The sequence below is a fragment of the Vibrio sp. L5-1 genome, from assembly GCF_021728315.1.
Taxonomy (GTDB): domain Bacteria; phylum Pseudomonadota; class Gammaproteobacteria; order Enterobacterales; family Vibrionaceae; genus Vibrio; species Vibrio splendidus_K.
This window is the reverse complement of sequence record NZ_JAKKCQ010000002.1, coordinates 1-57,671: the sequence shown is the minus strand read 5'-3', so window position 1 is coordinate 57,671 and position 57,671 is coordinate 1. Positions and strand designations below refer to the sequence as shown.

Sequence of the window (57,671 nt, the reverse complement as noted above, 5' to 3'; positions counted from 1 at the left end):
CAAGTGCTATGACCAAGCTCACTTTAATCAGCATTGAAAGAATCATTTCTATTGGGTGAAAGCGGGTGCCCGTTGTGACATCGATATCGAGATCAGCGTGATGAACTCGGTGCAGCTTCCACAACCAAGGAACACGGTGAAACAACAAGTGCTGCAGGTAAATGGCGCAATCTAACAGTAAAACGCAGATCAGAATGGTGAGTTCTTTAGGAAGTGACAGGGTATTGAACAGACCCCATTGGTTTTCTTGTGCAATGACCGCCGCTTGGAATGCTGCGATAGGAATTAGAGTGGCTAATAGAAAGCTGTTCAAAACAACCAACGCAAAGTTATTCCCCCAACGAAACCATTTGCTTTGAGTCAGTGTTTTACGCGGAAAACGGTATTCCCAAAGCGCACACAATCCAAAAACGACAATAAAACAAACAAGGCGAAGCAGTGATGGGTCTTGCATGGGAATTCCTTCTATCATTCTAAGGACACTGTAAGTACAATCGTGCCACTTTTCTAGAGTTATCGTTATTGTCCATGAGAATCCACGCTTTTCACCGTTTATATCAACATCGTTTGTCCATTGCTACCAAACCGTTTAATGCGCGCGGGTGTAAAGTCGTGCGATGTGAATTCTGTAAAATCAAACAAGACAGCTGTCTCTGTGAGCATCAACCTAACGTTGATACGAACGTCGCGACTATGTTGATCTTGTCAGACAACGAAATCTTAAAGCCAAGTAACACTGGCCGTTTGATTGTTGATACGGTTAAAGACAGTTACGCCTACCTTTGGCATCGTACTGAGCCAAATCAAGAGATGTTGGATGTCCTCAAAGATGACAAATACCAACCTGTGATCGTATTCCCTGAAGACTATACCGACGACAAAACGCGCGTAGTTCAAGATCTGCCACAAATGCGTGACCCAAACAAAACACTGTTGCTGATTTTCATTGATGGCAGTTGGCGCGAAGCACGACGTATCTTCCGTCGTTCAGAGTATCTGCAAGATTTACCTGTGTTGTCGATTGAACCGGAATCGGTTTCTCAATACATGATGCGTAAGTCAGACAACGAACAACATCTATCAACGGCCGAAGTCGCGAGCTTAGTTTTGAAACAAGCCGGTGAAGAGCAGGGCGCTAAGACTTTACAGCTATGGTTTGAAGCATTTCGTGAAAGCTACATGTTGAGTAAGACACGTTATAAATCGGATCCAACCAAACCAAGCCTGAATGCTTTCATAGAGCATACTAAAAGTGAGACGTCACTCTAACCTTTAACCGCTTTGTGCTGACTTGTTGTTCAAACAGATTCGAACACGAGATAAGTTTGTTATCTATCACGGTTTGTAGGGGGAGTGTTATGGATAATGCTTCCTAGTTGTTTAATTTAAAAATTTATTTGCCCGAATTTAGGGAAAAATTGGAGAGATTTCATGTATTACGGCTTTGATGTTGGCGGCACAAAAATTGAGTTTGGTGCGTTCAATGAAAAACTTGAGCGAGTAGCAACCGAACGCGTACCAACGCCTACTGAAGATTATCAACTGCTACTTGATACGATTGCCGGTTTGGTAAAAAAATACGATAGCGAATTCTCTTGCGAAGGCAAAATTGGCCTTGGTCTTCCTGGTATGGAAGATGCGGACGACGGCACCATGCTTGTTGTTAACGTGCCGGCTTCAACAGGTAAGCCATTACGCAAAGACTTAGAAGCGCTGATTGGTCGTAGTGTTAAAATCGAGAACGATGCTAACTGTTTTGCGCTGTCTGAAGCGTGGGATGATGAATTGAAAGATGAACCATCAGTAGCGGGCCTAATTTTAGGTACTGGTTTTGGTGGTGGTTTGGTTTTTGATGGCAAAGTATTCTCAGGACGTAACCACGTTGCTGGCGAGCTCGGCCATATGCGTCTTCCTATTGATGCATGGTTCCACCTTGGCGACAACGCACCGTTACTAGGCTGTGGTTGTGGCAAGAAAGGTTGTTTAGACAGCTACCTATCTGGTCGCGGCTTTGAACTGATTTATGAACACTACTTCGGTGAGAAAAAGAAAGCGATTGAAATCATCCAAGCGTACAACGAAGGCGAAGCTAAAGCAGCTGAGCACGTTGACCGTTTCATGGAGCTATTGGCTATCTGTTTCGCAAACCTATTTACTGCACTTGACCCGCATGTTGTAGCTCTAGGTGGTGGACTTTCAAACTTCGAACTTATCTACGAAGAGATGCCAAAGCGTGTTCCTAAATACCTATTGTCTGTAGCGAAATGTCCAAAAATCATCAAAGCGAAGCACGGTGATTCAGGCGGCGTTCGTGGCGCAGCATTCCTTAACATTAAGTAATCGTTACTTACCGTTAAGCGAATTAAGGTTAGATAGTTAAAAGCATAAATAAAAATGCCGCAATCTCGAAAGAGGTTGCGGCATTTTTTATTGTTCAGTGTTTTCGTTTCGTTAGCTCTTATAACTTCTTAACTTCTTAACTTCTTAGTTCTCAAGTGAAAACGAAAAGCTAGAAGCTACAGATCGAGAAAAGAAGCCAGAGGGCTTATTTCTTCTTTTTTCCAACACCAAGGTTGTCTTTTTGCTTCAACGTAAGCTTAGTGAAGCCAAGCTTACGGAAATAGTTATCTTGGTAGTTACGAACCGCTTTAGTATCAGAAATAAACTCAAGCTGTTGCTCAGTTTTTAGGTACTCAGTAATGTCGATACCTTCAGCTGCAGCGACAGCTTCTTGGATCGTGCGGTGTTCTTGTTTCGAAAACAGTAACTCTTTGTCTTCGTCTTTGTAAGTGTACAGAATGGTACGAGCCATGATGCTCTCCAATAGAATTATTACTTTGCGCGCACTCTACATAAAAACAGTACGTGGCTCAAGGTTATGATAAAAAATCTTAAGATTATCGTTCTAACGTTTAGCGTAATTTAAGCTATTTGTCTTTTAGGCAACGAACAGGTTGTTTTTCACGAAGCGAAAAGAACAAAAAGCCCCATAATATCGAAAAATCTATAGAAGGGGCTTCATCTATGTTCTGGAAAAGAGCTTCTAAGTCGATTAAAAAGCAGCTAAGTTAATTAAAGATCTGGTAAGTCAATTTAGGTCTCATTGAACCTTAAATTAAACACGCCCTTGAAGAGGAATGATCGTTACCGTCTCACCAACTTTCACGGTATCAACCGCTGGTGAGATTTCGATTAAGCAGTTCGCTTCGCTCATTGAACGTAGAATACCTGAACCTTGCTTACCGGTTGTTTTCACTTCAAGCACGCCTGATTCGTTCATTGAGAACACACCACGGCTGAACTCAGTACGACCTTGACGAGAACGTAATTGCTCAGTTGCTATCGCGTTCGCTTTCACTGGCGTCCAGTTCGTTTGACCTTGTAGCTTGCGGATCGCGGGTTCTACAAAGTTAATGAATGACACCATCACGGCTACTGGGTTGCCCGGTAAACCGAAGAAAGGTTTGTCTTCAATTTTGCCGTAAGCAAGAGGGCGACCTGGACGCATGTTGATACGCCAGAAGTTAATCTCACCCAACTTATCTAACGCGAGTTTGATGTAGTCAGCATCACCAACAGACACGCCACCAGAAGTCAGAACCATGTCGGTCTCTAACGACGCAGAGTGCAGCACGTCCATCATCTTCTGCTCATCATCTTCAATGATGCCGTAATCTACGATGTCACAGCCAAGCTTTTGAAGCATGCCGATAATAGTAAAACGATTTGAGTCATAGATAGAGTTTGGTTTTTGCTCGCTGCCCGGTGCTTGAACTTCATCACCCGTGGAGAACACACCCACTTTAACTTTACGCAGGACAGGGCAGGTACCAAAACCTAACGACGCCATCATGCCCATTTCAGGTGCTTCGATGCGTGTACCACGAGTAAAGACAGGTTGGCCGATTTCTAAATCTTCACCCGCCATACGGACATTTTGTCCAATTGAGATTTTCGCACCTGGGAAGCTAACCTTATCGCCATCTTGGACGGCTTGTTCGCGCATGACTACCACATCAACGCCTTCAGGCATTGGAGCGCCCGTCATGATCTTAACGGCTTCACCTTGTTGAACGGTTTGCTCGTAGCTGTGACCTGCCATGACTTCAGCAACGATGTTGTAGCTGTCCAATTCTAGGTCTTCGCTACGGATCGCATAGCCGTCCATTGCAGAGTTAGTATTCTGAGGTACGTTGATTGGTGAAATAACATCTTCAGCGAGCACACGCCCGTAGCCTTGTAGTAATTCAACACTCTCAGTGAGGTCGAGCGCATCAATACTATCGACGATCTTTTGCTGACCTTGCGTAACGCTTAGGCCAGCAGGAGAGAAGGAGTCACAACACACAACAGGTGAATCGTCTTTTGAAGATGAACACGACGCTGTTTTGCTTGTTTTCGATGAAGGGTCGAATGACTGAGCATATTCAATGATGAAATCACGAATTGCCTCTAAGTCGCTGATCGCCATTTGTGGCAAGTCTGATTCAACTTGGCTGTTTGCAGCAATGGCAATAATGTTGTCATCGTTTGGATACAACCAAGGTTTGCCAACTTCGTCTCTGTGCAATTCAATTTTTGGGAAAGCGATGTTCTTACAGCCTTCAACCAGAATCAAGTCCAGCGTGTTGGTATCGAAACGTGTCAGTAGGTAATCAAAATCAGCTTCGGCTTCTGGCGTTTCTGTCATCATCACGTGACGGTTACGCGAAGCGATCAGCATTTGATTCGCGCCCGCTTTACGTAAGCGGTAACTGTCTTTACCCGGCTTATCGACATCAAAATCGTGGTGTGCATGTTTAAGAACACCCACTTTTAAACCCGCATCAGTCAACAGCGGAAGCAGAGCTTCAAGTACGGTCGTTTTGCCTGTACCGCTATAAGCAGCAAAGCCCAATAGAGGAAGGTTAGGGCGTTGTTTTGAATCTTTCATTATTGAAGCGTTCCGAATTGGGTGAGTTCTTCTGGCGTGTTCAGATTAACAAAGCAGTTAGGAGAATCGCTGAAATCAACGTATTCGGTAACACATTCTTTGTATAGCAAGATGATTTTACGATCACCACGTTCCAAAAACGCTTCTAGCTTTGGCAGAACACGTTTGTGGAATAGGGTGAATACAGGTTGCTTAAATTCGCCATCATGCGCGACAAGAATGTCGCTGTCTTCTTTGACTGCAGAACAAAAACGCTCAACAAGGTCGTCACTGATTTGTGGGCTGTCGCAAGGGACAAAGCCGACCCAGTCTGTACTCGCGTTTTTAAGGCCAGCATGAATGCCGCCCAATGGACCTGGATAGTCAGGGAAGGAATCGGAAACAACCGGAGCAAATGCTTGGTAACTGTCTAAGTTACGGTTGGCATTGATGGTGATGCTGACATCTTGCTGTGACAGCTTGTTTATAACGTATTGAATAAGCGGAGAACCGTTGAGCTCAACAAGTCCTTTATCTTTTCCGCCCATGCGGCTGGCCTGTCCGCCAGCCAAAATAACCCAACTAGTTTGCGTTGGAAGCAGCATAAATATTCTCTTGTGCTTTATCTTTCTGAATAACTTGCAGAAGCGGCGATTCGGTCAAAGTATTGTCTTTGATCCACCATTGCTTCTTACATAAGTCGGTTAACGCGTTAGTTTGGTGACTCGTGATGACTAAACTCGCGCCTCTTTGAAGAAGATCTTCGGCCATTATCACCAATCTTTCAATAGATTCTTTGTCTAAAGAGGCACTTGGTTCATCCATAAGCAAGATTGACGGCTTAAGAATCCAAGCTCGTGCCATTGCAACGCGTTGACGCTCACCCCCAGACAACACAGAAATGTGTTCATCTGCCAAGGTTTCTAAACCTACCATTCTCAGCGCATTAATTATTTGAGCTCGCTTATCTTTTTGGCTCTCTTTGTTAAAGCGAATGCCATAAGCGACATTTTGGTACACCGAACCATCAAAAAGATAAGGGGTTTGATGCAGGTAGATAATGTCTTTGAACTTGAGCCTAGGGAATAAGATCTGCTGCCAGCTTTGTGTTGGAGACTGAATGCGGCCAGAGCTTGGCTGAATCAATCCAGACAATATTTTAAGTAGGGTCGTTTTACCCACACCATTATCTCCTTTGAGATAAATGGCATCGTTGGGGCCGATCGACAATTCGGGAATATGGAACAAAACACGCTCTTTGTAGCGCATTGAAATTTGCTGCGTTGTTATTTTTATACTCATGACAGCGTTCCTAAGTTCTTAAATAGCCTTTTCCTCTCACACTGGAAAGGAAAAAGTTAAGGGCTAATGCCAATGCTAATAACACCATACCGAGGGCGACGCCTTGAGCGAATGCGCCTTTGTGGCTTTCCATAGCGATAGCTGTTGGGATGTTTCTTGTCATCCCCATAATGTTGCCACCGACCATCATTGAACAACCAACCTCAGTGACGATACGAGAGAAGGCAGCGATAGTTGCAGCTAAAAGAGGGAAGCGCGTTTCCCAAATTAACGTACACGCCACACGAGTCGTTGATACGCCAAGCGTGCGCGCCGTTTCAACCGCTCGGCGGTCACTGGCTTGGAGAGCGCCGTGCATCATCGCGACTAGGATTGGGAAACAGATCAGCATCTGACCTAGGATCATCGCCTTTTGGGTGAACAGTAATTCCCAATCACCGAGTGGGCCAGAACGAGAGAGCATCATGTACATCAACAAACCGATAACCACGGTTGGGATAGCTTGCAGGGTGTTGATCACCGATAACAATGCCCACTTCCCGGGGAACTCGGTATAAGCCAATAAGAAAGCCATAAGGATTGCAGGAACAATCACTAATGAGATGGCGGACAAAGATACGCTGAAAGATACCGCGACGATTTTCCACAATTCGTGGTCAAAACTCACTAGTAGGTTCATTGCATCAATCGTTGTTTGCCATAGGGTCATGAAGTATCTCGTGTGAATCGATAATAGGTCTTTATCGGTAATGACTGATGTTAATCATAGCTGACACAAACTATTTGAGCTCGAATTGGCCAGCTATTGTTTTTAAGAGTGTTTCGTTAACTGTTTAGCTAAGTGTAGTGCTTGTTAGTTTTGGCTAGACCTTCAACGCTACGCTTTACTTACAACCAACTATTCTGCGCTCGCAACAAACAGCTGTTTGCCGTGCAGTTTAAAGTCGTTAATCAATTTCTGACCTTTAGGGTTAACCAGCCAGTCACTGAATACTTTCGCAGCTTGGTAGTTGATGCTCGGGTAGCGTTCTGGGTTAACAAGAATCACTTGGTAAGGGTTAAACAGGTTCTTGTCACCTTGGAAAAGGATTTTAAGATCCAATTTGTTTTGGTAAGCCAACCAAGTACCACGGTCTGTCATGGTGTAGCCTTGCATCTCTGACGCCATGTTCAGAGTAGGGCCCATGCCTTGACCAACACTGCGATAACCACCGAAGTTTGGTTCCATTTTAGTTTGTGCCCAAATACCCATCTCTTTCTTATGAGTACCAGAGTCGTCACCACGAGAAACGAAGGTCACGTTATTGTTCGCGATTGCTTTGAACACATCAGTCACTGCTTTTTGAGATTCAATCTTCGCTGGATCGCTTTGAGGACCAACAATGACAAAGTCGTTGTACATCAGCTTGCGAGGTAGAACCCCGTAACCTTGCTCTACGAAATTCGCTTCAGCCTTCGGTGCGTGAGTCATCACTAGATCTACATCGCCATTCTCACCCATGCGAAGTGATTTACCTGTACCCGCCGCTAAAACATCAACTTTGATACCAGAATCTTTTTCGAACTCAGGTAATAAGTAGTCAAGTAGACCTGAGTGGTAGGTACTTGTGGTTGTCGCCAATTTGATATGGGTGGTGTCTTCCGCGCTGCTAGCCGTGTAACTGACGATAGATAGAGCTGCAATAGTTAGGGGAATTGCTTTCATTATTATTATGTCCATTCTGTTATAAATGAATGACATGCCTTCAGTTTTAAAGGGCTTAAAAAAGGGCATGTGCATAAGACGCTAATTGTTGTAATTAGAAATCTACACCTTATAAGCAATCTTAATGCCAATAAATCATGCATCAGATCTCATTAAATTGCTGTTATTTCGGACAAAACTGCGTCATTTAGCCCTCTAAAATGAATCAAAACATGAGCTAGGACAAAATGTCGCACATTGTCCCTGTTGCACAAAAGGTTAATTGGTACACTCTGTCCCAACTTTCCCCACCGGCTAATCATTATGTCTTTACCTAGTTCATCTGCACCCAACCTCAACCCGAACACATTGACTCAATATCAAGCGTTTTCCGTCTTGGTTGTGGATGATGAAATAGGTATGCAAGCTATTTTAAAGAAAGCACTGGGTAAGTTCTTTGGCAAGGTATCGAGTGCGGGGTCGGTTGAAGAAGCCGAAATACTGCGTTCGAGCGAGCATTTTGATCTGATTGTTCTTGATATCAACCTGCCAGGTCGGTCTGGTATTGAGTGGGAAGAGGCGTTTAACGACAACGACAAACGTGCCGATGTGATTTTCATGACAGGTTATGCTGATTTAGAGATGACGATATCTGCGCTTAAGCTTGGTGCTTCAGATTTTATTCTTAAGCCGTTCAACCTCGAACAAATGATACAAGCGGTTCTGCGTTGTATGGACAAGCGCCTTGATCAAAGAATGCAGTACGCGTTGAAGCGCGATGTTAGCCGTCATATCAAGACCGAATTGATCGGCAATTCAGACAAGACTAAACAGCTTAAATTGCTGATCAGTCAATTTGCACCGTCAAGAGCATCAGTTCTTATAGAAGGTGAGTCAGGTACCGGTAAAGAGTTAGTTGCTCGTGGTGTACATGAAGCTAGCAAACGAACAGGGCCATTCGTGCCAATTAACTGTGGAGCGATTGCGCCTGAGCTTCTGGAAAGTGAGCTATTCGGGCATACCTCTGGCGCATTTACCGGCGCGAAGAAAAACCGTGAAGGTCTATTCAGAGTCGCAAGCGGTGGCACCTTGTTCCTTGATGAGATCGGTGAAATGCCATTGCCAATGCAAGCTGCGCTATTACGCGTACTAGAGCAACGTACTATTCGTCCTGTCGGTAGCGAGAAAGAAATTGCCGTTGACGTACGCGTGGTGGCGGCGACTAACCGAAACCTTCAAGAAGAGGTCGATAAAGGCCACTTCCGTCGCGACCTGTTCTACCGACTCAATGTACTTAAGATTGATGTTGTGCCATTGAGAGAACGACCGTCTGATCTGATAGAGCTTGTTCCATACTTCACTCGTCTTTTATCAAGTGAACTGGGTATGCCGGTTCCAAACTGGGCACATGAAGATATCTTGGCAATGAATGAATACGAATGGCCGGGAAATATTCGCGAACTTAAGAACCTAGTCGAAAGATGCATTCTTTTAGATAAGCCACCAGCACACTATTGGCGTGAAGTGAATGGCGATCCAGCCCCAACCAGTATTTCGGTGACGGTGTCACATGGGGCGGAAATACCAAACTTGAATAATGCAGACGCTGCTGAGGGTTACCCGAACACCTGGACACTCAAAGAAGTCGAGAAATCTCACATAGAACAACTGGTGAGTTTCCATGATGGCAATAAATCTGCAGCTGCGAGAGATCTCGGTGTGGCACGTAAAACACTAGAGCGTAAGTACAAAGAGTGGAACACAGAAGGCTCAGAATATGCCGATTAGACGTCATTGGTGGACAAAGTGGGCGTTCCGGTTCAAAACCATGGTGCGTTATCGCCTGCTATTTCTAACATCCGCTCCCATCATTCTTACCTTGTGTGCGCTTGTCGCTATAACACTGTATTGGTCAGTACATTACACGTGGCAAGGTGCTCTGATTGATGTCGATGAGCGTTTGGATGTTGCTGACAACAGTATCCATCTAATTCAGAACCAACAGGCCTATAACGTTCAAGCATTTGCTGAGTCTTACAATTTCCGAATCAAACTCACGAGTGATATTTCGAAAGAAGAGCTCACACGTTGGGTTTCTGAAAACAAATCTCGCTATGAACTCGATTTCCTGCGCTGGCGTAGCGTCGAGAGCATGGAGAAAAAGCTTGAATACCTCAACATGACACACAAAGAATCGTTCTTTAGTGTATTGAGCCAAAACGAACTCAACGATTTAGACCAAAACCTTGCCAGGCAAGCCGAAGTCCCAATGCTCAATAGTCTAAACGTTGAAACTCGGGGGTTAGTTAGCCGCACCGTTGTGTCGATTCGTGACAAGAATGATCACGTAATTGGTTTTCTTGATGGGGGGATCCTCCTTAATAACAGCACACAGTTGGTTGATCAGATCAGCAATCTCATTTATCCGCAACGCGAGGGGTTCAATCGTCGTATTGGCACCGTTACTGTGTTTCTTGATGACCTACGTGTCAGCACTAATGTACCGTTGAGCAGCGAAGAAAGTGCAGGGCGCGCAATTGGTACTCGTGTTTCTCACGAGGTTCATTCTAAAGTATTGAATGAAGGCAAAGAGTGGCTAGATCGAGCGTATGTTTACGACGCTTGGTACATTACTGCGTATCAACCGATTCATGACCAATTCGATAACGTCATCGGCATGCTTTATACCGGTTATCTGATTTGGCCATTAGTGGAAACATACTTGACTAACCTTGGCGAAATCAGCATTACGATTGTGTTGTTGTTACTGGCTTCTGGTTTGATCGTTCACCGTGGTGCGCGTGATCTTTTCAATCCTATTGAACGAATCCATAAAGTCGTCAAGCTAGTCCAGATGGGGCAAGACAAGCGAATTGGCACGCTGGGTTTAAACGATCAACACGAACTTACTTTGCTCGCTAAGCAATTCGACAAGATGTTGGATTTGCTACACGAACGTAATCAAGAGATCCAACAAGCCGCTTCAGAACTCGAATGTAAGGTTCATTCTCGAACTGCTAGTTTGAAAGAGAAAACCGAAGAACTCGAACTGCATATCAAGCTGTTGAATCAAGCTCGAGACAAGCTGGTGGTCAATGAAAAATTAGCCGCGCTAGGTGAATTAACCGCGGGCATTGCACATGAGATTAATAACCCGACGGCGGTGATTCTTGGCAATGTCGAGTTGATGAAATTTGAACTCGGTGACGAAGTGGCTCGTGTAGACGAAGAAGTCCACGCAATCATGGAGCAGATCGACCGAATCCGAAATATCACACGAAGCCTGCTTCAATACAGCCGTCATGGTGGCGTACAAGATGAGATCACTTGGCAACACATTAATCCAATCGTTGATGAGAGTATTACGCTTGTCAAAACAGGCGCTAAGAAGAAAGGCATTGTGTACGTATCACAACTGCACGCGAAAACGTCTGTCGAGGTGAACCGCAACCAATTGCTACAGATTCTGGTTAACCTACAGATGAACGCGATTCACGCTATGGACGGAAAGGGCACATTGACTATCTCAAGTGAAGACTGGGTTGAAAATGGTGTATCTCACGGTGCGATTGTTCATGTTGAAGATGAAGGCTGTGGTATCAAAGAAGAGCAATTGAAACGCATCTTTTCGCCTTTCTATACCACCAAACGTGACGGTACAGGCTTAGGCTTGTCGGTATCTCAAAGTATCTTGAGCCAAACCGGCGGTGAAATACGTGTTGAATCTGAAGTGGGTAAAGGGAGCCGCTTTAGTATCTATCTTCAACAAAAAGCCACGCCTCAATTGCTAGTATCAAATCTATAAGTTCTAAGAACCAATTCACCGATATTATCACCTGATGATATTTCTACAGTGCTTGGGCTGTTACATGAACGTTTCAGCCCAAGCACGAAAATCCCGCACTACTAAACTATCACCCACTAAATCTCAACACCTGCCTGTTTGACGAGCACCTCCTTTTGGTTATGTAACACAGTGTATATCTTTTGATCTTGATGCATATCATCTGAACTGTACGAAATTTTGATAACTTGGTCGAAAATCCATAATCAAAACAAATAATAAAGTCAGTCAGCTATGAAATTAAGTAACTTATCTATCAAATCAAAACTCGTATCCATCGTCATTTTATCGGTTGTTCTATTGGTAATGGCATCCACTTTTAATCTAATGCAACAACGCGCAAGCTCTATGGAAGAGCGGCAAGATAAACTCAGCGCTCAAGTCGAAACTGCGGTCAGCCTAGCTCAACACTATTATGACCAACGAAATGTTCTTGGCGAAGAGACAGCAAAGAAACAAGCACTGCAAGCCATTGAAACGCTTCGCTATGACAGCACCAACTATTTTTGGATCTTAAACCAACAACTCAACGTTGTTATCCATCCATTAAAACCTGAACTCAATGGCAAGAACGCGGGTAACTTAAGAGATGGCGCGGGCAAGTATCACTGGCGCGAGATGGTGACCATTTCTCAAACAGCGCAACAGAAAGGCTTTCTTGATTACCAATGGAAGAGCCCGAATGGAGAGTTGAAAGACAAGATCTCTTACGTACAACTTTTCCCTGAATGGAACTGGGTGTTAGGTTCTGGAATATTGGTCGCGGATATTCAAGATGCGTTCTACGCGTTGGCGATTAAAGAAGGCATGGTTGCAGTTGTGTTGTCTGGGCTACTGTTTGCGATGGGTTACGCGATATCCAATAACATCCTTGTGCCTCTCAATAAGCTTATCGATAACACCCATAAGATTGCTGATGGCGACCTGCGTGTACGTATGAATATGACACGCAAAGATGAGTTGGGTGATATGAGCCAACAGATCGACACCATGCTTGATAAGCTGCAAGGCACGCTGCGTACCGCCAATGAATCTGCGGATCTATCGAGCAACATGGCAAGTCATATTGCACAAGCGAGTGAAGAGGCGGCGACCAGTGTTAACTCACAGCATGCTCAACTTGAGTTGTTGTCGACAGCGATGACAGAAATGAGTGCCACGATTTCTGATGTCGCCGTTAATGCTGAAAATACTGCCGCAAGCACCAATAAGGTTGTTGAGCACGCAAATCAGAACGACCAGAACATGCAAGTAACGTCTAAAACCATATCTCAAGTTTCAGAAAACATTTCGACGGCGAACGATCTCGTCAGAGACTTACAATCTGGTGTTACAGAGATAAGCCAAGTGGTGAGCGTGATACGTGATGTATCTGAGCAAACTAACTTGTTAGCGCTTAATGCGGCAATAGAAGCAGCCCGAGCAGGTGAGCAAGGAAGAGGGTTCGCGGTAGTCGCAGATGAAGTCCGTAACCTCGCAAGCCGCACTCAAAACTCAACCAATGAAGTTCAATCGACGATTGAAAAACTGACTCAGCAAGCCGAGCGTACCTTTAAAGCAATGCAAAGCAGTAATGAGAAAGTCGATCACAGTGTTGTCGCGTCTAACGAAACTCGCCAACAACTCGATGTGATAGTGAATGAGCTGCACAACGCCAACGACATGGTCGCGCAGATCGCCGCCGCCTCGGAGCAACAGAGTACGGTAGCAACCGAAATGAGTGAAAGTGTCACTGGGATTCATCTCGCTGCAAATGAGGTACTGCAGGCCTCACAATCGCTTGCAGAAGACAGTCAGAAAATGGCGAACACTACAGAACACCTTACTGATCAGTTGAAGTACTTTAAGGTTTAACCGCTAAGGTTTTTCATAACAAACTATGCCAGTCACAGGTTTCTTATCTTCAAGAGATGAATCCAAGAAGCCCATAACAAAACACCTCCGTACTTGAGATAAGTTCGGAGGTGTTTTCGTTTGTAGATAACTGGATTGTTAGCTCGCTCAACAAAAGCAGAGCATTAAGAAAAAGAAGAGCGTTAAGCCAATCTTGTTAATGTGCAGTCACTGAAATCTTCGGAGGGTTGATATTGTGTTTTCTAAACTCTTTCATCACACGCAAGGTAATATCGGTTTCAAACAGCTTCTCATACGCCGTGTCGACCACATAGGCCTTACAAGTTAACTGTATCGCCAAGTAATTATCCGTAATCGTCTGTTTGACCAGAACCGTAACAGGCTTCGGCAAGTGGATGTAACGACTTGAAGACGCCGCTTCTTGAATCAAGTCACGGGCTAGGGTGATGTCTTCATTCATACCGACATAAAATGGAATCACCACCTGCATATCCAGCGCGCCATAGTTACCGCTGGTCGTTACTTCGTTTAAGAACTTGTTGTTCGGGATCGTGATAATGTCGTCGTTCAGGGTTCTCATTCGAACAGAACGCAAACCGATGGTAATGATGTCGCCATAGTTACCTTCGAACGTGACGCGGTCACCAACTTGAAAAGGTCTGTCAATCATCACCGTGATGCCCGCGATGAACGATGCTGCCAAGTCTTTAAGCGCAAAGCCGACCGACACGGCGAGGGTACCACCAATCAAAGCTAAGATTTGATCGTTGATTCGAAAGCTCATCATGAACACGATAAGACCGGTGCTCACGTAAATAAAGAACTGAGTAAACGACTGCAGTTTCTGTAGCAGCATTCGATATTGCACGAACTGACTACCAAAGCTGGTCACCAACGAATTGATGAACTTAAGTAACAACCACATTGCGGCAATAACGATCATGGAGAAGAACACGCCGCTCCAACGCACCAAACTCGCAATCTTTGAGATGTTTTCTACGTTAGCTAACTCTTCCGTCGCGAAGGCCGGGAAACTGACAACACTTGCCAAGCCAACAAATAGTAGGATAAATAACTTCTTCATTTTACTTCACCAGTAGATGTTGACGGTCGAGAACGTTAGTAATGTGGCGGAACCAGTGCTCAGAAATTCGAGCCTTTTCTTCATGCCAACCAATATAACCACGGCTTTCAAAATAACGTAGAATCCCGGTTATCTCTGCAATGCTCAGCTGAGTACATTCAGACAACACTTCCGGAGAAGCTATTTCCAATTGCACGATAGAACGAAGTACAGCCAACATAGGTTTCGGCATGTTCTCGAGTTCCTGCGCTTCAGGAACATGGAACAAACGCACCACGGCTTGATCTGTCTCTTTATTGCGGTTCAAAGAGAGCCTAAAGAATCGCAGCGCAACGGTAGGGTTGCCATCAGAGTAGTGCCACAAGATTCGATAGAAGCCTTGGCGTGCACGTTCTTCTTCACTCATGTCATCTTGATCCCACTGCTTAGGGACCACTAAACCATCAAACGATAACGGCTTTTCAAGATCGGTATTGATGCGGCTAGTCAGTAGCTCACCAACTTGTTTCTCTGTCCAACGTGGTAGGAAACACACCAAGTCAAACAGCAGACGCTCGCCACGCGCTCTATCAACAAATCGCCAGCTTGATTTGGCAATCGATATCACGACACGGTGATTCTTTTTAGAACGACGGAGAAGGTTGGTTAAACGAATCAAATCAGACAGGCCACCGACCATTGGCTTAACTAATCGTTGGGCATTATCAATCGCAATTAGGTACGTGGTGTTACTTTTACGTAGGTGCGCCAAGATCTGAATCTCAGTCGCTTCTTCTTCCAAGCCGATACTCACGGCTAGATGTGCTAAGAGCTCTTGGTAACCTGCGTAAGGGCAACTCACGTAAACAGGCTCTGCGTTGGATACTTTATGCAGCAAGGTATAAAGCAACGTTGTCGCACCCACACCACGTTCGCCTGAAACAATACAAATAGCAGGGCTGTCAGACATTAAGTAACGAGAGAGTTGCTTAACCTCATCGCCCGCGTAATCAATTAAGGTGCTATCGATATTACCCGGCAGAATGTACTCATAGGTTTTGTCTCCTTTGATTCGAACCAAGTTTTGTTGGTTTTTATCAAGATCAGACTGCTTAGCCACTTCGATTCGAAAGAGATAGGCTAAGGCCTGACTAAACAACGTGTAACTAGAAAGCAATGCCATGATTCGATGTTGGAAGTTGTAAACACTCAACCAGACGATTCCAATTGCCGTCGCCAGTATATTAAGTAAGAAGGTTTCCTTGCGGTTTACCGCCCAGTTAACCCACACTGGACGATCGGAGATGTGTTGCTGCGTATCGAAGACTTTCGCTCTCCATAATCTAAGTACCGATATCGTGACCAGCACAAACCAGAAAAACAGCGCACTGTAGATCCAACTATAAATGGTACCTTTACCCAGTGTGATGCTCGATATCTGCAAAGTCAGACCTGCAACAATAATACTCCAAACATAACGACGAATAGTCGATAGTCTCAGCGCGATGACCTCTTGGTTTGATGTGCGACCTAAGCGATACGCAAATTCAAGAATAAAGCTTATGGCAATCGAACCACCTAGAATCCACCACGTGAATATCTCTAGGAAAATCAGGTGCTGCAGGCTAGGGATGCTAGAAAGCACTCTCAAAGAAAGTGTGATAGCGATTAACCAAGCAATCGCACGCTCAGCGCGGCTAATATACCAAATCACACGAACCAGAAAAGGAGGGTTCGTTTTCGCTTCGAGAAAGTTAACTCGAAACAACTCAATCAAGCGAGTGCTGTTGGCAAGCCACCATACTAAACCGAAGTAAATGAACAGCACCTTTAGAGAAGCCCAAATGACAGGCACTGGAGAAATAAAAATGTCTTTAACTAATGCTTTAAAGCTACGAATTTGGAAGTAAACAAGATACTCAATATTGAGCTTGGTTAATTCCCACTCTTGTTTAAATTGAGTCACGCCGTATGGGCCAAAACCGGTTAAGCGCTCTTTATTCGCGGAGTTTGTCTGCTCTAAAAGATGCTGTTTACTTACGTTCAAGCTATTCAATGTGACGTAGCTCGTTTGCACGGCAAACCATTGATCGGCGTCGTTGTTATCTCTATAGGCTTTTACCTGTTGCTCGAAGGTTTTGATTTCCAGCTTTTGAACTCGCAGAACTTCGGCAAGTAAAATGTTGACTTGGCGTCTGTCCGACTGCTCCATAAAGAGGGGATCAGGTAGGGAATCAATACGCTTATCCAGATCTACAGCACTATTAGATACCTGAGGCTGAGATTGTAAGTCATATTCCAAGTTGGCATGACTCGGCCAAGAGAGAATGGCCAAAGTGAAGATTAAGAAGCGCGAAAGTGAACGCATAAAAGTCTCTTAGAATTATGAGGTTAGGATTACTATAGTTAGTTAATCTTACTTTGTGAAATCCAACCCCGTATCGGGGGCGAGTACTTTATTCCCGTTTCGGCTGATTTTGTCATGAAATTGTCAGAGATTAGGCTAGTCTTGCCTATGTCTGTTGTTGCTTTGGTCAGGTTAGTTTTACTGTGACCAATCAGCATACGATATATTCAATGGTTGGCATGATTTGGGACGGTTATATACCGCCCATTATGGGGCGCTGTTCGATATTTTGTTTTTCCTAAAAATAGATAGTTTTTTAACGACAAATAGAAAATCAAAAATGTGAGTCAGCTCAAACTATGATTTGGCTAGGTTATCACTCACTTAATGGCGAGTAATTGCAATCAAGACTTGCAGTTAAAGCCCTGAAGAAGTAACGTTGCGGCGTTTTTCACATTAAAAAGGTAACGGCATTGATCTCCACAGCAAATATCACCCAACAATTCGGCGCTAAGCCACTTTTCGAAAATATTTCAGTTAAGTTCGGCGAAGGCAACCGCTACGGTTTAATCGGCGCGAATGGCTGTGGTAAATCGACGTTCATGAAGATCCTATCTGGTGAACTTGAGCCAAGTGCAGGTAACGTAAGCTACGATCCAAATGAGCGCGTTGCTAAGCTAAACCAAGACCAGTTTGCTTATGAAGAATTCACGGTAATCGACACGGTTATCATGGGTCACAAAGAGCTTTGGGCGATTAAGCAAGAGCGTGACCGTATTTACTCTTTGCCTGAAATGAGCGAAGAAGACGGCATGAAAGTGGCTGATCTTGAAGTTCAGTTCGCTGAAATGGACGGTTACATGGCAGAAGCGAAAGCAGGTGAGCTTCTTCTTGCTGTAGGTATTGAAGAATCACTGCACTTCGGTCTAATGAGCGAAGTGGCACCAGGTTGGAAACTTCGTGTTCTATTGTCTCAAGTACTGTTTGCAGACCCGCATATCATGCTTCTTGACGAACCAACGAACAACCTGGACATGGACACCATCAAGTGGTTGGAAGATACGCTAAACCAACGTAACTGCACAATGATCATCATTTCGCATGACCGTCACTTCCTAAACTCAGTTTGTACACACATGGCTGACCTTGATTACGGCGCACTTCGTCTGTTCCCTGGTAACTACGATGAGTACATGACAGCAGCGACACAAGCTCGTGAACGTCTACTTTCTGATAACGCGAAGAAGAAAGCACAAATTGCTGAACTTCAAACGTTCGTTTCTCGTTTCTCTGCTAACGCATCTAAAGCGAAACAAGCAACATCTCGTGCTAAACAGATCGACAAGATTCAACTAGATGAAGTAAAAGCGTCTAGCCGTCAAAACCCATTCATCCGTTTCGAACAGTCTAAAGAGCTATTCCGTAACGCACTTGTGGTTGAAAACCTATCTCAAGGTTTTGAAGAAGACCTATACAACAAGTTCGATGCGATTTTCGAAGTTGGTGAGCGTGTTGCTATCATCGGTGAGAACGGTGTGGGTAAAACAACACTACTTAACACACTAGCGGGTGCTCTAGAAGCGCGTACTGGTGAATATAAGTGGTCTGAAAACTCAAACATCGGTTACTACGCTCAAGATCACGCACATGATTTTGAAGAAGATCTAAACCTGTTTGATTGGATGAGCCAATGGCGTCAAGAAGGCGAAGACGAGCAAGTTGTTCGTAGCTTCCTAGGTCGTATGCTGTTTGGCCAAGACGACATCAAAAAGTCGGTAAAGGTTATCTCTGGTGGTGAGCAAGGTCGTATGCTTCTTGGCAAGATCATGATGCACAAACCAAACATCCTGCTAATGGATGAACCAACGAACCACATGGATATGGAATCTATCGAAGCACTTAACTTGGCTCTTGAGAACTACAAAGGCACATTGTTCTTCGTTTCTCACGACCGTGTATTCGTAGACTCTCTAGCGACTCGTGTTCTTGAAATCAAAGACGGCAAGATCAACGACTTCCGCGGTACTTACGCTGAGTTCTTGAAAGCACGCGCTTAGTACGCATTAAACATGAATACGTAATACAACGTTAGTACGTATCCCTGATTAAAAAGGCCTCTATCTTTATGAATAAGATAGAGGCCTTTTGTTTATTTATATCACTTCACTTGTATCAGTTTTTCCATCGCAAATACGCCGAGCGGTGGTCTCAAATGCTTGCTGCTAATCAATATTTAAACTGCGCCACAATCTTCTCTAGCTTCACACTCACGTTCGATACTTGTTCACTGCAACGAACAGACCCAGATACCACTGTATGAGTATCACTCGCTAGGTGCGCGATATCAGTGATGCTGCGGTCAATCTCCGCTGATACCATGGATTGTTCTTCAGACGCCGTCGCAATCTGGCTGTTTAAATCGAACATCTCGCCAACCTGAAAGTGTATACCTTCAATCGCATTTACCACGTCTTTGGTTTGGTGCTTAACTAAGCCCGTTTGCTCTAAGCTTACCGACATCTTAGCGACCGTTTTTGCTATTCCCGACGTTAGGCCATGAATGGTCGATTCAATTTGATGGGTTGAATCGTTAGTCATTAGCGAAAGCTCTCTTACTTCAGACGCCACGACTGCAAACCCACGACCGTGATCGCCAGCTCGCGCAGCTTCTATCGCTGCATTTAGCGCAAGTAGATTAGTTTGTTCCGCAATACCTTGAATGGTAGTGACGACTTGATTGATTTCACGACTCTGGTCTTCGAGCTGAACAATTAGGTTTTGAGACTCTGCAATATTCTCAGCTAGCACATTAATGCTGTCATTGGTTGCGTGAGTTTCTTGCAACGCCTGATGTGCATTGTCTTTGATTTTCTCAGCGTTCATCGCTGCGTTTTCTATGTTCGCCGTCACTTCATTGCTGGTCATCACCAGCTCATTAACTGCCGTTGCTACTGATTCAGATTGTTGCTTCTGCTTCTCTGCATTACTCATACTTTTGATTGCCGCTTCTTCAGAGCTACACGAACTATCGGTCAACACCGTCATCACGCCAGACAACTCTTTAATATTGCCATGCAGTTTATTGATGAAGGTATCGAAGGAATGCGCCAACTGAGCAAGTTCATCGTTGCCTTTGGCGTTCATGCGGACAGTTAAGTCGCCATCTCCATTGGCAATTGATTCCATCATCACGTTTATCGCTTTGATTCGCGCAAGTATGTTGCGACCAATAAACACCAACAGCAAAGAGAGCAGCGCAACAATCGCCGCGCCAAAAAGGTGTAGTGTGTTTTTGGTATGTGTACTCGCCGCTGTGATAGCTTGGCTTATCTCGGTTTGTACCGCTTCAATGGCTTGTTCTGTTCGGTGGACGTTGCTACGTAAGGCGCCTCTAAGACCGAGCTCTGCCGACAAGCCTAAATTGGTGTTAGCCAGCAGAAGCGTTTCAACCGCAGCCTTGTAGTCCGAATAGGCTTGCTCTGTCGCAACAGACGTTTGAGAGTAGGGTTCAAACTCTTTAAGAGCATTCGCTAACGCCATATGGGTTTGGTCATTGATATGAGCGAGATAGTGGAAGTCTTTTTCAATCAACTCCAATAGCGCAAGCTCTAACGCCAAACTCGATTCAGATTCGATCGCTGATTTTAACGCGGTTCTTTTACCATCTAACGCAGCGACAAAACCTAAAGGCGCGGTCGTACGTTCAATGTTATTTACTTGTTCGACAATTTGGTGAAACTGCTTTTGATATTGATGAAGAGTGTCCGAAATCCGCGTCATTTGGTCGGACAAATGAAGCTCGTGTGAAGCTAGAGTTTGGTTCAAAGTCACCAATCGTTGATTCAGGGTGTTGGAGGTTTCGTCGAAGCGTTCTGCGTATTTGTTATCGTGGCGAGATAAGAAATCTTTTTCGTGTCGCCTCAGGGTTAGTAGGTCAACAGAGCTCCTCAAATTTTCAGTAGCAGCACGTTCCAAAGATTCAAGCTTGTCTAAGCTGAACTGCTCATAGATGGCATAGATAAAGACTGAAACAAACAGGGTGAGGTTGATTAGAATGAATTTACTGCGTATTGAAAGAGACAGCGAATGACGCTGAGGTTCCGATGGATTACTCATGGTTAATTCCCTTTAAGCCAGTGACGTTAATATTCATCTTTGTTTTGTAATTAATAGATTCATTAAAATGATGAATATGTAACTAATAGCTTATAAGGTTGTTAAAGCAAGATTCGTTTACAACTAAGGTCGAGGGAGCCGTTATTTATCTACAAGCGAAAATCAGTGGGCACCGTTGATAGAAACCTCCAAGCTATATAGCTTACTAGGCATATCTTGAAATAAACTTTGAACAAATAAAAAATGCCACTCATCAAGGTTGTGAGCGGCATTGTTGTTTAGCTATATCGTTCGCCTAAAATCAACTTTAATTAGGCATGAACAGGGCTTTTGAATCTAGCTTTCAGACGAAGCCTGTTCGCCTTTCACATCGAATTCAATCTTCTCTGCGCCAGTGAACACTTGGAAACGCAGGCCTTTAGCACGAGCAATGGTTGTGATACCAAATTGCTGAGCCAAGTCTAAGCCCATTTGCGTTACGCCAGAGCGTGATAGCAGAACAGGAATACCCATCTGCGCTACTTTGATGACCATTTCAGAAGTCAGGCGGCCAGTAGTGTAAAAAATCTTATCTTCACCAGACTCTTTGTTAAGCCACATCTCACCAGCTAACGTATCTACCGCATTGTGACGGCCAACATCTTCAACAAACGATAGAACCTTGTCGTCTTTGCAAACTGCGCAACCATGTACCGCGCCAGCTTTCTTGTAGGTGTCGTTGTAATGAGTCAGCGCTTCTAAAGCCGTGTAAATTTCAGATTGCTTAATCTTGGTTTGAGGCACCTGGTAATCTTCCAACTGCTTCATCACGTTCCCAAACATGGTGCCCTGACCACAGCCAGAGGTCACCGTCTTCTTCTTAAGCGCTTGCTCAAGTTGGCTCGTATCTTCTTTGGTGATAACCGCTGCAGAGCTGGTTTCCCAATCGATGATGATAGACTCAACCGCTTCAGGGTCAGAAAGGAAGCTTTGGTTCTTCAAATAACCCAAGACTAAAGATTCAGGGCGCGAGCCAAGCGTCATCAGGGTTACGATCTCTTTCCAGTTCAACATAACGGTAAGAGGGCGTTCACAAGCGATCTGTTTGGTTAGCTTCTCACCATATTCATCAAACACTTCAACTTCGATTGTTTGAAGTGGGTTTTCGCTAGTTTTTATTATGTTTGGTTTTACCACAGTCACGTCCTACTTAATGAGATAGCGATTTTAAGAGATAAGAAGTTAACAAGACGGTCTAACGCCACTCTTGTTAATCGATTCTTTAGCCCATGCTTAAAGCAAATCTTATTCCAAAATAACGGGTATTCAGGAAAACATGAAGCATTCGATTAAAATAGCGCAAAATATGAGAGTTCACCGAGTGGAGTTGTCTGAAATAACCAGTATCGACTAACGTTATAGTGACAACTTGATAACGAACGCTATAGATACGCTCTCGCAGTTAATCCGTATTGGCGTGTTTATTGCTTTATGGGGTGTATATGATTGCGCACAGTACAAAATGTCCTAAGTGCATTCAGACCAAAGAAAATCAATTGGGTGAAGTATGTCTGAGATAAAAGAATTCAAAGAACAATATGAAAAAACAGAAGCAGCTTGGCCAATCGGTGTCCAAAGAATAGAGAAAGAGATCAAAACAGGTATCTGGGTAACGACACAATGGGAATTGAAGGGGTTTGAACTGTCGCCAGAAGACGATGCCCAAGACGTTTGTTTACTCCAATTACATAAAGACGAGCGTACAGACTATCGTTTCAACCTAAGCTCTCAGCAACCTAAGCTTTTCTTAGTGATGGATAATGTCGATTCTGGTGTTAAGCCAGTTATTCAGTTACTTACAGCATCACAAACCGTTGCAGGGCAATACATGGACGGTGACAACCAAGTCCTTTCATACGACATTCCGCTACCTGTGCAAGCTTGGATGGAAGCCTTCATAGGCCGTCATGGTGAGTTGCTAGAAGCAAGACGTAAGAAACGTAAAGGTGCGGGTAGATCAAATGGCAACTAACTTCTTTAGCCGTTGGTCTCAACGAAAGCTTGACGAATCCACTGACGAAGCTTTGGAAGTAGAGCAAACACTGGAAGTACCGGAACTCACTTCCTCTGATTCTTCATCTTCTGAGATTTCGTCTGCTGATCTTTCTTCTGAAATGGAAGCAGCAGCGCCTCAGTCTTTAGATAGTGATGCTTTAGAAACCAATGAAGAAGTTCATGCTTCTGACGTTCAAGATCCCGCACCAGAAGCCACTGAAGACTTGTCTGTTGCTCAATTATTGGTATCAGAAGCCTCAGAAAGCGTAAAAAAAGCCGCATTGCGTAAATTATTCCTCTCAGAAGAATTCAATGTTCGTGATGGTTTAGATGATTACGACGACGATTACAGTAATTTAAAGTCTCTTTCTGAAGGGGTTGCGGAAACCCTGCGTGATTGGGTTAAAGATAAAACGGAAGAAGACACTACGCCAGAAGAAGATCAAGTCATTGATAATAAAGATGAAGGCTCAGTTTTAGAAACTTCTGAAAGCGATCTTGAGGCATCTGATAATGAACTTGAAACTTCAGAAAGTGCCGAAATAACCGAACAAGAAAAAGAACTGTGTGAAAACACAGTATCAGATAAAAGCGCTACCACATCAGACGAAGATGACCTGAAAGAGATGGGACAAAATATACCACACAAAGAATAGGTACATTTTGACTAAATACTCAATGAACCGCTTGGGACAAAATGTCCCAAGCGGTTTTTTTATACGCACAATAAACGCTATAAAGAATTAAATTACTGATATATAAGGTTTATTAAATTGGCATGGCATTTGCTAAATAACGTTTATTATCAACTTTTTTGTAGATAGACGAATTCATAGTCTGACGAACGAGACACTGGCTAAAGGGTTAGTTGTTAACGGATTACTCAGCAAGTTCTCTATCGCTTACTACAATGAAGGTTGAACAGATTATCCATGTCCAAAGATGGAACTGAGCAATGCTTAAACAATTATTAGAACAAGCAACTTCAAATAACGCTAAAGCAAGACTGTATGCATTTGAAAATACAGTTGAGTTAACAAATCTGATTCCACCTACTGTTAGCTACGAAAGCGGCGGTAATACTCTTGTTATTGGTCCAACTGCGATCATTGAAAGTGCTGCGGCTCAATTACCTCAATTGACGAGCTTAACCTTATTGTCGACAGACGGCGAAAAGGGCAAAAACCCAGAACTGTACTTCGCGAATTCGGTTCAAGTATCCGGTTTCCTTGGTACGTTTGAAGTTGTGATTGAGAGTAAAGGCACATCAAGCAACTTAGCGAAAATCGCGATTAATCACGATTGTTTCGATGTTGTTCTAGACCTATGTCTGAATAGCTGCATGACAGAAGAAGTGCCTGTACCGGGTTATTACCCAGTGGGTCGAGGCTATCCAAAACTGGCCGAAGCACTGGAAGAGATTCCAACGCTAATGGGGACATTTGATAAGCCTAAGTTCTTCCGTTTAGACACTGACCTTTGTGCGCACAGTTCTCGTGGCGTAAAAGGGTGTGAACGTTGTGTTGATGCTTGTCCTGCTGGCGCGCTATCAAGTGAAGGCTCAGACAAAACAGGTCACAAGATCGAGATTAACCCTTATCTATGTCAAGGCGTCGGAACTTGTGCAACAAGCTGTCCTACAGAAGCGATTACCTATGCGCTTCCAAACCCTGACGATACTCAAAAGTTCATTGAACGTACGCTAGCTAACTATGAACATGCGGGCGGTCTGGATCCAATCGTACTTATCTGTAGCTCTCGTCATGAGACTTACAATGTAATGGCGCTAAAAGCACTACCAGATAACGTTATTCCAATCGTTGTTGAAGAACTGCCTTCTATTGGTATTGATACTTGGTTTGCAGCACTAGTGAATGGGGCGACTCAGGTTCTGTTTGCGGCTTCTCGTTTTATGCCAGAGACGATCATTCGTGTTCTGAATAACGAAGTAGGGATTGCTCAAGAGCTACTAGACCAAATCGGTGTTCCAAAAGAAACCATCGATATCCTGTATTTAGAATCTCTACGTGAAGGACCTCCAACACTGTGTGTTGATTCATTCGACCTTGCACTTGGCGATCTTCAAGGCAACAAACGTCAACGTCTGTTCACTGCACTCGATGCAATGTCTTCATCTCGCATTCCTGTTGAGAACATTGTTGAGCTTCCTTCGAATGCTCCATACGGCACGGTTTCGTGTGAAAGCAAAGATTGTACTTTGTGTATGAGTTGTGTGGCTGTGTGTCCAACACGTGCTCTGCATACCGACGGCGCGTCTCCATCACTTAAGTTTGTAGAACAAGACTGTATTCAATGTGGTCTGTGTGAAAAGGCATGTCCTGAGAATGTTCTTACTCTGACACCTCGTATGAATTGGGTGAAAGAAGAACGTCAACAAGCAGTTGTGATTCATGAAGAGAAAGCGGCGGAATGTTTACGCTGCCATAAGCCATTCGCTCCACAGTCTATGATTGACATGTTACAGAACAAGTTACGCGGTCACTCTCATTTTTCAGATGAAACTGCGATTAATCGTATTGCGATGTGTGAAGACTGTCGTGTAGTGGACATGTTCGACTCAATGGCTCAAGACCCATTGAATCAATTGAAATACTAGGAGTTGGCATTGGAAACTAATTTAGATCAAGAACAGACACTAAGAACTGAAATCTATTTGGTTCTTTCTGCATTGTTCCGTAGCGCACCTTCTGAAGAGGTCATTGATTTCCTAAAGACGTTAGACATTGAAGCGTCTGAGAGTGCAATGCAAAAAGCTTGGATTGCCATTCAACAAGCAGCAACGGAATCAAATCGCGAAGCGTTAGAAGACGAATATCAAGATCTGTTCATTGGCATTGGCCGTGGAGAGATTGTTCCATTTGGTTCTTGGCATAGAACTGGCGCCATGATGGAAAAACCATTAGCAGAGATTCGTCATGATTTAGAGCTTTTAGGCATTGAACGTGATGATCAAGTGAAAGAGCCAGAAGATCATATTGCGGCATTGTGTGAAGTAATGGCAATGCTAACCGGTGAAGAAGAAGCGCTTCAACAAGCTGTTTTCAATAAGCACCTTGGTCCTTGGTTCAACTCTTTTACGCGTCAGCTTGAAAGTGCAGAAAGTGCGAACTTCTACAAATCGGCAGCACAGCTGTGTGAAGCATTCCTAACGTTAGAGCAAGTGCGTTTTAGCGTGAATACAAAAAGCAGTAAGCATAAATTAAAGATTGATGTGAAAAACGTCACTGATTACGAGTAATCGAGCAGTACGCGATTATATCGATAGAGGGGCATTAAGCCTCCAAAAAGATCTACCGCAAGGTAAGGAAGCAATGATGAAAGATAATAAAGAAATAAACACAAGCCGTAGGGACTTACTCAAAGGCTTAACAACTGCAGCCGTAGCGGGTGCCGTTGTCGCTGGAACAACGAAGGTGGCAACTGCTTCAGAAACGGTTGAAATGCCGAAAGAAGACATGAAGAAGACGGGCTATCGTGAAACGCAACACATTCGCGATTACTACGACACGCTTTAGGAGATAACGGATGAAACTTGTCAAACGCTCCGATAGTGTGAGCAAAGAAACTAATCAACTGGGTGTGTCTCGACGTGCCTTCATGAAAAACACCTCTCTAGCGGCTGGTGGTGCGGTAGTAGGCGCTGGTCTATTCGCTCCGGGTATGATGAAAAAGGCGGAAGCTAAGTCAGTCGACCCTGAAGCGAAAACAGAAGTGAAACGCACTATCTGTTCTCACTGTTCTGTGGGTTGTGGCATTTACGCTGAAGTTCAAAACGGTGTTTGGACGGGTCAAGAGCCTGCATTCGATCACCCATTCAACGCTGGTGGACATTGTGCCAAAGGCGCAGCTCTGCGTGAGCACGGCCACGGTGAGCGTCGCCTTAAGTACCCAATGAAATTGGAAGGCGGTAAGTGGAAGAAGCTTTCTTGGGAACAAGCGATTGAAGAGATCGGTAATAAAGCGCTAGAACTTCGTAAAGAGTCTGGTCCTGATTCCGTTTACTTCTTAGGTAGTGCAAAACACAGTAACGAGCAAGCTTACGCATTCCGTAAGATGGCGTCGCTTTGGGGCACCAACAACGTTGACCACCAAGCGCGTATTTGTCACTCAACCACAGTAGCCGGTGTTGCAAACACTTGGGGTTACGGCGCGATGACAAACTCGTTCAATGACATGCACAACTGTAAGTCGATGCTGTTCATTGGTTCGAACCCTGCAGAAGCTCACCCGGTTGCGATGCAACACATCCTAATCGCGAAAGAGAAGAACAACTGTAAGATCGTTGTTGCGGATCCTCGTCGTACGCGTACTGCTGCGAAATCTGATCACTATGTTTCTCTACGCCCGGGTTCAGATGTTGCGTTTATCTGGGGTCTGTTATGGCATGTCTTTGCTAACAAATGGGAAGACCAAGAATTCATCCGCCAACGTGTATTCGGCATGGACGAGATCCGTGAAGAAGTTGCGAAGTGGAACCCAGCAGAAGTTGAGCGTGTAACAGGCGTTAGCGAAGAAGACGTTTACCACACAGCAAAACTGCTTTCAGAGAACCGTCCGGGTTGTATCGTTTGGTGTATGGGTGGTACTCAACATACTACGGGTAACAACAACACACGCGCTTACTGTGTACTTGAGCTTGCGCTAGGTAACATAGGTAAATCAGGTGGCGGTGCAAACATTTTCCGTGGTCACGATAACGTACAAGGCGCAACTGACCTTGGCGTACTATCAGACACGCTACCGGGTTACTACGGCTTGTCTGAAGGTTCTTGGCGCCATTGGTCTAAAGTTTGGGATATCGACTTTGACTGGGTCAAAGGACGTTTTGACGACAACGCATACGGTGGTCAAAAGCCAATGAACAGTGCAGGTATTCCTGTCTCTCGTTGGGTTGATGGCGTGCTTGAAGACAAAGACAAGATTCGCCAACGCGAAAACATCCGCGCCATGTTCTACTGGGGTCACGCGGTGAACTCTCAGACTCGTGGTCCAGAGATGAAGAAGGCGATGCAGAAGCTGGATATGATGGTTATCGTTGACCCATACCCAACAGTAGCAGCAGTAATGAACGATCGCACCGATGGCGTTTACTTGCTTCCAGCAACCACTCAATTTGAAACCTACGGCAGTGTAACGGCGTCAAACCGTTCTCTACAGTGGCGTGACAAGGTTGTTGATCCTCTGTTCGAATCTAAGCCTGACCACGAAATCATGTACCTTCTTTCTAAGAAGCTTGGTTTCTCTGATCAACTGTTCAAAAACATCCGTGTTGAGAACAACCAACCATTGATTGAAGACATCACTCGTGAATTCAACAAAGGTATGTGGACGATCGGCTATACAGGTCAAAGCCCAGAGCGTTTGAAAGAACACCAACAAAACTGGCACACGTTCCACAAAACAACGCTTGCTGCAGAAGGCGGCCCAGCGAATGGCGAGACTTACGGTCTGCCTTGGCCATGCTGGGGCAACCCAGAGATGAAACACCCAGGTACGCATATCCTTTACGATACGTCTAAACCTGTTGCTGAGGGCGGCGGTAACTTCCGTACTCGTTTCGGTGTCGAATTTGAAGGTCAAAGCCTATTGGCTGAAGACAGCTACTCAAAAGGCAGCGAAATCAAAGATGGTTACCCAGAGTTCAGTGACAAACTGCTGAAACAACTGGGTTGGTGGGACGACCTAACCGCAGAAGAAAAAGCCTCTGCTGAAGGTAAAAACTGGAAAACCGACGTTTCTGGTGGCATCCAACGTGTTGCTATCAAGCATGGTTGTATTCCTTTTGGTAACGCGAAAGCGCGTGCGATTGTTTGGACATTCCCAGACCGCGTACCACTGCACCGTGAGCCACTTTACACACCACGTCGTGATCTAGTAGCTGACTACCCAACGTGGGATGACAAGGAAGCAATCTTCCGTGTTCCTACGCTGTACAAATCCATTCAAGACCAAGATAAGTCTGGTGAATACCCGATTATTCTTACGTCTGGTCGTCTGGTTGAGTACGAAGGTGGTGGTGAAGAAACACGTTCAAACCCATGGCTAGCAGAACTTCAACAAGAGATGTTTGTTGAAGTGAACCCGAAAGACGCAAACGACATTGGCTTCAAAGATGGCGATGATGTTTGGGTTGAAGGTGCTGAGAAAGGCCGTATCAAGGTAAAAGCGATGGTTACTCGTCGTGTTAAACCGGGTTTAGCGTTCTTGCCGTTCCACTTCGGTGGTAAGTTCGAAGGCGAAGATTTGCGTTCTAAGTACCCAGAAGGCACTGATCCTTACGTTATTGGCGAAGCAGCCAATACAGCAACCACATATGGTTACGACCCTGTCACGTTGATGCAGGAAACGAAAGTAACCCTTTGTAATATTCGTAAAGCGTAAGGAGTCTTAAAATGGCTAGAATGAAATTTCTTTGTGACACCAAACGTTGTATCGAATGTAACGGTTGTGTCACTGCATGTAAGAACGAAAATGATGATGCTCTGGAGTGGGGTATTCAACGTCGTCGCGTTGTAACACTGAACGACGGTGAACCGGGTGAAAACTCTATCTCAGTAGCGTGTATGCACTGTACTGATGCACCTTGTATGGCAGTTTGCCCAGCAGATTGTTTTGAACATACAGAAGACGGCATCGTACTTCACAATAAAGATCTATGTATCGGTTGTGGTTACTGCTTGTTTGCTTGTCCGTTTGGCGCACCTCAATTCCCTAAACAGGAAGCCTTTGGTGAGCGCGGTAAGATGGACAAATGTACCTTCTGTGCTGGCGGCCCAGAAACAGAGCCAGGTTCTGTGGAAGAACGTCAGAAATACGGGGCGAACCGTATTGCTGAGGGCAAGCTACCAATGTGTGCTTCTTTATGTTCAACCAAAGCACTGCTAGCGGGTGATGCAGAGAAAGTCTCTGATGTATTCCGTCAGCGTGTTGTTGAGCGTGGTGCGAAGGGTGCAGGCTGGACAGACGGCAATGACCTTTCTTACGATGCGATGAAGAGCTAGTTAGGAGAGACATATGCTTACAATGTTTAAGCGTCTCTTCCTTGTTGTGCTGCCAATGTTGGCAGCACTAACAATGCTGTCTCCTATGAGCCATGCATCAGAGACTAACGCTTCACAAACTCAATCGAGTAGTGCAGAAAGAGAAATCACACAACTTGCTGGCGCCGATTTTTGGCGACAAGTAAGAAACGGTGAAGAAGGTTACACCACATCTCAATCTGCTGAGCACGGTGTGTTGATCAGTACTCCAGGTCAAACGTGGTACATATTGAAGGAGAAGTGGATGTCACCAGCCGGTGCTGTCGCTATCTTTGGCAGTATTGCTTTCGTTACCTTAATGTACGTTGTGATTGGCCCATTAATGCTGAGTGCGCCAAGAACGGGTCGTAAGATCAAACGTTGGTCGCGACTTGACCGCGCACTGCACTGGAGTATGGCGTTTACCTTCTTAACACTGGCTTTCAGTGGTTTGATGTTGGTTTACGGTAAACACTTCTTGAAACCTTATATCCCAACCGATTTATGGGGCTTCATCGTTCTATTGGCGAAGCAATACCACAACTACATCGGTCCGATTTTCTATGTGCTGTTGATGGCTGTTCTTATCAAGTGGTGGCGCAAGTCGATCTTCAAAATGGTCGATATCCAGTGGTTTATAAAACTGGGTGGTATGGTAGGGAAACATAAAGGTTCTCATCCATCTGCAGAGTTTTCTAACGCGGGTGAGAAAGCGCTATTCTGGCTATTGATTGTTATGGGTAGTGTCGCTGCGATCAGTGGCTTGGTTTTAGACTTCCCAATCTTTGGCCAAACCCGTCGTGATATGGAGCTTTCAAACCTAGTCCACATGTTGGCTGCTTTAATCCTTATCTGTGGCTTTGTGTTCCACATCTACATCGGCTTGTTCGGCATGGAAGGTGCACTTGAGGGTATGGTAACAGGCGAAGTTGATGAAACTTGGGCTAAAGAGCACCATGACCTTTGGTACAAAGAAGTGATGGAACAAGAGAAAAACGGCGCTGAACAAAGCGCAAACGTAGCAACAGAGAAAACAGAAGAGGTGAATAAGAATGAACAAACCTCATAAAGGTATTTGGGTCGCTTACATCCTAAGCTGCTTTACACCATTTACTTGTCTTCTCTCTGGTGTGGTCGCGATTATCTACGCAGGCTATCGTTTAGATAAAGGTGAAGACGGCGAAGTAGTGGATACGCACTACTATGGCTTGATTCGCTCGTTCTTCTTGAACCTGACGTTCTTTGTTGTGCTTATCGTCACGGTAGCGACCTCTAACGGCGTGTTAATTGGTGTGAACGATTACTGGTATCAAAACCATATTATCGATGACATCGCTTACTACATTCCCTATGTCGGCATGCTGTTTGGTGGTGTGGCGATCGTGGTGTGGTTTATTCGTATGTATCAAGGCATGCAGCGCTTAAGTCAAAACCTACCGCAAAACCCGACAACAGGACCAAACCTGTAGTGAGTATCAGACGAAGTAGATAACAACTTATCTAGAGCGCAACCATTGTATAGAAAGCCCAGTGATTCGAATCACTGGGCTTTTTTTGTCCACCCTGAACAAGGGTCTAGTCAACTTGGAAGAAGATTTTTAGCTAATTCTTCAAAATATTTGGGGTAGCTCTAAAACAGAACCAAGCTTGATATTGACTGCGCCAATATGGTGCAACTCCCTTAATTGGTGCAATTAATTTTAAACATCCCTCCATATCAAATATCCAAAAAAGTGCAGTGGTAATTTTAACCCCTTAAAATCATAAGCTTAGAATAAAAACTTGTTGCACGGAAATTACGTGAGCGTGTTGGAACGCATCTTGCGTTTACTGTTGAGTCTTTAATTAATTACGACATCAATTCGCACGGTTCTAGTGCAATTGAGACAAAGCTAAGGGAGAGAGCTTTAATGAGTCAAACGGTTACCCAAGTTCATAGCGCAGTAGAGAGCTTGACGCAGAGTTCAGACACTCTATTTCTATTATTAGGCGCCATCATGGTCTTCTTAATGCACGCAGGCTTTGCATTTTTGGAAGTCGGTACAGTAAGAAAGAAAAACCAAGTGAACGCGCTGGTTAAGATCCTCTCGGATTTCGGCGTTTCTGCCATTGCCTATTTCTTTATCGGTTACTGGGTGGCTTACGGTGCGCATTTCTTTGCAGATGCAGAAACCTTATCGCAAGGTAATGGTTACGAGCTGGTGAAGTTTTTCTTCTTGATGACGTTTGCTGCGGCGATTCCAGCGATCGTTTCTGGTGGTATCGCTGAGCGTGCACGTTTCTATCCAATACTCATCGCAACACTTTTCACCGTAGGCTTTGTTTACCCATTCTTTGAAGGGATCATCTGGAATGGTAATTTTGGTTTCCAAGATTGGCTTGAAGCGCAATTCGGTTATGGCTTCCATGACTTCGCGGGTTCAGTTGTGGTTCACGGTGTTGGCGGTTGGATTGCTTTGGTCGCAGTTTACTTCTTAGGTATGCGTAAAGGTCGTATTCGTGCAGGTAAACACACTAACTTCGCACCATCTAACATCCCATTCTTAGCACTAGGTTCTTGGATCTTATGTGTGGGTTGGTTTGGCTTCAACGTGATGTCAGCTCAAGCTATCAATGGCATCAGCGGCCTAGTAGCCATGAACTCACTTATGGCGATGGTCGGCGGCATTCTAGCGGCTTTAGTCGCAGGTAAAAATGACCCAGGCTTCATCCATAATGGTCCTTTGGCTGGTCTCGTAGCGATTTGTGCAGGTTCAGACTTAATGCACCCACTTGGCGCTCTCGTTACAGGTGGTGTAGCGGGCGCATTGTTCGTTTACCTGTTTACTTACATGCAGAACAAAACACAGATTGATGATGTGCTGGGTGTATGGCCATTGCACGGCGTGTGTGGCGCTTGGGGTGGCATTGCAGCTGGCATCTTCGGCCAGCAAGCACTCTGGGGACTAGGTGGCGTGAGCTTTGGTGCTCAGGTGATTGGTACGCTAGCGGGCATTACAGTAGCTTTAATCGGTGCATTGGTTGTCTACGGTGTGTTGAGCAAAGTAACTGGCCTAAGGTTAAGTGAAGAAGACGAGTTCAACGGTGCGGATCTTTCAATCCATAAGATCTCTTCGATTAACGAAGACTAACGTCATCAATCTTGATGAGTGTTAAGCCCTTGCTAGACACAAATTAAATTATAACTAAGCGGCTTCGGCCGCTTTTTTTGTTTCAGTGAAAAGCAAAACAGAGAGTTTGAGTAACAATGGCAGCACCCATCAAGCGAGTTATGTCACAAATAGCCAATGAATTCAGTTGCCTAAGACTATGGTCTAATCCCTAAAACTATTGTTGGAATTTGAACAGTGCTAAGCTGTTACAAAGTGACATATTGAAAAGGACGTTATATGCATTTCCCATATCGAAATATCGTAATTCTTACTGGCGCCGGCATCTCTGCGGAGTCGGGGATTCAAACATTCCGAGCACAAGACGGATTATGGGAAAACCATAAAATCGAAGATGTCGCGACACCAGAGGGTTTTGCAAAAGATCCAGACTTGGTGCAAGAGTTCTACAATAAGCGTCGCCATGGCTTACAGAACGAAAGTATTCTGCCAAACTCTGCCCATAAGGCGCTAGGTGAGCTCGAAGAGAAGCTAGGTGGCAAAGTAACGATCATCACTCAAAACATCGACAACCTGCACGAGAGAGGCGGTAGCAACAATATTATTCACATGCATGGTGAACTTCTTAAGGCACGTTGCAGCGAATCAAATCAAGTTCTAGAGCACAAAGACGACATCCATACTGGTGAATTGTGCCATTGTTGCCAAATACCAGCTCAAATGCGTCCTCATATTGTTTGGTTTGGCGAAATGCCATTAAGAATGGGCGACATCTATTCAGCGTTAGAAGAAGCTGATCTGTTTATCTCGATCGGCACATCAGGTGTGGTTTATCCAGCGGCTGGTTTTGTACATGACGCAAGAATGCATGGCGCACATACAATTGAAATCAACCTCGAGCCAAGTGCGGTTGAGAGCGAATTTGAAGAGAAACGTTACGGTAAAGCCAGTATTGAAGTGCCAAAATTAGTCGGTGAGCTGTTGTCTTTAGAGAAAGGCTCTTTAACGGCTTAACTAATCTTTATCCACTATATATAAGCAAATATACATTGACCTAAAGAGAATTAGAGTCGTATGTATGTTTGCTTTTTTGTCTCTATTTTTTACCTGCCTTACGGCCAAATCAGCCACTAAATAATGGTGTGATTAAGCTCGTTGATCTGTTCGCTGCGCTTTTTTCATTTCGTACATCGCTTTATCTGACTCATCAAGCGCCTGTTTAAAGTTCTCTCTACTCGTTACTTCAATACCGTAAGAGAAGCCGATGTTCTCTCCATATAATAGATTCGTCACTTGGCTTACAAACTCGCCACCACGGCCAAGTTGTGCAGTCGCGACAAACTCATCGCCGCCAACTCGAAACACCATTTCATCTTCCAATACCGCTTGGCTTAAAGCCTGAGAGAAGCGAACAATCATTAGATCGCCAACTTGATGTCCTTTACGGTCATTAACCTGCTTTAATCCATCCAAATCAAAATAGATCAACTCGAACTCCTTAAGCTGAATCGCGTCGAACTTCTTGCGATTGTATAAACCTGTCAGCTCATCTTGTTTACCCTGATCTTTCAACTTAGTTGTCAGTTCCGTAATGCCGTAGGCGATAAGTAGGAAAGCGATCTGCAATAAACCATCTTCTAGGAAAGTGTCGAGCAATTCGTTTCTGTCTGCCCATTCGTCGAGATGTTTAAGCTCTGTGGTCACGTCATAGAATAGATTAAAAATAAGCAGCAGAGCGCCGTAGCGAAGGGTTTTATGGGGACGAATGGCGTGGCGAGAGACGTAGTAGATATACATGGTAATCACGAGCGTGTTTGTTTCGAAAAACAGGTCGTAATTTGAGTCGATATGAATAAACGAGCTGAGGCCAAGCATCAAGAATGACGCGAGAAGCATCAGTGTCACAACCAATAAAATAGGGTTTGCTGGCATATTAAATCGCACTCTATATTGTTTGATGCAATCCTATATAAAGTGTAGATAAAAATAAAGCGGCTTACGCCGCTTTATTAACCTATCAGTAACAATCTAGTTGTTTACTTTAAGTTTTTGGAAGTACTCGTCATAAATAACGCTCGCTTCGCCAACTTCATCTTGCCAAACGCCGTTATCCATCACTGATTGCGGTGGGAAAACGTTCTTATCTTCAGCAAATTCTTTAGGAAGAAGAGGGTAAGCCGTTTTAACTGGCGTCGGGTAACCGATCTCTAGAGCAATTTTCGCTGCGTTTTCAGGGCGAAGAAGGAAGTCGATCATCTTATGTGCCGCTTCAGTGTTCTTAGCGCCTGCTGGAATCGCTAGGCTGTCCATCCAGAAGATAACGCCTTTCTCTGGCCAGATGATGTCAATCGTTGCGCCTTCTTGGCGTGCCATGTAAGCAGAGCCATTCCAAAGCATACCAAGAGACACTTCACCCGCTAGGTAAGGGTTCGCAGGGAAATCTGAGTTAAATACCAATACGTTTGGCATCAGCTTACGAAGTTCTTCGTACGCTTCTTTGATTTCTTCAGGGTTCGTTGTGTTTGGAGAGTAACCCAGTTTAGACAATGCGATATGGAAAACTTCACGAGAGTCATCCATCATCATCAGTTGACCTTCCCACTGTGTATCCCACAGATCGCCCCAGTTTTTAATTGAAGACTTGTCTAGCATATCTGAGTTGATACCAATACCCGTTGCGCCCCAGATGTATGGGATCGAGTAGTTGTTGTTTGGGTCAAATGGCTTATCTAAGTAATTTGGGTCCAAATCTGCAAAGTGGCTTAGCTTAGTTTTATCAAGCTCTTGAAGCATGCCTTCTTTACGCATCTTAGAAACGAAGTAAGTAGAAGGAACCACTAAGTCGTAACCCGTACCTTGAGTTTTTAACTTAGCGTACATGCTTTCGTTAGACTCATAAGTTGAGTAATAGACTTTAATGCCAGTCTCTTCTGTGAAGTCTTCTAGTACTTCATTTGGAATATATTCAGACCAATTGTAAAAATACAGTTCTTGGTCAGCTGCGAAAGAGGGTGTAGAAAGTAAAGTAGCAGCACACAATGCGCCGGTATACAGTGTTTTTTTCATTACTGTTCCGTTCATTTGTTTGATTTGGAGCTGGGTATTGAACCCAAAGTAAATGGATTTCTAAAAATCGCGCTAAATTATAGCAGTGATATAACAAAATAGGCAGCCTAAGCTGCCTATTCGTTGATATTCTTATTTTTAACTTGTTGATTACCTAACTAGGCTTGTTAAGTAAACCAGTTACTTATTAGCCTCTGTTGACCAGAGCAATGAGATAACGAACTCGTTTACTGACCGGCTTTAAGCTTCATGAAGTAATCTTCGTACTTCACTGTCTTATCGCCAACCGCAGCTTGCCATTCAACACGGTCAAGATCTTCTTGCGACGGGAACAGAGCAGGGCTGTCTTTGAACTTCTCATTAGACGCTTTAACTGCCGTTAGGTAACCGGTGTCACGAGAGATTTGCTCTGCGATTTCTGGGCGAAGTAGGAAGTCGATCATCTTATGAGCAGCTTCTACGTTGATTGCGCCAGAACTGATAGCAAAGTTATCAACCCAACCGATGCCGCCTTCTTTAGGGAAAACCAGTTTGATTGGCAGACCTTCATTTTGCGCCGCAGCGGCAGAACCGTTCCAAAGCATGCCAAGACCGACCTCACCAGACATGTATGGCGCGCCAGGGTTATCTGAGTTAAACACAAGAACGTTTGGCATCAGCTTGCGCAGTTCAGCGTAGGCTTCGTCGATTTCTTTCTCGTTCGTCGTGTTACCTGAGTAACCTAACTTACGCAGTGCGATGTGGAACACTTCACGCGTGTCGTCCATCATCATCAGCTGACCTTCAAGCTCTGGCTTCCATAGATCAGCCCAGCTTTGGAAATCTTCTGGATCGTACATGTCTGTGTTAACAGCTAGGCCAGTGATCGCCACGACGTGTGGAATAGAGTAGTCATTGTTCGGATCATATGGCTTATCTAGGTAGTTTGTATCTAGATTCGCAAAATTGTTCAGCTTGGTTTTGTCGATCTTTTGAAGCATGCCTTCGTCGCGCATTTTAGACACGAAGTAGGTTGAAGGAACCACAAGGTCGTAACCTTTATTGTGCGTTTTCAATTTTGCGTACAAAGTTTCATTCGACTCGTAAGTCGAGTAAATCACTTTGATGCCAGTCTCATCCGTGAACTGTTCTAAGATCTCACTGTTGATGTAAGGTCCCCAGTTCATGAATACCAATTCTTTGTTATCTTTTGCAAACGATGGTGCAGATAACATTGAAAGCGCACATGCACTACCAGCTAATAGAGTAGCCCATTTTTTCATTGACGTTAGCTCCAAACTAAACGTTGCCCGAAGGCACTAGATAGAAAAACAGAATGGCAATTTACCATTCTGTTTATGAATAACATTTTTGTTAAACTTGAATCTTATCAAGTCCGTCTCAGTAAAGAATAGGAGACTTACTTGATTTTCTCTCTCGCTAATAACTGAGAAATAATCACCAGTATTAACGACACCACTAACATCACTGTTGCTAGGGCGTTGACCTCTGGAGATATACCGACTTTAACCATCGAGTAAATCTTCAGTGGCAAGATTTCGTAAGTTGGCCCTGTTACGAAAGAGCTGATGATCACATCGTCCAAAGACAGAGTGAAGCTCAATAACCAACCCGCAGCAACCGCTGGCTTAGCAAGAGGCAGGATGATCTGTTTTAGAATCGTCCATTCACTTGCACCTAAATCTTTTGCGGCTTCTAGCATCTTCACATCAAAGCCATTCAAGCGACTGTAAACCGTGACAACAACGAACGGCAGACAGAAAGTAATGTGCGCTGCAAGTAGGGTAAAGAACCCAAGTTGTACCCCCATAACTAAGAATAGCGCAAGAAGCGAAATCGCCATTACGATATCTGGAGACATCATCACGATGAACAACATGCCATTGACTATGCCTTTACCTTTAAATTGGTAACGGAATAAGGCTACTGCTGTCAGGCTGCCAACAATCGTTGCGGCAGTTGCTGAGAACACCGCGACGTTGATCGAGTGCCACGCAGCCTGCATTAGGCTATCGTTGTTAATCAGCGCGTCATACCACTTGGTGGTAAAGCCACCCCATTTCATACCAAACTTATTGGCATTAAAAGAGTTGGCAATTAATACGATAATAGGTAGGTATAGAAAAGCGTATACCAGCGCCATAAAGCTGAACTTAACTGTGCGACCCATTAGTCTAGCTCCACTTTCTTATTCAATAACTTGCCTGCACGGTAGTAGGCATAAAGCATCACGGCCATAGCGGTAGTCAGTGCAATACTGGTTGCGGCGCCAAACGGCCAATCACGTGCATTAAGCACTTGGCTCTTAATGACGTTACCGATCAACAGGTTCTTAGCACCGCCCAACAAGTCTGAAATGTAGAACATTCCAAGCGCAGGGAGCAATACAAGTAAACAACCACCGATAATGCCTGGCATCGTTAGGGGTAAAACAACCTTCAATAGTGTTTGAAGTTTGTTCGCACCTAAGTCTTTAGCCGCTTCTAAATAAGTATCGTCTAGCTTTTCTATCGCTGAGTACAACGGCAAAATCATGAAAGGCAATAGGATATACACTAACCCGATCATTACTGCCGTTTCTGAATACATGATACGAAGTGGCTTATCGATAATGTCTAACGCCAACAAACCTTTGTTCAACACACCTTGAGTACCCAAAACCACTTTTAGTCCGTAAGTTCGGATCAAAGAGTTCGTCCAGAATGGCACAATCACTAGAAACAACATGATTGGACGCCATTTCGCAGGCATTTTTGCCACGATGTAGGCGAACGGGTAACCAATAATTAAACAAAGTAGGGTTGCGACAATCGCCATATAGAAAGAGTGCATCAGCACTTTAAAATACAGCGGATCAGCCAAACGCAAGTAGTTATCGAGAGTGAAGGTCATCTCGATCAAGTTCGCTTCATCACGAGTTAGAAAGCTAGTACCGATGATCATGATGTTTGGAATCATCACGAACAGCACTAACCAACCTGTGATTAAAGCAACAATCGCGTTTTGTAAATTAAACTTCTTGCTCATCTTCTAACACCACTTCCCAGCTCTCAACCCAAGTTACTGCAACTTTTTGGCCCAGTGAGTGATCAACATCAGGGTCATCTTCGTTGAAGAATTCGCTAACCATGACACGCATACCTGATTCAAGTTCTACGACTGAATCTAATGTCATGCCTTTGTAGGTTCGCTCGACAATGTGGCCGACAATACCGCTTTGGTCCGACTCCTTAATTTCTTCGATACGAAGATCTTCAGGGCGAAGTAGTACTTGCAGTTTTTGGCCCGGTGCCACGTCTTTATCATGATAGATAATTGACTCTTCACCTTCGATTGTCGCAACAATGCGCTTTTCATCTTGACGAGATTTCGCTGTCGCTTCGAATACGTTAATTTCACCAATGAAACGAGCAACAAATAAGTTCTTAGGCTCTTCGTAGATTTCTCTTGGTGTACCGTCTTGTTCAATCACGCCATCACGCATAACAATAATACGATCAGACATGGACAATGCTTCTTCTTGGTCATGCGTTACAAAAATGAACGTGATACCAAGTTGACGTTGCAGTTGTTTAAGCTCGATTTGCATCTGTTTACGTAGTTTGTAATCTAGAGCAGAGAGAGACTCATCCAACAAAAGAACTTTAGGCTTATTAACGACAGCACGAGCGATTGCGATACGTTGCTGTTGGCCACCGGATAGCTGGTGTGGCTTTCGTTGTGCCATTTGTTCTAGGCGCACCATTTTTAAAGCATCCATGACACGAGGTTCAATCTCGGTGTTTGGCACTTTTTGCATGCGTAAACCAAATGCCACATTGTCGAAAACGGTCATATGTGGGAATAGGGCATAGCTTTGGAATACAGTGTTAACATGCCTTTGTTCAGCAGGAACTTGGGTTACATTCTGTTGAGCTAATAGTATTTCACCACTATCTGCCGTTTCAAACCCTGCAATCATCCTTAGTACCGTGGTTTTACCGCAACCGGACGGGCCTAATATCGTGAGAAACTCACCATGATTTACGTTTAGATCAAGATTGCCGATGACTTCCTTACCATCGAAACTTTTACTAATGCCAGTTAACTGTACGACTGGCTTTCCTACTGATTTTTTAGCGTTCAACGTCTGTTTTTCTCCACCTTGGTTCTATTTGAGACCTGTTGCTATACACCTTTAAGGCGCGCATCATAATCACCAAAAACGTGAATTCAAAGCATTTTTTACCATTCATAGATAAAAAAATTCGCAGGTAAAAGTAAACATCCTTTACCATACTGTTATTTATTGGGTTCACACCCTAACAAGTGTCTAATTATTAACCATTAAGACACAAAAGCAAGCCTTGTTACAGATTCATATTTTAGTTTGCAGCCGACATATGGGTATAATGAAGGCAATTTTTTATCAATAAGTTAGGTGGCTTCGTTTAGTTGGCGCACCTAGGTATCAATATGAACAACGACATCGAAAAAGATTTTAATTTGGGCGGTAGTATCGACCGTGCACTTTCCGGCGATTATGAGCTCAAAGCAACGGCTGTATTCCAAGAAGCTTGGAAACATACGATAAGTCACTTTCTTTCGTTTTCCCCTGCGATTGTTGCGCTGATGTTCGTGCAATTGGCTATCTTTTATATCGCACTAAAACTGCAGCTTGGTGACCCCGCGATTATCTTAGACGCGGTTATCGACCCAGAGGCATTTACACCACAGGTCGTTGAATCCATTTTTATTGCTAACTTCAGCTACGAAGTAATCAGCGCGCCTATCTATGCTGGCATCTGTTTAATGGCAATGAGCCACGCCGCAGGCTTACAAACCAAAGTGCGTCATATCGGAAAAGGTTTACAGTTCACGGTTCCAGTCATTCTAGTTACTTTGTTCAGCCTCATGCTTCAAGGCATCGCAGGTATGCTTTTGCCATTTTTGTCTATCTACTTCTCACTAGCATTCAGCAATTCAATTCTGCTGATTTGTGATAAGAAAGTACCGCCAATGCAATCGCTGCTGCTTTCTCTAAGAGCGGTAAATAAGAAAATCTTCGTCGTCGCATCTATCTACTTAATGGTTATGCTGATGTTCATTGTGGCAGCAATGATGTACGGCATTGGCTTGATATTCGTTCTTCCGTTTTTCTTTCATGTGAAAGGCATCATCTACCGTGAAATGTTTGGTATCAAACTGAAGGTTATTGCGTCAGATCGACCTGATAGTGATGACGACAACAGCAACGGCGACAGTAATAACGACGGCAACAACAGTAACGATGGTAACAAAAACCCTCAGGTGTTCGATGCGTAATAATGTCAAAGGCAGCGCAAGTAAATCACTTGCGCTAAAGGTAACTGCACTGGCGATCGTGGGTTCTATCTCACTGGTTGGTCCATACATTTACCAAGAAGAAGAGCGCCGACGTTCGGCAGACCAAAGTTCAAATACATCAAGTGAGTTTGGTGATTTGACCGTGGCTTCAGATCGACCAAATTTTGCTGCTATCGAAGATGTGAACGTGAAAAAAGACACATTCTTTTCATTCCTTCGCCCAAGCATCAATATTGAAAACAAACGTATCACCAAAGAGCGCGCGTTTTTAACTAAGCTATCTGAATCTGGTTTGAGCAATATTGACTCTGAAGACGCGTCTTATGCGAAAAGGCTAGGGAAGTTGTACAGCTTACCAGTACCTAGTGAAGGTTTAGATCAGGCATGGCTGACAGAGATGCTGAGCCGTGTCAACGTACTGCCAGAGGCGCTGGTACTGACACAGGCTGCTAATGAATCGGCTTGGGGGACATCGCGTTTCGCCACCAAAGCCAACAACTATTTCGGACACTGGTGTTACACCAAAGGTTGTGGACTTGTTCCGCTACAACGTAACGAAGGTAGCTCGCATGAAGTAGCAACATTCTCTTCAAGCCAAGAATCGGTGCATCGTTACTTCATGAACCTTAACCGCAACCGTGCTTACGCTGATTTAAGAGCCATTCGCGCAAAACTTGCTGCACAAGGTGAAGACCTTTTAACAACCGAAACAGCGACAGAGCTCACTAACGGCTTGTTAAAGTATTCTGAGCGAGGTTCAGACTATGTGACTGATTTACAAGCTATGATCCGTCACAACAAGGTATACTGGAAAAAGTAACTCATTTTGATACCAACTTGGTTGCCTTCGAAAGTCGGCTTACACCAATTAACATCACAAAAAGAGCAGCTCATTGGCTGCTCTTTCTATTTATAAACGCTCAACTTCGACAAGATTATAATAATGAAAAAGACAGTACTCGCTCTATTAGCCACTTTAAGCCTTGGCGTTTCTCTTCCTGCTTCGGCGCAAGAATACATGTTCACGTATTCTAAACTCTATACTCAGCTGAAAAACAACACCAAAGAAGGGCACGATGATGTCAAAGTTGCGGTCTTCTTTGTTGACCAACAAGCACAGGAAACCTGTCACATCAGCAAAGCTTGGATGGAGAAAGAAGAGCATTACGAAGAGTTAAAAGTGTCTCCTGCGAATGAGCTGCTTCTACCGGTAGATAAAAACCTACGCTCAGCAAACCCTCTTATCTTTGTACAAACCCAAGAACAAGAATGTGCGTATTCGCTCGTCGTAATGACTCAGAAGCCTTTGGCTGGAACGGTTGAGGTTGCACAGTTAGAAAACCTTTTACCACAGATGCAAGCGATGCTAGAAGACGTCAGCGGCATGTTCTCTAGTTGGTTCACTCCTGATATTCAAGGTTTGACGCTAGAATTTGATAGTAAACTTGAAGGCAATATTGCTCTGTCTAATGGTAAGCAAATCCCAATCAGAGAAGGGCGTGCGAAATTCACGCTGGACGAACTGAATGGAAGTGACAGCATCACGTTACCAGAAACCACAGTTCGCGTTTTGCCTTACATACCAGCGCAATAATAGCGACCAGCCAGAAGCTGTTTGCTCAGCTTAAGATCTTGACGAAACAGCCTGTTCTTCTTTGAACAGGCTGTTTTCGTTTAAAGCCTTAAACTTAAACCTAAACCTTTAAATCTTGCCAAATCACATATCTCGACGGCCTTTCATCTTTGATTCTTACCTCTTATTGCGACATATTTTTCTCACCGCTAGAGGACAGATCGTATGATAAGGCGGAATCTTTCTCCTGCTTGGCTTGTTTATCCTGTCGTTGCTGTTCCAACCTGAAATAAAAATCCGTATAATCCACGCCCTAAAACAGTCCCACTAGCAATCTACAGTCGGTAATACGACGGTGTGAGAGTCGCAATGAACCAAAACGAAAATAAAAAAGATACACTTGAATTCAACAAACTTCAAAAACTTCTAAGAAGAAATGTTGGGAATGCCATCGTTGACTACAACATGATCGAAGAGAATGACGTAGTAATGGCGTGCATTAGTGGCGGTAAAGATTCATTTGCGATGCTAGACATTTTGCTACGTTTGCGTGAAGCAGCACCCATCAAATTTGATGTTGTTGCCGTAAACCTAGACCAAAAACAACCGGGGTTCCCTGAGCATATTCTTCCTGAGTACTTTGAAACTCTGAACATTCCTTACTACATCGTAGATAAAGATACGTACTCAGTGGTAAAAGAAAAAGTGCCAGAAGGTAAGACGACTTGTGGTCTTTGTTCACGTCTGCGTCGCGGTACTTTATACTCGTTTGCAGAGAAGATTGGCGCAACGAAGATTGCTCTAGGTCACCACCTAGACGACATTGTTGAGACTATGTTCCTGAACATGTTCCACGGTGCTCGCCTTAAGGCTATGCCACCTAAGCTTCGCTCTGACGATGGTCGTAACGTTGTAATCCGTCCTCTGACTTACTGTCGCGAAACGGACCTAATCAAATACGCAGAGCATAAAGAGTTTCCGATCATTCCGTGTAACCTGTGTGGTTCTCAAGAAAATCTGCAACGTCAAAACATCAAAGCGATGCTAATTGATTGGGATAAACAGACTCCAGGCCGTGTTGAGAAGGTCTTCAAGTCAATTCAGAACGTGAGCCCAAGCCAATTGGCTGACCGTGAGTTGTTTGATTTCATTAACCTTCCACTGGATCGTAGCGAAGATCGCAAAGCATACGAATTCGAAGAAGCTGAAATCTCGTCTTCAAACATTGATGAGTCAATGTTCATCGATGTAACTAACCTATAACGCGATATAAACGATTCTGTTGTTGGAATCGCGTAAGCTTTAGATAAACAAAAACGCCTCAAGCATTGCTTGAGGCGTTTTTTAATTATAAAAAAACCAACTATTTAGACAGGTTTGGATCGAGTGGGCTAACGTAACCTGACGGTTTAAGAGCCAGTACATCGCAGTTAATCTTATCGATGACATGTTCCGCAGTATTGCCGATAAACACGGCAGACAAGCCAGTACGACCAGTTGTACCAAGGATAACCATAGCCGCATTGTGTTCAGACGCTACACGAGGAATAACATCTTCAGGCAAGCCTTGCTCAACCACGGTTTGCTCTTCACACATACCGTGTTTCTGGCGTAGTGCTTTCATCGCGGTTAAGTGATGGCCACGAACCGCATCAGTATAAGAGGTTGGGTCAAACTCTGGCAATTCGATTGTGATATTCGCAGGTGTCACCGGGTAGGCGTTCACCAAGAACGGTTCAGCATCCAAACGACCAGTGATCTCAAGTAATCTGTCGACCATCGTATCATTGAGCTCTAAGTGAGCTTCTGTTTCAGAGCCAACATGGACGGAAGCGTAGATCTTCGCGTGTTCTGGCCAGAAATCATTTTTAACCAACAGCACTGGGCTAGGGCACTTTCTTAATAGGTGCCAGTCGGTTGGAGTAAAGATGACCGATTCTAAGGTATCGTGCTTACGCGTGCCTTTGATCAAAATGTCATGCTCGCCACTGTAAACCTCAGCAATGATCGCTTCATACGGGCGATTATGCCAAACCACTTGTACGTTAAATTCAATAGAATCATCAAGGTAAGGAGCAGCAACCTTATTCATCCAAATTTCACGCTGATGAATTACGCCTTTGCGCATTGCGTCTCTCTCATCGACAGAGAGCATAGATGTCATTTCATACGAGAAGTCGTAGATCGACAAAAAGAAAGTGATGTGGCTTGTTGAAGTGCTTTTCTTGGCAAGTTGGATAGCACGAACTAGAGCAGGTTGCTCATCGTGATTAATGTCTGCGACAACTAAAATTTTGTTATAGATACTCATAACTAAGCCTACTTTTCAGACCGAACATATAAATAATGTAGCGTAGTTATGGAGAGAATAAGAGAAATATAAGAGGTTTTAAGAGAGAAACATGATGTAGCTCATTATTGAACTACATCATTGATATCTAGACTATTCTTTTGAAACACCAGCAAGTTCCATCAACGCATCGTGATCTTCGATAGTGATGTATTTACCTTTAACGCTCAAGATGTCCGCTTTTTGGAAACGACCTAACAGACGGCTGATTGTTTCAACAGTCAAACCAAGGTAGTTACCAATATCGCCACGAGTCATCGTTAAGCGGAACTCACGAGGGCTGAAGCCACGCTGAGAGAAGCGAGTTGAAAGGTTGTAAAGGAATGCCGCAAGGCGCTCTTCCGCGTTCTTTTTAGAAAGAAGCAGAATCATTTCCTGGTCACCTTTAATCTCATTACTCATCAAACGCATAATTTGCTGACGCAATTTAGGCATTTTCCCTGATAAGTCATCGAGAATCTCATATGGAATTTCACATACCATAGAAGTTTCCAAAGCTTGAGCGAAACTAGGGTGTTCGTCACCCGTGATCGCGTCAAAGCCAACAAGATCGCCCGCTAAGTGGAATGCAGTAATCTGCTCATCACCTTGCTCGGTAATCGTATAGCTTTTAATCGTTCCAGAGCGAATAGCATAAAGAGACTTAAGTTCGTCTCCCGCTTTAAATAGCTCTTGGCCTTTTTGAATAGGTTTCTTTCTTTCAATGATCTGATCAAGTTGATCTAGCTCAGATTCATTCAAAGTAAATGGGATACAGAGTTGGCTAATACTACAATCTTGGCAGTGGATCGCACAGCCACCAGACTGAACTCGTTTCGTCACAGGCTTTTCAGAAATCATAACAATCTTTCACTATTTGATATACGTCAATATTTTAGCATTCCTTAATCCTAAAGGGTAGTAAAAAAACCGGATTAAAGACACCGCTATGCGGTATAAATAATGAGCTGTAGCGCCATATAACCGGTATAGAAGCCGTAAATAAGGATTAAAATTGCGCCAAACTGGCGAAATAAGTCAGCTTGTTGCAGTTTTTTGAGGAAATTGGCACCCATTCCAACCGTGAGCATTGCTGGAAGAGTACCTAAACCGAAAGCAAGCATGATACCCGCTCCGTTATACCAACTTCCTGACACTGCCGCCCACGTTAGCATTGAGTAAACAAGACCACATGGAAGCCAACCCCAGATAAAACCAAAAGGTAAAGCATGGCTAGGGTGCTTTAATGGTAGAAATGATTTGCCTAAAGGAGAGATATAACGCCATAGCTTCTGTCCAACTTTTTCAAAGAACAACAAGCCAAACCACCATTTACCAATATACAAACCTAAGACGATCATAAAACCAGCAGCAAACAAACGCAGCCAGCCCAGCAGAGCATTAAAATCGCTCAGCTGACCTATCGAAGAGATTGCACCACCAATCACACCACCAATCACAGCATAGCTTAGCAAGCGCCCTAAGTTATAAAACAGGGGAATGACAGGGGAAGGTTTACTGTTGCCAATCGAAAGAAGCGACGCAATACCACCACACATTCCCATGCAATGGCCTGCGCCGATCAATCCAACAACAAAAGCGCCAATCCAATCAGGCGTCATCGTTCTTTTTGTCTAAGTTAGTTTGGCTTTCTACGTTAGCTTTATCATTCTTGACAGGTTTACTATCAGAATGATGATGAACATTAGTATCTTCATCAAACAGAATGTTGTGGCCTTGACGCTCAAGGTCTTCAAACTGCTCGCTCTTCACTGCCCATAGAAAGATTCCAACCGCGATACATACAAGTACGATCGCAATTGGAATGAGTATGTATAAACTTTCCATTATTTACCTTGCTCTTTTAAAAGCCTTAACGAGTTAGATACTACAATAATAGAGCTAGCAGACATGCCGACAACGGCAATGTACGGAGCAACCAAACCGGCGACAGCCAGTGGAAGGATAAGTAAGTTGTATCCCAACGACCACGCTAAATTTTCACGGATTATCTTACGCGTTTTAAGCGCTAATGTACGTGACTTAAGTAATCTATCGAGTTTATCCCCTAAGAGGACCATGTCGGCTGAGGCTTTCGCCACATCCGTACCACCGCCCATCGCAACTGAAAGGTGAGCACCAGCAAGAATAGGGGCGTCGTTGATGCCGTCGCCAACCATCATGGTGATGTCATTTGCGTCTCTAGAGTTTAGGTAAGCCAATTTATCTTCAGGTTTTGCATTAGCAACAATGTCAGTAATACCAATTTCTTCCGCAACAGGCTTCGCGTTGATAAAGGAATCGCCAGTGAGCAGAGTAGTTTTGATTCCCGCTTCTTTGAATTTCTGGATAAACTCGATACTTTCTTTACGAATCGGATCTTCATATGTAAATGTTGCGATATGACGATCAGACATTGATAAATAAATACCATTACTTTCCGATGGTTGAGATTCACCTAGAATAAACTCGCTACTGCCAATCGCAACTTTCTGTCCGTTCCATTCACCAGTGATGCCTGAGCCAATCACGTTGTTAACAGATTCAACTTCAACATCATCTGCAATGAAGGCTTTGAACGCTTTGGCAATAGGGTGGTTAGCGTGTTGTTCGAGACTAGCTGCTATTTGTAAACAAGTGTCTTTATCGAGATTTGCAAAAGTTTCAACTTGGCTGATACGAATATCACCTTCAGTTAAGGTTCCCGTCTTATCAATGATCAAGTGATTCACTTTGCAAAGCGTTTCAAATACGTGGCCTTTGCGCAGCAAAATACCAAAGTTACCCATACGAGATGTTGAACACGTAATCGCCGTCGGCGTCGCAAGAGACAGAGCGCAAGGGCAGGTCGCTACTAATACTGAAAGCATGATCCAGAAAGCGTCTTCTGGTCGTGTTTGATGCCAGTAGAACCAAGTCCCGAATGAAATGATTAAGATAACCGCGACAAAGTATCGAGCCACCACATCGGCGATTTCAGCAATTCGGGGTTTAGACAATTGAGCTTCATCTTGAAGGCGAACGATATTAGAAATCACCGAATCCGCTTTAGAGGTCATCACTTCCAATTCAAACGATTCATCACCATTCAATGTGCCAGCAAAGACCGTATCACCTTCATTCTTAACCACATGGATAGATTCGCCAGTCAGCATGGATTCATCGATATGAATTCTGCCAGACAATACTTTGCCATCTGCGGGAATATGTTCACCCGGAAGAACGCGAATCTGGTCGCCAACTTTTAAGGTTTTTACCGGAACTTGCTCACCGTCTAGCGTTGTCGCCATCGCAGGAACGAGCTTAAGCAGGTTACCGCTAGCTGCTGCCGCTTTACGACGCGCGCGCATCTCAAGGAAACGACCAAGCAACAAGAAGAAGGTGAACATCGAGATAGATTCAAAGAACACTTCACCTTGCTCTGTCACTGTTGCCACTAAACTCGCAACGTAAGCAAATAGCAGAGCGATCGAAACGGGTACATCCATACCCAATGTTCGGCCTTTAATACTGCGCCACGCATTAATATAGAAAGGTAACGCAGAGTATAGGAGAACAGGTGTCGCGAAGATCAAACTTACCCAACGGAAGTAACTTTTGAATTCAGGTTCAAGGCTGCCAAACACTTCGAGGTAGAGCGCTACAGCTAACATCATGACTTGCATGGTCGCTAAACCAGCAATACCAAGACGATAGAGATAATTCTTCATCGAACGATGATAGGCGGCTTCTTGTTGATCAGCCTCGAATGGTGCTGCTTTGTAGCCTAGGGTATGGATTGCAGACAACAGCTCGCTCAGTTTAGCCTGAGTGTTGTCCCAGCTGAGCAGGGCGCGGTTAGTCGTGGTATTAACACGAATGCTAACAACCCCTAACTTTGAAGAGACTTGCTTTTCAATAAGCCATGCACAAGCAGCACAAGAGACACTTTCGAGTGACAATGTCACTTCAGATGTATTTTCAGAGTTACGGACGAACTCCAATTGAACATCTTCGTTGTCGTAATGACTGAGTGCCAGAAGTTGCTCTGGTATTAGATCCGCTTTTTCAGCCGGAGCGGTACGATATTGGTAATAAGAGACCAAACCGCTATCAACGATTGTCTGGGCTACGGTTTCGCAACCTGGACAACACATCGGTCGAACCGATCCTAAGATTTCTACTTTAAAATCCGTTTCCGCTGGTACATCTTCACCGCAGTGATAACAGGATTCACACATAAGCTTTAGTTCGTTAGTTGAGTAGGAGTATCAATTGGAAAGTTCATGCGACCTTGCACTAACCATTCAGAATCATGCGGAGAAAGCTCGATAAACCATGGACCTTGCATTTCATGGTCCAGAGTCAACGTGTAGTTGCCGCTCGCATCAGCGGTCAGTAGCTGAGTAAAATCACGGTCAGGGAGCGTTCGGTGCACGAACATTGCGCTAATAGCAGGGAAGTGGTCTAGCTTGCCTTTGTCTAGGGTAATGATAACTGAGTTACCTTTCTCGCTAACTGAAGCTGATAGGCCAAGCTCTTTGGCAACGTTTACTTTTGAAATGTCGACATTAATACCTTTACCTTTTTTATAGTAATCTTCAGTGACAACGTTAACTGAATGGTTGGTAAGTATCGCGACTCGAACCAATGTTAGCATAGAAACGCCAACGGTTAGGAAGATCAAAAACCACGGCCAAAACTGCTTATACCAAGGTTGTACCATATTATTATTCTCAATATATCTAATGAAATAAAACTAATTTTTACAAACACTTAAGGTTATAACTGTAAAAGAAAGACAGCCCCTTAAGAAGGGGCTGTTATTATTATGTTACTCTTTATCTGAGTTGCTGAGGCTCCAGACGTAGGCAGCGACGAGCTGTACCTTATCCTCACCGAGGATATCCTTCCAAGCCGGCATTACACCAGAACGACCGTTCATTACTGTTTCAGTTACATCAGCACGAGAATCGCCAAACAACCAATCGCGGTCTGTTAGGTCAGGAGCACCAACAGCAGGGTTACCCTTACCATCTGTACCATGACACGCAGCACACACTACGAAACGTGCTTTACCAGCTTCTGCTTCACGTACGTTCACGCTACGACCAGAAAGGCTAAGAGTGTAGCTAACCACTTCTTTAACGCCTTCTTCGCCAAGTGCGTCTTTCCACGCTGGCATTTGACCGACACGACCATGCATGATGGTAGTAACGATCGCTTGTGGTTCACCGCCATATAGCCATGCATCGTCAGTCAAGTTAGGGAAGCCCTTTTGACCACGAGCATCAGAACCATGACACTGAGAACAGTTTTGCAGGAACAAGCGTTGACCAACTTTGATTGCGTCAGCATCTGATGCAATGTCAGGAACAGAACGAAGACCGTTCTCATCATGAGCTAGCTTCTTAAATGCTTCGCCAAAGTAAGTGTTCGCGTCATCAAGCTCTTTTGCGTACTCATCTAACTGTTTGTTAGCTTGAGCTGCAGCGATTGCAGAGCGAGACTCTTCTACGCTACGAACTGTTTGGTTTGAACTCGTCCAACCTAGTAGACCTTTAAAGTTGCCAAGGCCCGGGTATAGAGCAAGATAAACAGCTGCAAACACAATTGTGCTAACGAAAAGGTATGTCCACCATTTAGGTAGTGGGTTATTAAGCTCACGAATACCATCGTATTCATGGCCCATGTCATGACCTTCTTCTACACCTGTTTTATCGTTGGAACACCAACGAAGTAAGGCTGCACAGCCAATCAGCGTACCGATTGTGATGACTGTTACCCAAATACTCCAGAATGTACTCATTACTTCGTCACTCCTTGATTTTTATCTTTCGCAGGTGCTTCATCAGCGAACACTAGGTTTGCATCTTCGTCGAAGCGCGACTTACGATTTTTACCGAAAGCCCACCAAACGATGCCGATGAAACAAGCAAAAACAGTAACAGTCCAAACACTTTGAAATGTAATAATGTCCATAATTATTCCTTATTTCATTGCGTGGCCAAGCGATTGAAGGTAAGCGATGATTGCATCCATCTCTGTTTTTCCTTCAACATCTTGTTTAGCGTTAGCAATTTGTTCGTCTGTGTAAGGAACACCAAATTGATTACGGAAGATTTCAAGCTTCTGCTTAGTCAATTTGCCATCAAGTACATTCTCAGCAAGCCATGGGAAACCAGGCATGTTTGATTCAGGAACAAGTTCGCGAGGGTCGAGAAGGTGAACACGGTGCCACTCATCAGAGTAACGATCACCAACACGCGCTAGATCTGGGCCAGTACGCTTAGAACCCCATAGGAATGGATGTTCCCAAACACTTTCGCCAGCTACAGAGTAGTGACCGTAACGTTCAGTTTCAGAGCGGAAAGGACGAATCATTTGGCTGTGACATACGTTACAACCTTCACGAATGTAAATATCACGACCTTCCATTTCCAGAGCAGAGTAAACACGTAGGTTTTCTACAGGTTCAGTCGTTTGCTTTTGGAAAATAAGCGGGGTGATTTCGACTAAAGCACCAAAGCTGATTGCGATAACAATTAAGATCGCGAGTAGACCAACGTTTTTCTCGACCAACTCATGGCGATTATTTGAATTTGAGCTCATTCTAAATCTCCTTAAGCCGGTTGAGGGATAGCTTTAAGGCTATCTTTAGGTGCAGAAACAGTTTTGTACGTGTTGTATGCCAGTAAGAACATACCAGATAGGAAGATAAGACCACCTAAGAAACGTACAAAGTAGAACGGGTAAGAAGCTTCTACAGACTCTACGAAGCTGTAAGTCAATGTACCGTCAGAGTTAACTGCACGCCACATCAGACCTTGCATCACACCAGAAATCCACATTGCAACAATGTAGAAAACCGTACCAATCGTTGCTAACCAGAAGTGAACATTGATTAGGGATACAGAGTACATACGCTCTTGACCAAATAGTTTTGGAACTAGGTGGTAAACCGAACCGATAGAAACCATAGCAACCCAACCTAACGCACCAGAGTGAACGTGACCGATAGTCCAGTCCGTGTAGTGAGATAGTGCGTTAACCGTTTTAATTGCCATCATAGGGCCTTCGAAAGTCGACATGCCGTAGAATGATAGAGAAACGATTAGGAAACGTAGAATTGGGTCGTAACGTAGCTTATGCCACGCACCAGATAGAGTCATAATACCGTTGATCATGCCACCCCAAGATGGAGCAAACAGAACCAAAGACATAACCATACCTAGAGACTGAGTCCAGTCTGGAAGTGCAGTGTAGTGTAGGTGGTGAGGACCAGCCCAGATATACAGTGACACAAGAGCCCAGAAGTGAACAATCGACAAACGGTAAGAGTAAACAGGGCGACCAGCTTGTTTAGGAACGAAGTAATACATCATACCTAGGAAACCAGCTGTCAATAGGAAGCCTACCGCATTGTGTCCGTACCACCATTGCACCATTGCATCGATCGCTCCGGAATAAATCGAGTACGATTTAAACGCAGATACAGGAACAGCTAGGCTGTTAACGATGTGCAACACGGCAACCGTGATGATGAAGGCTCCGAAGAACCAGTTAGCTACATAAATGTGCGATGTCTTACGCTTAATCATAGTTCCGAAGAACACGACCGCATAAGCTACCCACACAAGAGTAATAGCAATATCGATTGGCCATTCAAGTTCTGCGTATTCTTTACCAGAGGTTAGACCTAACGGTAAAGTAATTGCAGCGGACAGGATAATCGCTTGCCAACCCCAAAAGGTAAAGGCTACGAGAGGGCCACCAAAGAGACGCGTCTGACAGGTACGTTGTACAACATAATATGATGTTGCAAACAGCGCACTTGTACCGAACGCAAAAATAACCGCATTAGTATGCAGGGGACGTAAACGACTGTACGTCAGCCACGGCGTATCAAAGTTTAGCTGTGGCCAAACTAATTGAGCGGCAATCAAAACACCAACGCCCATACCGACAATACCCCACAAAATTGTAACGAGGGTAAATTGACGGACGACCGTATAGTTGTAGTTTTGTTCAAGCTGCTTTTCTTGGCTCATTTGCATGCTTCCAATTTCTTATTTACTACACTTTACTTCCAACACGACTCACGTCGTAATGCCACCCAAATTAGAAAAGGAAATTCAGCCTATTCAGGGCTTTATTTCCACTTGCTGATTTTAAAAAAAAGTGGCATTTTCAACGCGACACTATACTTGAATTAACAAATCAATGACAGAGTAGTAACCTTACGCTTGGTCTGGAATTGGATTTTTATTTAAAAACTTTGAACTTTGTAACAAGGAGTAAAGATTATAATGGCGGCACAAAAGCTAACAAAAGGCAGGCTTGTTCAAATTATCGTCATGTTGGTTATTTTAATAGCGGCATTTACTTGGAGAACAGTAACATACGATAATCACGAAACAGTAAGCTGTATAATTTCAAAACCGTGTGAATTTGGTATTGATAATCATAATGTTTTAATTTCGGGCGATAGATCAGGGTATTCAATCGAAACATCTAAAACTGGCAAATTTATCATTAGCTACAATGAGAGTGGAATTCTAGAAGAAAAAGGGCCATCGAATTGGCTGTTACAAACTAATGATAAGACCTCCTCAATAACAGTTACATTTCCACAACAGATAAGCACGTTTTCCGTAAACCTTTCTAAAGAGTAATAGAGGGTAAACTGAGTCACGCCTCGGTTCTTTTGATAGAAATATGTACCAAATCAGTGAAACACCATGCATTAAAGTGTTATAAAGAGGACATTAATAAAGTTTCCCGGAATCTATGAAATTTCTATCAAAAGTCTCTTATTCCCTAGACGATAAAATCGCAGTAGATGAGTTGCTCAATGGGGTAGAAAACCCTGAAGATATTGCCTGTCTTATTTGCTACTGCACAGAAGAGTACTCAACACTCGCTGTGCAGAGATATTTCGTAGATGCTCTCCCTAACACCCCAATACATGGCTGCACCACTTGTCACGGCATTATGACCGAAACTGGGTTCCACTCTGGCCCAGTGATAGGCGTACTCATCATCTATGACTCTGGGATCAACGCCTATGGTACGGGTATCGAGCACTTTAGCGACTCCATAAACCAAAGCACCTTCAGCGCCATCGATAAAGCACTTAAGAACGCCAACCGAGAAGGTGAAATCCCTGATCTTATCTTACTGCATTCCACTCCTGGCAATGAAGAGAAGGTCATGGCGGCTATCGATAAGAAGTTTGGTACTGAGGTACCTGTTATTGGTGGCAGCGCGGCGGACAATCAGGTTTCTGGAAACTGGAGTATATTTACCGAAGAGTCACTCTCTATCAATGGCGTATCTTTAACTGTGGTATTTGCTTCTCAGTCCATCTATTCGTCTTTTAGTGCAGGCCATACGCCCACTCGCTATTCTGGGACCGTGACTAAAGTAAGAAACCGAATATTGTTGGAGATTGACCATAGACCAGCCGTCACCGTTTATAACGAATGGACCAATTTCCATCTAGGTGGTAGTGATGATGGCTATATATTCGAAAAGTCGTCCGTGTATCCGCTAGGGCGAAAAGTTGGCTCTTCATACGACTACCCATATTTCAAATTGTCCCACTCAATCAGAGAAACAGAGTGCAATGGAATCGAGCTATTCACAGACATCAATGAAGGCGACACCATTTATTTGATGCAGGGATCTAAACAGCAATTGATAAGCCGTGCCGCTAATATTATTCACTCTTCTTACTACAACGACATGGATTTAGAAGAGAAACTAGGTGCGATCAATATCTTCTGCGCAGGTCCAATGTTGAACCTTAAGCAAGATATGGACGAAGTATGCGATCAAATAAATCAAGCACTTAACGGACTCCCATACATATGCCCATTCACCTTTGGTGAACAAGGAAGGTTATCTGGCGGTGAGAGTGCGCACGGAAATTTAATGGTATCGTCTGCAACGTTTTATAGGTTGAAAAAATAATGGGCTCTGAAGGTCAAGAAGCGCTGCAAGAAGCTCGTATTGAACTGCAAAAACTAAAAGCCCGTGAGCGAAAACTGGCTGAAGAGAACAGGGTGATCTTATCAACCATCTCTGCGATCAGTAAGGCAAGTAACATATCTGAGATATTTTATAGTCTTGAATTTGTGCTCAAAAAATACATTAAGTTTGATGACTTTATCGTAATATCTAGGGTAGGGAACGAAGGTAATTTCAAAACCCTTCTAACCAATAACAAAGTCTTCGAACAAATGAATTGGAGTGATTGTGGCAAGCTATCTCGAGTGATCAATGGAGAATGCGCCATCCTTTTTGAACCCAAGTCTCTGGGTGAATTCAATTCCTTACATCCCATTATCCTCGATCAAATCAACTCTGTTCTAATTACTGGTATCGATAGCGGACTAACACAATCCGTCATCATCTTTATCCACTCCAATACCAAGCACTTTAGTGTTGAAACCAAAGCAACCCTAAACCGCTTTAGACCACTAATTGAGCGTGCTGTTTTCGATATTGAAAACAAAGAAAAGCTTGAAGCAACCGTTCGAGAACGTACAGCAGAGCTTGTCACCGCAAGAAAAGACGCAGAAAGAGCCAACAAGGCCAAGTCTGAATTCCTCGCAATGATGAGTCATGAATTAAGAACACCGCTAAATGCCATCATTGGCTTGATAGACGCCCTAAAATCCACATCACTGAACGAAGAGCAACAGTCTATACTGCTTAATATGAGCACATCATCTGAGCTTTTATTGGCAATTATCAGTGACGTATTGGATTTTTCTAAGATTGAATCTGGATGTTTCTCACTAGCACCTCAATGGAGCAACGTAAGAGACACTGTAACTTTTGTATTGTCTGAACAAAAGAAGACAGCAGACAATAAAGGTTTGGCGTTAACAATATCCAGCGATATCCCTGAAGGTGAACTTCATTACATCGACCCAAGTCGCTTGGCACAAATCCTATTTAATTTGATCGGTAACGCGATTAAGTTCACTGAGCGTGGGCATGTCCATGTTTCGATCAAATACCTGCAGAGCTCATTCTATATAACAGTAGAAGACACCGGGATTGGCATTAGCTCACAACAACTTTCGTCGCTATTCAGCCCATTCGTGCAAGCTGATAGTACAATCACACGCAGATTTGGTGGTACCGGTTTAGGCCTTGCGATAACCAAGCGACTGGTAGAACTGATGCGAGGACGCATATCTGTAGAGAGTGAACCCGGAAAAGGTTCTAAATTCGAAGTGCAGTTACCAGTACTTACCAGAGTCACGAACAATCTAGCTCACAGTGAAGAGGACAAATCTTCAAGAGAACTCAGAAGTCGCTATTCAGTTTTAGTTGTCGAAGACAATCCTACAAATCAAATGGTGATTAAATTGATTCTAACGCGACAAGGCCACGAAGTTTTTATCGCAAGTAACGGTGAAGAAGCAATTGGATTTGTTGAAAGAGGAAACGACTCGATAGATATTATCTTGATGGATGTGTCGATGCCAGTAATGGATGGCCTAACGACAACTAAATACATGAGAGACGCGAACATCAAAACGCCAATCGTCGCGCTAACAGCACACACATCACTAGAAGATAAATATTCGTGCTTAGATGTAGGCATGAATGATTTCGTCACCAAACCAGTAAGAACCAAAGAGATCACAGAGGCTATCGATCGATTAATGCTTGAAATCTAATAAACGTATTCTTAATCGAAGATTAGGATATATGTTTATTAGGTATTTTATGGTAAATAGCCTTACTGTTAAATAGAACGCCAATTTGGTAGATAAACAAGAGGCAGGGCATCACACAAAGATACCTGCCTTATAAACACCAAACTCAATTTAACATAATATACATAATACGCACCGACGGTGTTAGAGCAATTTAGTAATGTCCGGTTTGAGCCATTTTAAAATGTCCTCCTAAGCTTACCTATATTGGTCTGCTTAGGAGTTATTCGGATGCTTATTACTATGAGTGAAAAAGATATTCATCGATTCAAGGTGCTTACTGACGTACGTGAAAAACGACTACGCCAAGTTGACGCTGCTATCATTTTGAATCTGTCTGCGCGTCATATCCGAC

Annotated in this window: 51 protein-coding genes (1 of these 51 running past the window's edge); 24 read left to right on the top strand and 27 right to left on the bottom strand. The window is 44.0% G+C overall.

Annotation, left to right across the window (positions count from 1 at the left end; genetic code table 11):
* Positions 1-454, bottom strand: partial view of a sterol desaturase family protein gene (locus L3V35_RS06840; protein WP_237299011.1) — the 5' portion only. It extends 350 nt beyond the left edge of the window; only the first 454 of its 804 coding nucleotides appear in the window; its start codon is at positions 452-454; its stop codon lies beyond the left edge, outside the window.
* 68 nt (positions 455-522) lie between these two features.
* Between L3V35_RS06840 and L3V35_RS06835 the strand changes: the two genes are divergently transcribed.
* Both L3V35_RS06835 and nagK read left to right on the top strand, forming a co-directional pair.
* Positions 523-1,269, top strand: coding sequence for a tRNA-uridine aminocarboxypropyltransferase (locus L3V35_RS06835; protein WP_237299009.1), 747 nt, complete (start codon positions 523-525; stop codon positions 1,267-1,269).
* Between the two features lie 162 nt (positions 1,270-1,431).
* Entirely contained in the window at positions 1,432-2,340 is a 909-nt protein-coding gene (gene nagK, locus L3V35_RS06830) for an N-acetylglucosamine kinase (RefSeq protein ID WP_004733781.1), read from the top strand.
* A 205-nt stretch (positions 2,341-2,545) separates the two neighbouring features.
* On the opposite strand, the gene L3V35_RS06825 is transcribed toward nagK, so the two are convergent.
* The 6 genes from L3V35_RS06825 to L3V35_RS06800 form a co-directional block, all read right to left on the bottom strand.
* Positions 2,546-2,812: a DUF2960 family protein gene (locus tag L3V35_RS06825; RefSeq protein ID WP_004733780.1), complete on the bottom strand. Its 267-nt coding sequence runs from the start codon at positions 2,810-2,812 to the stop codon at positions 2,546-2,548.
* A gap of 303 nt (positions 2,813-3,115) precedes the next feature.
* Entirely contained in the window at positions 3,116-4,933 is a 1,818-nt protein-coding gene (locus tag L3V35_RS06820; RefSeq protein WP_237299007.1) for a bifunctional molybdopterin-guanine dinucleotide biosynthesis adaptor protein MobB/molybdopterin molybdotransferase MoeA, read from the bottom strand.
* A complete protein-coding gene (gene mobA / locus L3V35_RS06815; RefSeq protein ID WP_004733776.1) occupies positions 4,933-5,517 on the bottom strand; it encodes a molybdenum cofactor guanylyltransferase MobA in 585 nt (194 codons plus the stop codon). Before mobA ends, L3V35_RS06820 begins: the two co-directional genes overlap by 1 nt.
* Positions 5,495-6,214, bottom strand: a complete 720-nt coding sequence (locus L3V35_RS06810; RefSeq protein WP_004733775.1) for an energy-coupling factor ABC transporter ATP-binding protein — start codon at positions 6,212-6,214, stop codon at positions 5,495-5,497. The genes mobA and L3V35_RS06810 overlap by 23 nt, the downstream gene beginning before the upstream one ends.
* Before the next feature lie 10 nt (positions 6,215-6,224).
* Entirely contained in the window at positions 6,225-6,923 is a 699-nt protein-coding gene (locus L3V35_RS06805; protein ID WP_017068184.1) for an ABC transporter permease, read from the bottom strand.
* A gap of 189 nt (positions 6,924-7,112) precedes the next feature.
* The gene (locus L3V35_RS06800; RefSeq protein ID WP_017077255.1) at positions 7,113-7,919 is read right to left on the bottom strand and encodes a substrate-binding domain-containing protein; all 807 of its coding nucleotides are present in this window, start codon (positions 7,917-7,919) and stop codon (positions 7,113-7,115) included.
* Between the two features lie 303 nt (positions 7,920-8,222).
* On the opposite strand from L3V35_RS06800, the gene L3V35_RS06795 reads away from it, so the two are divergent.
* From L3V35_RS06795 to L3V35_RS06785, 3 genes are all read left to right on the top strand, one after another.
* Entirely contained in the window at positions 8,223-9,686 is a 1,464-nt protein-coding gene (locus L3V35_RS06795; RefSeq protein WP_065205206.1) for a sigma-54 dependent transcriptional regulator, read from the top strand.
* Complete coding sequence (locus L3V35_RS06790) at positions 9,676-11,703, top strand: cache domain-containing protein (RefSeq protein WP_237299005.1); 2,028 nt, start codon at positions 9,676-9,678, stop codon at positions 11,701-11,703. Before L3V35_RS06795 ends, L3V35_RS06790 begins: the two co-directional genes overlap by 11 nt.
* Before the next feature lie 273 nt (positions 11,704-11,976).
* Positions 11,977-13,596, top strand: coding sequence for a methyl-accepting chemotaxis protein (locus tag L3V35_RS06785; protein ID WP_237299003.1), 1,620 nt, complete (start codon positions 11,977-11,979; stop codon positions 13,594-13,596).
* A 196-nt stretch (positions 13,597-13,792) separates the two neighbouring features.
* Here the strand turns inward: L3V35_RS06785 and L3V35_RS06780 are convergent, their stop codons facing one another.
* Positions 13,793-14,680 carry a mechanosensitive ion channel domain-containing protein gene (locus tag L3V35_RS06780; protein WP_237298996.1) on the bottom strand — a complete coding sequence of 296 codons (888 nt, stop codon included), beginning with the start codon at positions 14,678-14,680 and terminating at the stop codon, positions 13,793-13,795.
* A 1-nt stretch (position 14,681) separates the two neighbouring features.
* The gene (locus L3V35_RS06775) at positions 14,682-17,027 is read right to left on the bottom strand and encodes an AAA family ATPase (protein ID WP_237298994.1); all 2,346 of its coding nucleotides are present in this window, start codon (positions 17,025-17,027) and stop codon (positions 14,682-14,684) included.
* Positions 17,028-17,479: 452 nt separating this feature from the next.
* Between L3V35_RS06775 and L3V35_RS06770 the strand changes: the two genes are divergently transcribed.
* Positions 17,480-19,063: an ABC-F family ATPase gene (locus L3V35_RS06770; RefSeq protein ID WP_017077249.1), complete on the top strand. Its 1,584-nt coding sequence runs from the start codon at positions 17,480-17,482 to the stop codon at positions 19,061-19,063.
* Between the two features lie 169 nt (positions 19,064-19,232).
* Here the strand turns inward: L3V35_RS06770 and L3V35_RS06765 are convergent, their stop codons facing one another.
* Complete coding sequence (locus L3V35_RS06765; RefSeq protein ID WP_237298992.1) at positions 19,233-21,122, bottom strand: methyl-accepting chemotaxis protein; 1,890 nt, start codon at positions 21,120-21,122, stop codon at positions 19,233-19,235.
* Between the two features lie 336 nt (positions 21,123-21,458).
* The gene (fdhD, locus tag L3V35_RS06760) at positions 21,459-22,298 is read right to left on the bottom strand and encodes a formate dehydrogenase accessory sulfurtransferase FdhD (RefSeq protein ID WP_065205200.1); all 840 of its coding nucleotides are present in this window, start codon (positions 22,296-22,298) and stop codon (positions 21,459-21,461) included.
* A gap of 370 nt (positions 22,299-22,668) precedes the next feature.
* Here fdhD and L3V35_RS06755 point away from each other — a divergent pair, with 370 nt between their 5' ends.
* From L3V35_RS06755 to cobB, 11 genes are all read left to right on the top strand, one after another.
* Complete coding sequence (locus tag L3V35_RS06755; RefSeq protein ID WP_016788660.1) at positions 22,669-23,133, top strand: DUF3305 domain-containing protein; 465 nt, start codon at positions 22,669-22,671, stop codon at positions 23,131-23,133.
* Positions 23,123-23,812 (top strand): DUF3306 domain-containing protein, encoded by a 690-nt coding sequence (locus L3V35_RS06750; protein WP_237298990.1) that lies wholly within the window; start codon positions 23,123-23,125, stop codon positions 23,810-23,812. The genes L3V35_RS06755 and L3V35_RS06750 overlap by 11 nt, the downstream gene beginning before the upstream one ends.
* Positions 23,813-24,111: 299 nt before the next feature.
* Positions 24,112-25,773 (top strand): 4Fe-4S dicluster domain-containing protein, encoded by a 1,662-nt coding sequence (locus L3V35_RS06745; RefSeq protein WP_017087794.1) that lies wholly within the window; start codon positions 24,112-24,114, stop codon positions 25,771-25,773.
* 9 nt (positions 25,774-25,782) lie between these two features.
* The gene (locus L3V35_RS06740; RefSeq protein WP_123301705.1) at positions 25,783-26,415 is read left to right on the top strand and encodes a molecular chaperone TorD family protein; all 633 of its coding nucleotides are present in this window, start codon (positions 25,783-25,785) and stop codon (positions 26,413-26,415) included.
* A gap of 76 nt (positions 26,416-26,491) precedes the next feature.
* Complete coding sequence (locus L3V35_RS06735; protein WP_004733728.1) at positions 26,492-26,692, top strand: twin-arginine translocation signal domain-containing protein; 201 nt, start codon at positions 26,492-26,494, stop codon at positions 26,690-26,692.
* 10 nt (positions 26,693-26,702) lie between these two features.
* Entirely contained in the window at positions 26,703-29,558 is a 2,856-nt protein-coding gene (locus L3V35_RS06730; RefSeq protein WP_146454297.1) for a formate dehydrogenase subunit alpha, read from the top strand.
* A gap of 11 nt (positions 29,559-29,569) precedes the next feature.
* Entirely contained in the window at positions 29,570-30,178 is a 609-nt protein-coding gene (gene fdh3B, locus L3V35_RS06725; RefSeq protein WP_004733723.1) for a formate dehydrogenase FDH3 subunit beta, read from the top strand.
* Between the two features lie 13 nt (positions 30,179-30,191).
* A complete protein-coding gene (locus L3V35_RS06720) occupies positions 30,192-31,265 on the top strand; it encodes a formate dehydrogenase subunit gamma (RefSeq protein WP_017094055.1) in 1,074 nt (357 codons plus the stop codon).
* Positions 31,249-31,665 (top strand): hypothetical protein, encoded by a 417-nt coding sequence (locus L3V35_RS06715; protein ID WP_017059624.1) that lies wholly within the window; start codon positions 31,249-31,251, stop codon positions 31,663-31,665. The genes L3V35_RS06720 and L3V35_RS06715 overlap by 17 nt, the downstream gene beginning before the upstream one ends.
* A 441-nt stretch (positions 31,666-32,106) precedes the next feature.
* The gene (locus L3V35_RS06710) at positions 32,107-33,327 is read left to right on the top strand and encodes an ammonium transporter (protein WP_171316391.1); all 1,221 of its coding nucleotides are present in this window, start codon (positions 32,107-32,109) and stop codon (positions 33,325-33,327) included.
* 258 nt (positions 33,328-33,585) lie between these two features.
* Positions 33,586-34,320 carry a Sir2 family NAD+-dependent deacetylase gene (cobB, locus tag L3V35_RS06705; protein WP_054547734.1) on the top strand — a complete coding sequence of 245 codons (735 nt, stop codon included), beginning with the start codon at positions 33,586-33,588 and terminating at the stop codon, positions 34,318-34,320.
* A 132-nt stretch (positions 34,321-34,452) separates the two neighbouring features.
* Here the strand turns inward: cobB and L3V35_RS06700 are convergent, their stop codons facing one another.
* From L3V35_RS06700 to potA, 6 genes are all read right to left on the bottom strand, one after another.
* Positions 34,453-35,250: a GGDEF domain-containing protein gene (locus L3V35_RS06700; RefSeq protein WP_237298988.1), complete on the bottom strand. Its 798-nt coding sequence runs from the start codon at positions 35,248-35,250 to the stop codon at positions 34,453-34,455.
* An 84-nt stretch (positions 35,251-35,334) separates the two neighbouring features.
* Complete coding sequence (locus L3V35_RS06695) at positions 35,335-36,372, bottom strand: extracellular solute-binding protein (protein ID WP_054547732.1); 1,038 nt, start codon at positions 36,370-36,372, stop codon at positions 35,335-35,337.
* Between the two features lie 227 nt (positions 36,373-36,599).
* Positions 36,600-37,634, bottom strand: a complete 1,035-nt coding sequence (locus L3V35_RS06690) for an extracellular solute-binding protein (protein ID WP_009846723.1) — start codon at positions 37,632-37,634, stop codon at positions 36,600-36,602.
* Between the two features lie 137 nt (positions 37,635-37,771).
* Complete coding sequence (gene potC / locus L3V35_RS06685; RefSeq protein ID WP_004733706.1) at positions 37,772-38,542, bottom strand: spermidine/putrescine ABC transporter permease PotC; 771 nt, start codon at positions 38,540-38,542, stop codon at positions 37,772-37,774.
* A complete protein-coding gene (gene potB / locus L3V35_RS06680; RefSeq protein WP_017107109.1) occupies positions 38,542-39,399 on the bottom strand; it encodes a spermidine/putrescine ABC transporter permease PotB in 858 nt (285 codons plus the stop codon). The genes potC and potB overlap by 1 nt, the downstream gene beginning before the upstream one ends.
* Positions 39,383-40,498, bottom strand: coding sequence for a spermidine/putrescine ABC transporter ATP-binding protein PotA (gene potA, locus L3V35_RS06675; protein WP_017077234.1), 1,116 nt, complete (start codon positions 40,496-40,498; stop codon positions 39,383-39,385). Before potA ends, potB begins: the two co-directional genes overlap by 17 nt.
* Positions 40,499-40,827: 329 nt before the next feature.
* Here potA and L3V35_RS06670 point away from each other — a divergent pair, with 329 nt between their 5' ends.
* The 4 genes from L3V35_RS06670 to ttcA all read left to right on the top strand — a co-directional run bounded on the left by L3V35_RS06670 (position 40,828) and on the right by ttcA (position 44,533).
* On the top strand, positions 40,828-41,676 hold the full coding sequence (locus L3V35_RS06670) for a hypothetical protein (RefSeq protein WP_237290415.1): 849 nt from the start codon (positions 40,828-40,830) through the stop codon (positions 41,674-41,676).
* Entirely contained in the window at positions 41,669-42,517 is an 849-nt protein-coding gene (locus L3V35_RS06665; protein ID WP_237298986.1) for a glucosaminidase domain-containing protein, read from the top strand. The genes L3V35_RS06670 and L3V35_RS06665 overlap by 8 nt, the downstream gene beginning before the upstream one ends.
* 123 nt (positions 42,518-42,640) lie before the next feature.
* On the top strand, positions 42,641-43,291 hold the full coding sequence (locus L3V35_RS06660; RefSeq protein ID WP_237298984.1) for a DUF2987 domain-containing protein: 651 nt from the start codon (positions 42,641-42,643) through the stop codon (positions 43,289-43,291).
* A 348-nt stretch (positions 43,292-43,639) separates the two neighbouring features.
* Positions 43,640-44,533: a tRNA 2-thiocytidine(32) synthetase TtcA gene (gene ttcA, locus L3V35_RS06655; RefSeq protein ID WP_054547728.1), complete on the top strand. Its 894-nt coding sequence runs from the start codon at positions 43,640-43,642 to the stop codon at positions 44,531-44,533.
* A gap of 100 nt (positions 44,534-44,633) precedes the next feature.
* Here the strand turns inward: ttcA and uspE are convergent, their stop codons facing one another.
* The 10 genes from uspE to ccoN all read right to left on the bottom strand — a co-directional run bounded on the left by uspE (position 44,634) and on the right by ccoN (position 53,635).
* Entirely contained in the window at positions 44,634-45,581 is a 948-nt protein-coding gene (uspE, locus tag L3V35_RS06650) for a universal stress protein UspE (protein WP_004733693.1), read from the bottom strand.
* Between the two features lie 132 nt (positions 45,582-45,713).
* A complete protein-coding gene (locus L3V35_RS06645) occupies positions 45,714-46,460 on the bottom strand; it encodes an FNR family transcription factor (RefSeq protein WP_004733691.1) in 747 nt (248 codons plus the stop codon).
* A gap of 86 nt (positions 46,461-46,546) precedes the next feature.
* Positions 46,547-47,221: a sulfite exporter TauE/SafE family protein gene (locus L3V35_RS06640; protein WP_054547727.1), complete on the bottom strand. Its 675-nt coding sequence runs from the start codon at positions 47,219-47,221 to the stop codon at positions 46,547-46,549.
* Entirely contained in the window at positions 47,211-47,447 is a 237-nt protein-coding gene (gene ccoS / locus L3V35_RS06635) for a cbb3-type cytochrome oxidase assembly protein CcoS (RefSeq protein ID WP_054547726.1), read from the bottom strand. Before ccoS ends, L3V35_RS06640 begins: the two co-directional genes overlap by 11 nt.
* On the bottom strand, positions 47,447-49,819 hold the full coding sequence (locus L3V35_RS06630; RefSeq protein ID WP_237298982.1) for a heavy metal translocating P-type ATPase metal-binding domain-containing protein: 2,373 nt from the start codon (positions 49,817-49,819) through the stop codon (positions 47,447-47,449). Before L3V35_RS06630 ends, ccoS begins: the two co-directional genes overlap by 1 nt.
* A gap of 5 nt (positions 49,820-49,824) precedes the next feature.
* Positions 49,825-50,304 carry a FixH family protein gene (locus L3V35_RS06625; RefSeq protein WP_017074288.1) on the bottom strand — a complete coding sequence of 160 codons (480 nt, stop codon included), beginning with the start codon at positions 50,302-50,304 and terminating at the stop codon, positions 49,825-49,827.
* A 108-nt stretch (positions 50,305-50,412) separates the two neighbouring features.
* A complete protein-coding gene (ccoP, locus tag L3V35_RS06620) occupies positions 50,413-51,387 on the bottom strand; it encodes a cytochrome-c oxidase, cbb3-type subunit III (RefSeq protein WP_004733681.1) in 975 nt (324 codons plus the stop codon).
* Positions 51,387-51,560 carry a CcoQ/FixQ family Cbb3-type cytochrome c oxidase assembly chaperone gene (locus L3V35_RS06615; RefSeq protein ID WP_004733679.1) on the bottom strand — a complete coding sequence of 58 codons (174 nt, stop codon included), beginning with the start codon at positions 51,558-51,560 and terminating at the stop codon, positions 51,387-51,389. The genes ccoP and L3V35_RS06615 overlap by 1 nt, the downstream gene beginning before the upstream one ends.
* A gap of 9 nt (positions 51,561-51,569) precedes the next feature.
* Entirely contained in the window at positions 51,570-52,190 is a 621-nt protein-coding gene (gene ccoO, locus L3V35_RS06610; protein WP_004733677.1) for a cytochrome-c oxidase, cbb3-type subunit II, read from the bottom strand.
* 11 nt (positions 52,191-52,201) lie between these two features.
* Entirely contained in the window at positions 52,202-53,635 is a 1,434-nt protein-coding gene (gene ccoN, locus L3V35_RS06605) for a cytochrome-c oxidase, cbb3-type subunit I (RefSeq protein ID WP_102437077.1), read from the bottom strand.
* Positions 53,636-53,887: 252 nt separating this feature from the next.
* Between ccoN and L3V35_RS06600 the strand changes: the two genes are divergently transcribed.
* From L3V35_RS06600 to L3V35_RS06590, 3 genes are all read left to right on the top strand, one after another.
* A complete protein-coding gene (locus tag L3V35_RS06600) occupies positions 53,888-54,253 on the top strand; it encodes a hypothetical protein (RefSeq protein WP_017080464.1) in 366 nt (121 codons plus the stop codon).
* A 115-nt stretch (positions 54,254-54,368) separates the two neighbouring features.
* Positions 54,369-55,553, top strand: a complete 1,185-nt coding sequence (locus tag L3V35_RS06595) for an FIST N-terminal domain-containing protein (RefSeq protein ID WP_171329791.1) — start codon at positions 54,369-54,371, stop codon at positions 55,551-55,553.
* The gene (locus tag L3V35_RS06590) at positions 55,553-57,277 is read left to right on the top strand and encodes an ATP-binding protein (protein WP_146454314.1); all 1,725 of its coding nucleotides are present in this window, start codon (positions 55,553-55,555) and stop codon (positions 57,275-57,277) included. The genes L3V35_RS06595 and L3V35_RS06590 overlap by 1 nt, the downstream gene beginning before the upstream one ends.
* The last annotated feature ends 394 nt before the right edge of the window (positions 57,278-57,671 follow it).

Excerpts from the sequence above, each read along its gene's own strand:
- L3V35_RS06690 (WP_009846723.1), bottom strand. The coding sequence starts at position 37,634 with ATGAAAAAATGGGCTACTCTATTAGCTGGTAGTGCATGTGCGCTTTCA.
- L3V35_RS06640 (WP_054547727.1), bottom strand. The coding sequence starts at position 47,221 with ATGACGCCTGATTGGATTGGCGCTTTTGTTGTTGGATTGATCGGCGCA.
- L3V35_RS06810 (WP_004733775.1), bottom strand. The coding sequence starts at position 6,214 with ATGAGTATAAAAATAACAACGCAGCAAATTTCAATGCGCTACAAAGAG.
- L3V35_RS06695 (WP_054547732.1), bottom strand. The coding sequence starts at position 36,372 with ATGAAAAAAACACTGTATACCGGCGCATTGTGTGCTGCTACTTTACTT.
- potB (WP_017107109.1), bottom strand. The coding sequence starts at position 39,399 with ATGAGCAAGAAGTTTAATTTACAAAACGCGATTGTTGCTTTAATCACA.
- L3V35_RS06820 (WP_237299007.1), bottom strand. The coding sequence starts at position 4,933 with ATGAAAGATTCAAAACAACGCCCTAACCTTCCTCTATTGGGCTTTGCT.
- L3V35_RS06630 (WP_237298982.1), bottom strand. The coding sequence starts at position 49,819 with ATGTGTGAATCCTGTTATCACTGCGGTGAAGATGTACCAGCGGAAACG.
- L3V35_RS06790 (WP_237299005.1), top strand. The coding sequence starts at position 9,676 with ATGCCGATTAGACGTCATTGGTGGACAAAGTGGGCGTTCCGGTTCAAA.
- L3V35_RS06745 (WP_017087794.1), top strand. The coding sequence starts at position 24,112 with ATGCTTAAACAATTATTAGAACAAGCAACTTCAAATAACGCTAAAGCA.
- L3V35_RS06590 (WP_146454314.1), top strand. The coding sequence starts at position 55,553 with ATGGGCTCTGAAGGTCAAGAAGCGCTGCAAGAAGCTCGTATTGAACTG.
- ccoO (WP_004733677.1), bottom strand. The coding sequence starts at position 52,190 with ATGAGCTCAAATTCAAATAATCGCCATGAGTTGGTCGAGAAAAACGTT.
- ttcA (WP_054547728.1), top strand. The coding sequence starts at position 43,640 with ATGAACCAAAACGAAAATAAAAAAGATACACTTGAATTCAACAAACTT.
- L3V35_RS06665 (WP_237298986.1), top strand. The coding sequence starts at position 41,669 with ATGCGTAATAATGTCAAAGGCAGCGCAAGTAAATCACTTGCGCTAAAG.
- L3V35_RS06800 (WP_017077255.1), bottom strand. The coding sequence starts at position 7,919 with ATGAAAGCAATTCCCCTAACTATTGCAGCTCTATCTATCGTCAGTTAC.
- L3V35_RS06825 (WP_004733780.1), bottom strand. The coding sequence starts at position 2,812 with ATGGCTCGTACCATTCTGTACACTTACAAAGACGAAGACAAAGAGTTA.
- L3V35_RS06750 (WP_237298990.1), top strand. The coding sequence starts at position 23,123 with ATGGCAACTAACTTCTTTAGCCGTTGGTCTCAACGAAAGCTTGACGAA.
- ccoS (WP_054547726.1), bottom strand. The coding sequence starts at position 47,447 with ATGGAAAGTTTATACATACTCATTCCAATTGCGATCGTACTTGTATGT.
- fdh3B (WP_004733723.1), top strand. The coding sequence starts at position 29,570 with ATGGCTAGAATGAAATTTCTTTGTGACACCAAACGTTGTATCGAATGT.
- L3V35_RS06795 (WP_065205206.1), top strand. The coding sequence starts at position 8,223 with ATGTCTTTACCTAGTTCATCTGCACCCAACCTCAACCCGAACACATTG.
- L3V35_RS06765 (WP_237298992.1), bottom strand. The coding sequence starts at position 21,122 with ATGAGTAATCCATCGGAACCTCAGCGTCATTCGCTGTCTCTTTCAATA.
- L3V35_RS06785 (WP_237299003.1), top strand. The coding sequence starts at position 11,977 with ATGAAATTAAGTAACTTATCTATCAAATCAAAACTCGTATCCATCGTC.
- mobA (WP_004733776.1), bottom strand. The coding sequence starts at position 5,517 with ATGCTGCTTCCAACGCAAACTAGTTGGGTTATTTTGGCTGGCGGACAG.
- L3V35_RS06730 (WP_146454297.1), top strand. The coding sequence starts at position 26,703 with ATGAAACTTGTCAAACGCTCCGATAGTGTGAGCAAAGAAACTAATCAA.
- L3V35_RS06600 (WP_017080464.1), top strand. The coding sequence starts at position 53,888 with ATGGCGGCACAAAAGCTAACAAAAGGCAGGCTTGTTCAAATTATCGTC.
- L3V35_RS06615 (WP_004733679.1), bottom strand. The coding sequence starts at position 51,560 with ATGGACATTATTACATTTCAAAGTGTTTGGACTGTTACTGTTTTTGCT.
- L3V35_RS06735 (WP_004733728.1), top strand. The coding sequence starts at position 26,492 with ATGAAAGATAATAAAGAAATAAACACAAGCCGTAGGGACTTACTCAAA.
- L3V35_RS06660 (WP_237298984.1), top strand. The coding sequence starts at position 42,641 with ATGAAAAAGACAGTACTCGCTCTATTAGCCACTTTAAGCCTTGGCGTT.
- L3V35_RS06595 (WP_171329791.1), top strand. The coding sequence starts at position 54,369 with ATGAAATTTCTATCAAAAGTCTCTTATTCCCTAGACGATAAAATCGCA.
- L3V35_RS06775 (WP_237298994.1), bottom strand. The coding sequence starts at position 17,027 with ATGCGTTCACTTTCGCGCTTCTTAATCTTCACTTTGGCCATTCTCTCT.
- ccoN (WP_102437077.1), bottom strand. The coding sequence starts at position 53,635 with ATGCAAATGAGCCAAGAAAAGCAGCTTGAACAAAACTACAACTATACG.
- L3V35_RS06720 (WP_017094055.1), top strand. The coding sequence starts at position 30,192 with ATGCTTACAATGTTTAAGCGTCTCTTCCTTGTTGTGCTGCCAATGTTG.
- L3V35_RS06715 (WP_017059624.1), top strand. The coding sequence starts at position 31,249 with ATGAACAAACCTCATAAAGGTATTTGGGTCGCTTACATCCTAAGCTGC.
- L3V35_RS06780 (WP_237298996.1), bottom strand. The coding sequence starts at position 14,680 with ATGAAGAAGTTATTTATCCTACTATTTGTTGGCTTGGCAAGTGTTGTC.
- ccoP (WP_004733681.1), bottom strand. The coding sequence starts at position 51,387 with ATGAGTACATTCTGGAGTATTTGGGTAACAGTCATCACAATCGGTACG.
- L3V35_RS06645 (WP_004733691.1), bottom strand. The coding sequence starts at position 46,460 with ATGATTTCTGAAAAGCCTGTGACGAAACGAGTTCAGTCTGGTGGCTGT.
- nagK (WP_004733781.1), top strand. The coding sequence starts at position 1,432 with ATGTATTACGGCTTTGATGTTGGCGGCACAAAAATTGAGTTTGGTGCG.
- uspE (WP_004733693.1), bottom strand. The coding sequence starts at position 45,581 with ATGAGTATCTATAACAAAATTTTAGTTGTCGCAGACATTAATCACGAT.
- potC (WP_004733706.1), bottom strand. The coding sequence starts at position 38,542 with ATGGGTCGCACAGTTAAGTTCAGCTTTATGGCGCTGGTATACGCTTTT.
- cobB (WP_054547734.1), top strand. The coding sequence starts at position 33,586 with ATGCATTTCCCATATCGAAATATCGTAATTCTTACTGGCGCCGGCATC.
- L3V35_RS06805 (WP_017068184.1), bottom strand. The coding sequence starts at position 6,923 with ATGACCCTATGGCAAACAACGATTGATGCAATGAACCTACTAGTGAGT.
- L3V35_RS06755 (WP_016788660.1), top strand. The coding sequence starts at position 22,669 with ATGTCTGAGATAAAAGAATTCAAAGAACAATATGAAAAAACAGAAGCA.
- L3V35_RS06625 (WP_017074288.1), bottom strand. The coding sequence starts at position 50,304 with ATGGTACAACCTTGGTATAAGCAGTTTTGGCCGTGGTTTTTGATCTTC.
- L3V35_RS06670 (WP_237290415.1), top strand. The coding sequence starts at position 40,828 with ATGAACAACGACATCGAAAAAGATTTTAATTTGGGCGGTAGTATCGAC.
- L3V35_RS06710 (WP_171316391.1), top strand. The coding sequence starts at position 32,107 with ATGAGTCAAACGGTTACCCAAGTTCATAGCGCAGTAGAGAGCTTGACG.